Origin of the sequence: Solilutibacter tolerans (genome assembly GCF_900155935.1) — a bacterium.
Classification (GTDB): Bacteria; Pseudomonadota; Gammaproteobacteria; order Xanthomonadales; family Xanthomonadaceae; genus Solilutibacter; species Solilutibacter tolerans.
This window is the reverse complement of record NZ_FTLW01000004.1, coordinates 287,350-344,382: the sequence shown is the minus strand read 5'-3', so window position 1 is coordinate 344,382 and position 57,033 is coordinate 287,350. Positions and strand designations below refer to the sequence as shown.

The following is a 57,033-nucleotide window of genomic DNA, read 5'->3' as shown; positions in this document are numbered from 1 at the left end:
TCTTTTCGGTGCCGGCGACGGCCTCTTCCAGATCCAGATCGAGGCGGTAGCCGATGTCGGCGCCGCGACGCGGACGCTGTGGGCCACCGCCCATGCCGCCACCAAAAATATTGCCGAAGATGTCGCCGAAGATGTCACCGACATCGTGGAAGCCCGGCCCGCCTCCGCCACCGCCCATGCCGTGCTCGAACGCGGCGTGGCCATGCTGGTCATAGGCGCGGCGCTTCGAAGCGTCCGAGAGGACTTCGTAGGCTTCCTTGCACTCCTTGAAGGCCACTTCGGCCTCGGCCACGTTGCCCGGGTTGCGGTCCGGGTGATGCTTGGCGGCCGCGCGGCGATACGCCACTTTCAATTCGGCTTCGGTGACCGTGCGGGAAACCCCGAGGACTTCGTAATAGTCGCGCTTGCTCATCGGTGTCGCATCTTCCTGTGTTGCTCACGCGAACGGGCAGACCGTGTGGGCCTGCCCGTCGCTTGGGTGAGGCCTTGGGGTCAGGCCTTGTTGTTGTCGTCGTCCTTGACCTCGGTGAATTCGGCATCGACCACATCGTCGTTGCCGCCGGCAGGGCCAGCCTGCGGACCAGGGCCGGCATCGCCGCCGGCTTGGCCTGCCGAGGCAGCTGCGGCAAACAGCGCCTGTGCAGCATCCTCCAGCCCCTTCGACTTGGCCTCGATCTGACCCTTGTCGTCGGACTTCATCGCGGTTTCAAGGTCGGCGATGGCGGACTCGGCATTGCCGATCACGTCACCCGGCACCTTGTCGCCGTTGTCCTTGATCGCTGAGCGCGTGGCGTGAATCAGAGCGTCAGCCTGGTTACGCGCACCGACCAGCTCCTGGAACTTCTTGTCTTCCTCACGATGCGCCTCGGCGTCCTGCACCATCCGCGCGATCTCGTCGTCCGACAGGCCCGAACCGGCCTTGATCTCGACCTTCTGCTCCTTGCCGGTCTTCTTGTCCTTGGCGGTCACGTGAACGATGCCATTGGCGTCGATGTCGAAGCTGACCTCGACCTGCGGCACGCCGCGCGGCGCCGGCTCGATGCCGGAGAGGTCGAAGCGAGCCAGCGACTTGTTGTACTGGGCTTGCTCGCGCTCACCCTGCAGCACGTGTACGGTCACGGCGGACTGGTTGTCATCGGCAGTACTGAAGGTCTGCGATGCCTTGGTCGGGATGGTGGTGTTCTTCTCGATGATCTTGGTGAACACACCGCCCAGGGTTTCGATACCCAGGCTCAGCGGGGTCACATCCAGCAGCAGCACGTCCTTGACGTCGCCGGCCAGCACGCCGCCCTGGATCGCAGCGCCCAGCGCCACGGCCTCGTCCGGGTTCACGTCCTTGCGCGGCTCCTTGCCGAAGAACTCGGCCACGGCCGCCTGCACCTTCGGCATGCGGGTCTGGCCACCGACCAGGATCACCTCGCCGATGTCGCTGGCCTTGAGGCCGGCATCGTTCAGCGCAACGCGGCACGGCTCGATGGTCTTCTTGATCAAGTCATCGACCAAGGCTTCCAGCTTGGCACGGGTCAGCTTGATGTTGAGGTGCTTGGGACCGGTCGCATCGGCCGTCACGTAAGGCAGGTTGACATCGGTCTGCTGGCTGGTGGACAGCTCGATCTTGGCGCGCTCGGCCGCATCCTTCAGGCGCTGCAGGGCCAGCGGATCCTTGCGCAGGTCGATGCCGTCGGTCTTCTGGAACTCTTCGACCAAGTAATCGATGACGCGCTTGTCGAAGTCCTCGCCGCCCAGGAACGTGTCGCCGTTGGTGGCCAGCACCTCGAACTGCTTCTCGCCATCGACATTGGCAATTTCAATAATCGACACGTCGAAGGTGCCGCCGCCGAGGTCATACACGGCGATCTTGCGGTCCTTGCCGTCGCCCTTGTCGAGGCCATAGGCCAGGGCTGCGGCGGTCGGCTCGTTGATGATGCGCTTGACGTCCAGACCTGCGATACGGCCGGCATCCTTGGTGGCTTGACGCTGGCTGTCGTTGAAGTAGGCCGGCACGGTGATGACGGCTTCGGTGACGGTCTCTCCGAGGAAGGCCTCGGCCGTCTTCTTCATCTTCTCGAGGATCTTCGCGCTGACTTCCTGCGGTGACAGCTTCTTGCCATCGCTGGTTTCCACCCAGGCATCGCCGTTGTCGTGCGCGATGATCGCGTACGGCACCAGGTCGAGGTCCTTCTTGACCTCCGCATCGGTGAACTTGCGGCCGATCAGGCGCTTGACCGCGAAGAAGGTGTTCTTGGGATTGGTGACGGCCTGGCGCTTGGCGGAGGCGCCCACCAGTACTTCGCCGTCCTTGGTATAGGCAACGATGGAGGGCGTGGTCCGGTCACCTTCCGCGTTCTCGATGACGCGGGCCTTGCCGCCTTCCATGACGGCGACGCAGGAGTTGGTGGTGCCGAGGTCGATGCCGATGATCTTGGCCATATGATTTTTACCTCTGAAATAGGAGATTTGGGGCGGTCAAGCCGCGTTGAAAGCTATTTGGGGATGACGCGGCGCGATTCAAGGGATCAATCGCACCGATCAGGGCGCGACGACCACCATCGCGGGGCGCAGCAGGCGATCGTTCAGCAGATAGCCCTTCTGGAAGGTCTGCACCACCGATCCAGACGGGAAGCCATCCTCCGCGACCTGACTGACGGCGTTGTGGTGCTCGGGGTTGAAGGCCTCGCCTGGCGCAGGCGCGACTTCAACCAGGCCGTTCTTTTCGGCCACGGCGTGCAATTGCTTGAGGGTGAGCTCCAGCCCCGCGCGCAGCGGGTCATCCGTGGCGGCGGCAGCCAGTCCGGCTTCCATCGAATCGAACACCGGCAAGAGATCCGCCAGCAACTTCTCGTTGGCGAACTTGCGGGCCAGGTCGATGTCGCGGGCCAGCCGCTTGCGCTGGTTGTCGAGGTCGGCGCGCTCGATCAGCGATTGCGCCTTGAGCTGTTCAATCTCGCCGCGCAATGCCTCGACTTCGTCGATATCGGCATCAAGTGGCGTTTGGGAGTTGGGGTCGAAGTCGGATTCGGTGGTCATCGTTCGTGATCTTTTAAGGCGACACAGCGGACGTAAGGCCGCCAGCATGGGCTTTCAAGTCTCAACGCCCCGTGATTGCATCACTCAAGGCCGATGCCGTCGCCTGTACGACCGGAATGACCCGCTCATAGGCCATCCGGGTCGGGCCGATGACGCCCAGGACACCCAGCACCTCACCGTCACGACCATAAGGTGCCGTCACCAGGGTCACGTCCTCCAGCGGGGCCAGACCGGTCTCTTCGCCAATGAAGATCTTGACCCCTTGCGCATGCAAGGTGCGCTCAAGCACCTGCAGTATGTCGCGCTTGTGGGCGAAGGCCTCAAAGAGCTCACGCAAGCGTTCCACATCACTGATCGCCTGCACGCCCATCAAGCGGGTCTGACCGGCGACCAACAAGGCATCGTTCGCCTCATCCGGCGTCAAGGCATGTTCGGCCAACTCCACCGCCTCGGTCAGCAGCGACTGCATTTCGTCACGGGCGGCGCGAAGTTCCGCCACCAATTGGCGACGAATCTGCGCCAGCGGCAGGCCGGCGAAATTCGCATTGAGGTAGTTGGCGACTTGCTCAAGCGACGAGGGATCGAACGCCCGTCGCAGCTCCAATACGCGGTTCTGTACGCTGCCATCGCGCAATACCAAGATCGCCAAGACGCGTTGGGCATCCAGCGGAACAAAGTCGATGTAGCGGAACACCAGACTCTCCGGCTTGGGCGCGGCCACCACGCCGACGAAATGACTCATCGCCGAGAGCAACTCCGACGCGCTCCCGAGCAATTGCCGGGTGTCAGTGCCCGCCAACTCGCTGCGGAGTTTCTGCATCTCGTTTTGTGGCAAGGGCCGACATTGCAGCAGGCTATCCACGAAGACTCGGTAACCTTGGGTCGTGGGGACGCGCCCGGCCGAGGTGTGCGGCGACGCCAGCAGGCCCAGATCCTCCAGATCCGCCAGGATATTGCGCACCGTGGCCGGGCTGACTTTCAGCCCCGAGTGCTCCACCAGCGTCTGCGAGCCGACCGGCGCACCATCGTGGATATGGCGCGAGATCAGCGTGCGCAGCAATTGGCGCGAGCGGGCATCGAGGGCAGGCACATCAGTCATGTCCTGGATATGGTGCCTCAAGCCAACGCACGCAAGCACCCGACGGCATCTCAATCCTTGCGATGGGACGCATTAAGCTATGCGCAATGTTGACCCGTCTTGCCATCACCGATTTCGCCGTTGTCCGCGCCGCCGAGCTTGAATTCGGGCACGGCATGACCGTCGTATCCGGTGAAACCGGCGCAGGCAAATCGCTCTTGGTCGATGCGCTTGGCTTCTTGTGCGGCCAACGCGCCGATGCCGGCGTGGTCCGTCATGGCGCGGACCGTGCGGAACTGGCCGCTGAATTTGCCCTCGCCGATGCGCCCGCCGCCCGCGCCTGGCTTGCCGATCAGGAGATGGACGAAGGTGAAGAGTGCCAACTGCGTCGGGTATTGCGTGCCGATGGTGGCTCCAAAGCGTGGATCAACGGTCGTCTTGCGACTGCCTCCCAGCTGACCGAACTCTCAGGCTTGTTGGTGGAAATCCACGGTCAGCACGCACAGCAGGCCCTGCTCTCGCGCACGGCACAACGCAGCCTGCTGGATGATTTCGGTCGCCATGGCGCACTGTTGGGCGATGTTGCGGCGGCAGCGCGTCGCTGGCAAATCGCCCGCGATGCGCTGGACGAATTGAATCGGCGCGGTGATGTCAGCGACCGCATCGAACTCCTCCGCCACCAACTGCAAGAACTCGATGCCGAAACGTTGGATGCTGACAGCATCGCCAGCCTTGATGCCGACCATCGCCGCCATGCCCACGCCGCCGAGCTCACCGCAGCTCAGGCCGAAGCCCGCGAGTGGCTGGCCGAATCCGACGAAGGCAATGCACTGACGCTGGTGCAGCGCGCCCGCGAATCCATCGCCCGCGTCGTAGACCACGAGCCGCGGCTGAAGGATGTTGCTTCGATGCTGGAATCCGCGGCCATTTCGCTGGACGAAGCGGCCGACACCTTGTCGCGGCTGAGTGATGATCTCGACATCGACCCGGATCATTTGCAGTCGCTTGAACAACGTCTGCAGCGTCTACATGCCCTCGCCCGCAAGCACCGTGTCGGCGTAGAGGGGCTTGCCGAGCTGAAACAGCGCGTGGGTGAAGAGCTGGCCTTGCTTGAGAACGCGAGCACCCGCGTCGCTGATCTGGAGGCGGAGATATCCGCCGCCAACATCGCGTGGCAAACAGCCGCCGCCAAGCTGACCAAGGCACGCCAAAAGGCCGGCAAACAACTCGCTGATGCCACCGTCGCCCTGATTCGCGAGCTGGGCATGGGCAAGGCGGATTTCCGCATCGCGCTGGAATCTGAGCCCGACATCGCCCCGAATCCGCATGGCGCGGAGCGTGTCGAATTCCTGATTGCAGCCAACCCCGGGCAACCACCCCGCCCGCTTCGCAAAGTGGCTTCGGGCGGTGAACTGTCACGGATCTCGCTGGCGATAGAAGTTGCTGCGCTCGGCATCGACACCGTGCCGACCATGGTGTTCGATGAAGTGGATACGGGCATCAGCGGCGCAGTGGCCGACGTCGTGGGTCGAAAGCTGCGCGCACTCGGCAGCCGTTGTCAGGTGATGTGTGTGACCCACTTGCCGCAGGTCGCGGCCCAAGGCCATGCGCACTGGCGTGTGCGCAAGGCCAGCGACGAAGGCGTGACCATGAGCGCGGTCGAGCATCTGGATGAAGATGGCCGCATCGAAGAACTGGCGCGGCTCCTTGGCGGCGCGAACATCGGCGATGCTGCACGCGCCGCCGCCCGCAGTCTGCTGGGCGATACGGACTAACTCTTAGCGCTTCTTGCGCACGTACAGGACCAGCGCGTGGTCCTCGATCACGTAGCCATGACTGGCGGCGATGTCGCGCTGCAGCTTTTCGATCTCGGTGCTTTCAAACTCGATGATCTTGCCGGTGTCCAGATCGACCATGTGGTCGTGGTGCTCGCCACGGTCCAGTTCATACACCGCCTGCCCACCTTCGAAATGGTGCTTGAGCACCAGGCCTGCCGCCTCGAACTGGGTTAGCACGCGATAAATCGTCGCAAGCCCGATGTCCTCGTTCTCCGACAATAGCTGTTTGTAGATGTCTTCGGCCGTCAGGTGGCGCGCCTTGTTCTGCTCCAGCAGATTGAGGATGCGCACGCGCGGATGGGTGACCTTGAGGCCGGCATTACGGAGATCGTCGTTATCCATCGGGTGATCTGAACGTGGGCTACCCTGGGGCGGCCCGCGGCTCCTGTCTCAGTGGGCAAGCATGTATTATCGCTCATCTGTCTCGGCCCAACCCCACGGAAGTCTGTCCGCGCATGCGCAAGTCCTTGATGATCCTCGCCCTGGCCGCTACCACTGCGGGCTGCGGCATCGTTTACCGCCAGCCGATCTACCAGGGCAACCTGATCGAGCCCTCCATCGCCGAACAGCTGCAGGCGGGCATGAGCAAGCAGCAGGTCGCCTCCATGCTGGGTACGCCTTCCATCGAAGACCCCTTCCATCATGACCGTTGGGATTACACCAGCACGCTGCGTCGTGGCCGCACCAACGAGACGGAAGTGAAGAATTTCGTCGTGTATTTCGAAAACGATGCGGTCACCCGCTGGGAAGGCGAATACTTCCCCAGCCAGGATACCGAGCTTGCGCGCCGCTCATTGCGCGACTTTGGCCCGAACCTGCGCAAGGAAAAGAAGAACGGCCGCTGATCCAGCCGCTTTCTTGCGACAAAAAGCCCGCTGTCAGCGGGCTTTTTGCTTGATGGCCTGTGCGGTTTCGGCACGACGACGTCGTGCCTCCTTGGGGTCGATGGTGAGCGCGCGTAGCAACTCGAGGCGATCCCCGTCATGCAGGACAGCATCATCCCCTACCCTGCGACCAAACACTGCCATCCCGGCCAGCGGATAGCCTTCGGTCAAACCTGATTCGGCACAAGCCTCGCTGGCCAAAGTGCCTTCTGGCAATTTCAGTGTCACCGTCTCGCTGCGATCCGGCCAGGCCGCGATGACTTCAACCTTGATCACGCAGCTTCCGCCGCCGCGATGCGCACGAAATCATCCACCATGCGATCAGCCAGGCTCTGCAGGCCCAGCTTGATCACCGGCCCCAGCAAGGTGGATGTCGGCTCGAACTCCAGCAGCAGCGACACCTTGCTCGCCGTCTCCGACAGCGGTTTGAACTCCCAGCGGCCGTGCAATCGCTTGAACGGGCCATCGGCCAGCTGCATGTCCATGGTGCGTCCTGGCTCCAAGGTGTTGTTGGTCACGAACCAGGTCTTGAAGCCGGCTAGCTGCAGGTCCAGACGGGCCTTCATGGTGTTTTCGCCCTGCTCCAGCACATCGGCACCCGTGCACCAAACAAAACGTCGCGGGTAGGCCTCGACATCAGCGACCAGGGCGTACATCGCCTCGGCCGGCTGCATCACCAATGCACTGCGTTCAATTCGGTTCGCCACCGCGTTTCCTCACTGCAAATTCCAACTTCATCAGCGACAATGCCCACATGAGCAAAGCCTCGAAAAACAAGACCGGAAAGGATACGGCAAAGAATCCCACCATCGCGCTGAACAAGCGCGCCAAGCACGAGTACCACCTCGAAACGCGTTACGAGGCCGGTCTGTCGCTGCAAGGCTGGGAGCTGAAAGCCATCCGCGCCGGTCGCGCCAACATCGGCGAAAGCTACGCGATGATCAAGAATGGCGAAATCTTCCTGTTCGGCGCGCGCATCACGCCGCTGATCCAAGCATCGACGCATGTGGTGGCCGATGATCGCCGCAATCGCAAGCTGCTACTGCATCGCCGCGAGATCGACACACTGATTGGCCATGTCGAGCGCGATGGCTACACCGTCATCCCCACCGCGATGTACTGGAAAGGCAACAAGATCAAGTTGGAAGTCGCACTGGCCAAGGGCAAGCAGGCCCACGACAAACGTGCCTCAGATCGTGACCGCGACTGGAACCGTGAAAAGCAGCAGGTCATGCGCCGGCATAACAAGTACGGTTGAGCGCAACTCTGACGTCTTTTCAGGCGCTGCGACCCCATCGACCCTATCGCCGCTCGACATCAAACGCGACAAGTCTTTGGCCACCACCGGCCGTGCTCTGACTAAAACTAACACACCGTGCAGCTGAAAGAGAGCGTGAGCGCGTTATCGGGACTGGTGGGCGGCAAGCTGCCCAAGGTAAGCCCCGCCTGCAGGTTGGCGACGGTTATGGGCGCTGCAGGACAGGCCGTAGGCACTGCGGAGTTGGTGCAAGCCACTGCCGCCGTCGAAGGGCAATTGAGGGTCGTGTTGTTGGGCGTGTCGGTAATCGTTGCCCCGATGGCCGTGTTAGGCCCGGTATTCACGACGCGGATCTGGTACGTCGTCGGCATGCCTGACACCACCGCATCATCTGACTGATCCAGCACTCCGAGAGCCGGGGTATTGGTCTTGCTGATAGCCAAGTCCACTACGGTGATGCACTCGGAAAGGCCAATCTGTGCCAAGCCGAAGTCGTCGCCATCGGTACCCGCGGACTGATCAGTGATTTTCAGGCGAATGCTCGTCTGGCCGCTAGCGGCGGTGAAGGAATATGCCATGCGCGTCCAGCCCGACAGGGGCCGTGTAACCGCACTTTCGGTTTCGGTGATGTCGTCCGGACCATACACAACGGTTCCGTCTTCCTGATTTGGTGTTCCACCGGTCTTTAGCCGAATCCTGGGATCATCTGCTGCAAGAATGCGTTTCAGCACATTGGTGACATAGCCATAGAACACGTAGGTCCGGCCTGGTATCAGCCCGTTCACCACTTGTTCCCACTGGAGATATTCATTGCCATAAAGCGTGTTGCCATTCGCGTACAGCCAGTTATTGGCAGCGGGCACGTTGTTGGCTGGGTCGCCAGGGAAAGACAGCGTCACGCCTGCACCCGGAAAGCCTTCTTTGCTACCCGATTGAATCGAAAAAATATTCCGATCATCGTTTGGGGCTTGCCTAGGGTAGGTATTGTCGGCCCAACCCGCTGTTTGCGAGCAAAAGCCCGTCGTGTAGCAATAGGCGGCACCTGTGTTGTTGCGCCCACTGTGCCCAATGATATTGGCGTTTCCGATACCAGTTGCAAAGTTACCGTTCACCACCAGGCTGGTTGGGCTTGGCACGGTGTTTGGGGGGGCAGGATTGGGCAAGCGCCTCGAGGGGAGTTACCAGTCCCACCGCCATCATTCCCAACAAGGAAAGCTTGCCTAGCCTGGCGGCCAGTCCACAGGCATGGGGCAGCTCCCGCAGGTTGACGCCGCAGCCGCCGATCTTCTCCGAAGATGTACGCACGATTACTTTAATTCCATTTTTGGAACAATGAATTTCTGAATTAAAGTCAAACGCTGACTCATTCATTAATTCGATTTATACGCCTGCGAATGGAGCCTGACAAGTTGTACCTAAGGACAGTGCGGCACAAGAAAAAAGCCGGAATCAACAAGGATCCCGGCTTTCAAGTTTGGTGGAGGTGGGCGGAATCGAACCGCCGTCCGAAGGCACTCCATGCCCGGCACTACATGCTTAGCCCGTTGTTTGATCTCGGATGGCGGCAACACAACGTGCGAAGCACACCGACACCCATACCCGCTAAGTTTGAGCCCCGGTTGGCGGGTCGCCGCCGAGGCCTATCCTGTGATGATGACCCTACATCCACGAGCACAGGCACGAGTGGGTTCGGGGCTAGGCCTTAAGCGGCCAGAGCGTAGTTGTCGTCGTTGGCAACTATGAGTTTTGCAGCTGGATTAGCGAGGAAAGCTACCCCCTCGGCATGCGCCAAACGATTTCGCAACCCCCGTCGAAGCCAGTGCACCCCCGGGTGTGTCGATATGTCCGACCCCATCAGTATAGGGGCGATATCATCCAACACCAGCCCCGCGCCCTGGTCGATGCCTGCGATTCAGCCGACGAGCACATCATCCGAGAGCGCCGCATCATCCGCTGCCACGAAACCGCCAGTCTGCCGACGCCATAGCCGCGCATAGAGACCGTCCGCGGCGATGAGCTCCGCATGCGAGCCCGTCTCGACGATGCGCCCCTTGTCCATCACCACCAAGCGGTCCATCCGCGCAATGGTCGACAGGCGGTGAGCGATCGCGATCACGGTCTTGCCCTGCATGAGTCGGTCCAGGCTGTCCTGGATCGCGGCTTCCACTTCCGAATCCAATGCGGACGTTGCCTCGTCCAGCACAAGAATCGGCGCATCCTTCAACAGTACCCGTGCGATTGCGATGCGCTGGCGCTGGCCACCTGACAACTTGACGCCGCGCTCGCCCACCTGCGCTTCATAACCGTGCCTGCCCTCGCCGTCTTCCAGCTGGGCGATGAACGCATCGGCGCGCGCATCGCGCACCGCCGCTTCGATGTCCGTTTCCGTGGCATCGGGGCGTCCGTACAACAGGTTGTCGCGAATCGAACGATGCAAGAGTGCTGTGTCCTGCGTCACCACACCGATCTGACTGCGCAGACTATCCTGGGTGACATCGGCAATGTTCTGGTTGTCGATCAGGATGCGTCCGCCTTCCAGGTCGTACATGCGCAATAACACGTTGACGAGCGTCGTCTTGCCCGCACCGGAAGGTCCGACCAGGCCAACTTTTTCTCCGGGCCTGATCTCCAGGCTCAAGCCTGAAATCACCCCGCCTTCCTTGCCGTAGTGAAATTCGATGTCGTCGAAGCGCACGTCACCGCGCGTCACCACCAGCGGTTTGGCATCGGGCATGTCGCGCACGGATTGCGGCTGGGCTACGGTTTCCATACCGTCCTGCACCGTACCAATCGCCTCGAAGATGCCGTTTATCACCCACATGATCCAGCCCGACATATTGCTGATGCGGATTGCAAGGCCCGTTGCAAAAGCAAACGCACCAACGGTGATCGCCGACTGATGCCATAACCACATGCCCAAGCCGCCCATGCCTGCGATCAGCAGGCCGTTGAGCGCGGTGACGGTAAAATCCATCGTGGTAGTGAGGCGAGTCATTCGCCGCACCTTGTCGACGTTCTCACCAAGTGATTCGCGTACGTAATTGTCTTCGCGTCCCGCGTGCGGGAATAGTTTGAGCGTGGCGATATTGGTGTAGCCATCCACCACCCGACCCATGAATTTCGACTTGGCCTGCGAGGCCTCCAACGACCGCCGTTTGGTACGTGGTACGAAGTAGGTCATCAGGCCGATATAGCCAGCCAACCAGATGATTAGCGGAATGGTGAGCCGCCAGTCGGCCTTGGCAAACAGCACCAACGCCGTGAGCGTATAGATGCTGACGTACCAGATCGCATCGACGATCTGCACGGTGGATTCGCGCAGCGAAGCCCCGGTCTGCATGATGCGATTGGCAATACGACCCGCGTAATCGTTTTGGAAGAAACTGAGCGACTGCTTGACTACATAACGATGCTGCTGCCAGCGGATTCGCGCAGTCAATGAGGGCAACAAAGCCTGGTTCACCAACATGTCGTGCAGCAACAGGAACCCGGGACGCAGCACAACCACCACGATCGCCATCCACAACATCAGGCGACCGTTGTCACGGAAGAAGTCAGTGGGCGATGTGGATTCGGTCGCCAAATCGACCAAGCGACCGACATAGTCGAACAGACTGACCTCGATCAGCGCGACAAAAAAACCGACGAAACAGACAGTCAGCAGCACACCACGCACTTGGCGCAGGTAATGCCAATAGAAGCTGATGATCTTAGCGGGCGGCGTCTTGCCATCGCCGGGTGCAAATGGATCAATCAGGCGTTCAAACCAACCAAACATGGTCAACTCAAGGTCGTGGCAGATCAGTGTCGCACGGGGTCAACGTCAGCGACATCACCTATAGGAAAGGGCCGCACGAGGCGGCCCTTCCGGTACAGCGTAGCAAGCTCGCTTACGAGCCGCTGCGCAACGGGATCAGGCGGATCTCCACGCGGCGATTCAGCGCGCGGCCCTGTTCGTTGTCGTTGCTGGCGATCGGATACTGGTAGTTGTAACCATGCATCTCCAAACGCACCGGCTGCACGCCCTGGCCGGTCAGGTAGGCACCCACCGAACGCGCGCGCTCATCGGAGACCTTCTGGTTGGCGGCCAGCGAGCCTACGTTGTCGGTGTGACCATTAATCTCGACGATGGTCTGGTCGTATTGCTTGATCGTCGTGGCGATGCTGTTTAGCGCGCCGTAGAACTGCGGCTTGACGTTGGTCTTGTTGAAGTCGAAGGTCACGCCGTCCGGCAGGTTGAGCTTGATGACATCGCCATCGCGCTCGACGTCCACGCCGGTACCAGCGGTCTGGCGACGCAGCTCTGCTTCCTGGCGATCTTGATAAGCACCGACGCCAGCGCCTGCCAGTCCACCGATGCCTGCGCCGACCATCGCGCGTTGGCGGCGTTCAGTCGCATCACCACCGGACAGCAGGCCGGCGACAGCGCCGATGCCTGCGCCGATCAGGGCGCCGCGACCGGTACGGTTGGGATCATTCGGGTCATTGGTCTGGCCGGTATACGTGGCGCAACCACCCAGCATGGTGGCGGCCAGTGCGGCGGCGATGCCGGTCTTGGTCATGGCATTCATCGTGTTCGTTCCTCGCGGGTCGGGATTGACTCACAAAGGCTAGAACGCGGCAGGTATCGCAAACGTGAATACGGGAACCTGGTTCAGGTCCAACTCGCCTAGATGATGGCCGCGTGAAACCTTCGCGGCCTATGTACGGCCACCCGCGTAATGGCGTGGGATGCGCTCGTTGAGTCCAACCAGGAGTTCATAGGGAATGGTGCCGATACGGGCGGCGACTTGCTCGGCAGTGAGCAGTTCATTCCCTTGCCTGCCGATCAACACCACCTCGTCTTCGTTCCACGCACTCCCCGCCCCGATATCCACCATGAATTGATCCATGCAGACGCGCCCGACTATCGGGTACTGCTCTCCCCTGATCAAGACTCTGCCTGTCGATGACAACGCACGCGGCCAGCCATCGCCATAGCCAATCGGCACAGTGACGATGCGGGTTTGATGATCCGCACGCCAGGTCGCGCCATAACTCACCGTGGCACCTTCGGGAATGACCTTGAAGTACACCACTTGCGACTTCAGCGACAACACCGGTTTCAATTCGATGGTGGGCCGCGAGGCCGGGTCCGGCAGGACGCCATAAAGGATGATGCCCGGGCGTACCATGTCCAGCCAGGTCTCGGGGAAATGCAGTACGCCGCCCGAGTTGGCCAAATGACGTATCGGCATGGGCGCACCGATGCGCTCAAATTGCGCGCAGGCATCATGAAAACGTTCCAGTTGCTGCAAGGTCATCGGCGAGGCCGGATCGTCCGCGCAGGCCAGGTGTGAATACACGCCTTTGATAAAGCACCATGTCGATGCTGCCGCTGCCTGGATGAAGGCCGCCGACGAATAGCTATGCACGCCGATACGCTCCATCCCGGTATCGATCTTGAGGTGCACCACCGCGCGTTTGCCGCGCGCCTCGGCAGCTGCTTCAACCTGACGCAACTTGTCCAGCGATGACACGGTGATCTCGAGGTCGTGGTCGAGGTACTGCGATACCTGCGGCCCGAAGATGCCGCCGAGCACCAGGATAGGCCTGCGGATGCCGGCCTTGCGCAGCGCGATACCTTCTTCGACGAAGGCAACGCCGATTTGCTCGACGCCTTGGCGCTCGAGTGCCTGCGCCATCTGCACCAGGCCATGGCCGTAACCATTCGCCTTGACGATGCCCATGACCGGCACGCCCACGCGTGAGCGGATCGCCGCGTGGTTGTGGGCAAAGGCATCAAGATCAATCTCGATGCGCGTCGGGCGCTCGTGGAACGGGTTGCTCATGCCGCCATTGTAGGCGGCAGTTGGCGGGATGCGAGACTTACTCGAAGCTGCCGATGTTGTCGTGGCTTAGGTTGTCGAAGCGCGTGTACTCGCCAAAGAACTTCAGCTTGAAACTGCCGGTCGGGCCGTTACGTTGTTTGCCGATGATGACTTCGGCCAAGCCTTTGTCCGGCGAGTTTTCCTTGTTGTAGTACTCATCGCGGTAAATGAAGATGATGACGTCCGCGTCCTGTTCGATGGCGCCCGATTCGCGCAGGTCGGCCATTACTGGGCGCTTGTCCTGACGCTGTTCCAACGAGCGATTGAGCTGGGACAAAGCGATCACCGGCACGTTCAATTCTTTCGCCAGCGCCTTGAGCGAGCGTGAGATCTCCGAGATCTCCGTCGCACGGTTCTCGCTGTTTCCAGGCACGGCCATCAGCTGCAGGTAGTCGATGACAATGAGGCCGAGATCATGCTCGCGCTTAAGCCGACGCGACTTGGAGCGCAACACGTCCGGTGAAAGTGCTGGCGTGTCGTCAATGAAGATCTTGGTGTCCTTGAGGATGCGCACCGCACTGGAGACGCGGCTCCAGTCCTCGTCTTCCAGCTGGCCGGTACGCAGGCGACCGGCGTTGACGCGCCCGACTGACGACATCAGGCGCAGCGCCAATTGGCTGGCCGACATTTCCATCGAGAACACCGCGACTGCCTTCTTGGTCTTGAGCGCCGCGTACTCAGCCATGTTCACCGCAAGCGTGGTCTTGCCCATCGAAGGACGCGCGGCCAGGATCAGCAAATCGGTCGGCTGCAGGCCGGCAGTCATTTCGTCGAATTCGGTGTAGCCGGTGGGCAGGCCCGTCACGCTTCCGCCGTTGTCGAAGCGCTGTTGCAGCACTTCCATCGCTTCCTTCATCGCCGAATTGACGGCGACAAAGTCCGCACGTCCGCGTGAGCCGGCTTCGGCAATGGCGAATACATCCTGTTCGGCCTTGGCGAGGATTTCGCTTGATTCACGTCCTTCCGGCTGGAAGGCGTCGTTGACGATGCCGGTGCCGACATCGATCAATTGCCGCATCACCGCCTTGTCACGCACGATCTCGGCATAGGCGCGGATGTTGGCTGCCGAGGGTGTTGTGCTGGCCAGCTCAACCAGGTACGCGCCGCCAGCGACTTCTTCCGCCCTGCCCTGCGACTCGAACCATTCGCCCAGCGTCACCGCATCGAAGGGGCGGTTGCGTTCGGCCAACTCACGGATGGCGCGGTAGATCAGCTGATGGTCACGGCGATAGAAGTCGTGCTCGCCCAGCAAGTCGGAGACGCGATCGAACGCTTCCGGCGCCAGCATGAGCCCGCCCAACACCGCCTGTTCGGCTTCCACCGATTGCGGTGGCAAGCGCAACTGCTGCACGCGACTATCAGGGAAACGGTCACTGGCACGAGAGGAACTGGAGAAATCGGCGGGACGGCTGGACATGGGCGATCGGTTTCCGCGAGACATCGCAGTGGCGTTGCGACAACGTGCGTCCATGCTAGGCCGCGCGCCTGTGGAGCCGCGACGGCATATCCTGTGGATAAGTCTGCTTTCTGCGTGTCGCATGGGATGAGACTACGTGCGACATCACCGTAAAAGACGACCCAAAAGAAAACGGACGCCTGGGCGCCCGTCTTCCTAAAGCCGACTTGATGGCTTGGATCAGCCCTCTTCGGCTTCCACGATCACCTTGACCAGCGTTTCCACGTCAGCGGCAAAGTGGGTCAGCACTTCGTACTCGCCAACGTTGCGCAGCGGACCTTCGCCCAGCACGACTTCGCTCTTGTTGAGCGGGAAGCCAGCGGCGGTGAAGGCATCAGCGATGTCACGCGGGGTGACCGAGCCAAACAGCTTGCCTTCGTTCGATGCATTGGCACGGATGGTCACGCTGGCACCTTCCAGCTTGGCGCGACGGGCTTCTGCCTCGTCATGCGCAGCCTTAGCCTTGGCTTCGTATTCGGCGCGCTTGGCTTCGAACGTGGCCAGGTTGGCAGCGGTGGCCGGCACGGCCTTGCCTTGCGGCACGAGGTAGTTACGGCCGTAGCCCGGTTTCACGTCGACGGTATCGCCGAGGATGCCGAGGTTCTGGACTTTCTGTAGCAGGATAAGCTTCATGATGTGTCTCCGTTAGCGGGCGTGCCCGCAGCTTTGAGTTGTCCGGATGGACGATTGGATCTTGATGTTGCGACTTCTACATTTCCGCACAGCCTGCGAAGGTGTGGCTAGGAGCAGGAGGGCGCGCGCGACGCAGTTGACACGAAGTCAATGAGGAGCGCGCGGCCTGCCAGCGACAACGCCACGCCACGCAGGCGAAGCGGAATTAGACGTCGTGGTTATCGGTGTAGGGCAGCAGTGCGAGAAAACGCGCACGCTTCACCGCAGTCGCCAGCTGGCGCTGGTAGCGCGACTTGGTGCCGGTGATGCGGCTCGGCACGATCTTGCCGGTCTCGGTCAGGTACTGGCGCAGGGTGTTGAGATCCTTGTAATCGATCTCGGTCACGCCTTCGGCGGTGAATTTGCAGAACTTGCGGCGGCGGAAGAACTTGGACATGGGTGTGCTCCTCAGGCGGCTTCAGCGTTGTCGTTATCGTTGTCGTCGTCGGAGGTGTCGTCGCTGTTATCGCTCGACTCCTCATCACGACGGCGACGCTCGCCGCGCTCGGGCTTGTCGCCCTTCTCGTCCTTGTTCTTCATGATCAGGGACTGCTCGGTGACGGCATCGTCACGCTTGATGATCAGGTGGCGCAGGATCGCGTCATTGAACTTGAAGCTGTCAACCAGTTCGTTCATCGCGGCCTGATCGCACTCGATGTTGAACATCGCGTAGTGGGCCTTGACCAGGTTGTTGATCGGATAGGCCAGCATGCGGCGGCCCCAGTCTTCGATGCGGTGGACGGTGCCACCCGCGTTCTCGATCAAACCCTTGTAGCGCTCGAGCATGCCCGGCACTTGTTCGCTCTGATCCGGGTGGACCAGGAACACGACTTCGTAATGACGCATTGTATTTTCCTTGTGGATATCGGCCGGACGGAATTGCCCGGCCCGACAGCCCCCAGCAGCCCTGACGGGCTCCGTGGAGCAAGACCTCGCACGCAGCTAGCCGCGCGGAGCCGGAAATTATGACCTAATCAAGCAGCGCGATCAATGGCTTACGCCAATTGCCCGCTCAGGCGGCCTTGTCGGCATCGGTGGTGAAGCTCTCACCACAGCCGCACTCACCCTGGGCCTTGGGGTTTTTGAAGACGAATTGCTCGTTGAGGCCGGCTTTCAGGAAGTCGATCTCGGTGCCATCGACCAAAGGCAGGCTGTCGGCATCGACCACGATATGGACGCCATGATCTGCAAACACGGTGTCTCCCGCCTCGACCTCATCAGCCAGACCGATCACATAGCCCCAACCCGAGCAGCCGGTGCGTTTCACGCCAAAGCGCAGCCCGGCCTTGGCCGGTTCGGCGGCAAGATAGCTCTGGACGCGCTCAAGCGCGGCGGGGGCAAGGGTGATAGCCATATAAAGATTGTACCTTCGATTAAACTTGCCCTCTCGATGTGGATGCGCATGGCGCAGGATTCAAGACGATGACGACGACTTCCGTGGCCCAGGCATTGGCCGGCCATCTCCCCGAAGGTGGCCAGGTGACGGTCAAGGGCTGGGTGCGCACCGTGCGCGGCTCCAGCAATCTTGCCTTCGTCAATGTCAGCGATGGATCAGGTTTCGCGCCGATTCAGGTGGTCGCGACCGATGCCCTGCCCAATTTCGACGAAATCAAGCGCCTGACGCCCAGCTGCGCGGTGATCGCCAGCGGCAAGCTGACCCCATCGCAAGGCAAAGGCCAGGGTTTCGAGATCCAGGCCGATGCGATCGAGATCGTCGGTTGGGTGGACGAGCCGCTCACCTACCCCATTCAACCCAAGCCGATGTCGCCGGAGTTCCTGCGCGAAGTGGCCCACCTGCGTCCGCGCACCAATCTGTTTGGCGCGGTCACCCGTATCCGCCATTGCCTGTCGATGGCGGTGCATCGCTTTTTCCACGAGCGCGGCTTCTACTGGATATCGACGCCGATCATCACCACGTCCGATGCCGAAGGTGCCGGCCAGATGTTCCGCGTATCGACGCTGGACATGGCCAACCTGCCGCGCGGCAAGGATGGCGAGGTCGACTTCAGCCGCGATTTCTTCGGCAAGGAAACCTTCCTGACCGTCTCCGGCCAGCTCAATGTCGAGGCGTACTGCCTCGCGCTCAGCAAGGTCTACACCTTCGGCCCAACCTTCCGCGCCGAAAACAGCAACACCACGCGCCACCTGGCCGAGTTCTGGATGATCGAGCCGGAGATCGCCTTCGCAGACCTCAACGACGACGCCAACCTCGCCGAGGATTTCCTCAAATACCTGTTCCGCGCGGTGCTGGACGAACGCGCCGACGATATGGCCTTCATCGCCGAGCGCGTGCAAAAAGACGCCATCACCCGTCTGGAAGGCTTCATCAATGCGCCATTCGAGCGCATCGATTATTCGGAGGCGATCAAGCTCTTGCAGGCCAGCAAGAAGAAGTTCGAATTTCCCGTCGAATGGGGCTTGGACTTGCAGACCGAACACGAGCGCTGGTTAACCGAAGAACACGTGGGCCGCCCGGTCGTGGTGATGAACTATCCGGAAGAGATCAAGGCCTTCTATATGCGCCTCAACGACGATGGCAAGACCGTCGCCGCGATGGACGTGCTGGCGCCCGGCATCGGCGAAATCATCGGCGGCAGCCAGCGCGAAGAGCGCCTGGACGTACTGGATGCACGCATGCAGCAGTTCGGCCTCGACCCCGAGCATTACAGCTGGTATCGCGATTTCCGCCGCTATGGTTCAGTGCCACACGCAGGCTTCGGCCTCGGTTTCGAGCGCCTGGTCGTGTATGTCTGCGGCCTGTCCAACATCCGCGACGCCATCGCCTACCCGCGCGCGCCGGGCACGGCGGAGTTCTGATCGATGGTCTTGTTCTTTGCTTTGTTATGCCTCGCCCTTGCCATCGCTGGCGCGACTGCTTTCGTCATTTTTTGGCCGCTCTCGCTGGTGCATTTGCGTGATCGCCATCCGCAAATTCGTGCCAGCTTGGGTGATGCCGCTTTCGCCAATCCACGTGCACTGTGGTGGCTGTTGTCGATGCGTTATCGCGATGTACGTGATGCCGGTTTCACTGGTCTTGCCACGCCCGCGATGATTTCGCTCAGCTGCATCGTGTTTGGCTTGGTGATGGCCAGCCTGTTGTGGCTATGGTCGGTCGCGTTTCCGGAGATTGGCGCATGACGGCTTTGCATGATGATTTGGTGCCGCACACCGAATGGTGGTTGGCGACACTCGGCGACACGCTGATCTGGGCGCGCCTGCGCGTGCGCGAGGCCGGCACTGCCGAAGTGTTCGATGCCGATGGCAATCATCTGGCCTACGACAGCCCGGATACGGCTCGCGCCGCGCTGATGGATGCAGAGTTCGTCTCGTACGACGGGTTGGATGAAGACGATGCCTTGCATCGCGGGTTCAGCCTGCATGAAGTCGAGCCGCCAGAAGGTAGCGACGACGAATACGAATTGCGTGGCCAGATGGTGCGCAACCTCGGCACACGGGCCTGAGATGTTCCTGCAACGCGTCTTCGCCAGCGATGATTTGCGCCGGCTGGACGCGTTGATCGATGCCGATCCGTTCGTCACCCTGATTACATCAAATGACGATGGCACACCCATCGCCACCCAAGTCCCTGCGTTGTATCGCCGCGATGGCAATGAAGTATTGATTGAGGGTCACTGGGCACGCGCAAATGCGCAAGCCGCACACGATGGCAAGCTTGCGTTGTTGATCATCAACGGCCCGCACGCCTATGTTTCGGCCAGCTGGTATCCGGACAAGATCGAGCAGGCCCGCGTACCGACCTGGAACTACTGCACTGCGCATCTGCATGGCGTGCTGGAAGGGTTCGACGATGAACCCTCCTTGATCGATCTTTTGGCACGCACTAGCGCACGATTCGAATCAAGTGTGGGCGGCGATTGGCGATTTGATCCGGACAACCCAGCCGAGCGCGTACAGGTGCGTGGCATCAGCGGTTTTCGATTGCGGCCGACGCGAATCGAGATCAAGGACAAGCTGAGTCAAAACCACCCGCATGCCAATCGCCAAGCAGTAATCGCACGATTGCAGCAGCAAGACAGTAACGGCGCTCACGAGATTGCCCGCTTGATGCAACAGACCTTGGAGAACAACGACGATGCAACTTGACCTTACCGGCAAGCATGCCTTGGTATGCGGGGCCTCGGAAGGCATTGGCCGTGCAACCGCGAATGAACTGGCCCTGCTTGGCGCGAACGTCACTGTGCTGGCGCGGCGCGAAGAGGCTTTGCGCAATGTCATTGCTGACCTGCCCCGCAAGGATGGGCAACACCACAGCTTTCTGATCGCTGACATGGCGGACACGCATGGTTTGCGTGATGCAGTGACGGCGCTGGTGCAAGCGAGCCCCCTGCACATTCTTGTCAATAACACCGGTGGCCCGCCGGGCGGCGCGGCTATTGATGCAGACCTCGATGCCTTCCTCGACGCCTATCGCAAGCATTTGCTCGCCAACCAGACGTTGGCGCAAGCCATCGTGCCGGGTATGCGCGCAGCCGGCTACGGCCGCATCGTCAACATCATCTCCACCTCGGTCTACGAGCCCATCCCCAATCTTGGCGTTTCGAACACCACGCGTGGTGCGGTCGCCAGCTGGGCCAAGACCTTGTCGCGCGAACTGGCTGCGGACGGCATCACCGTGAACAATGTGCTCCCCGGCTTCACCGAAACCGGACGCATCGCCCAGATCGTCGAAGGTCAGCGCGCTCGCACAGGCAAGACGGAAGCCGAAGTGCGCTCGGAAATGATGTCGCTGGTGCCGGCACGCCGCTTCGCCGACCCCTCCGAGCCGGCCAGCCTGATCGCCTTCCTCTGCAGTCCGGCCGCGGGCTACATCAACGGCCAATCGATCGCAGTCGATGGTGGCCGCATGAATTCGATTTGATTAACGAGCCTCGCGCTAAGCTCGACACATGCAACGATTTCCGCACTGGATCAATGGCCAACCACGCGATGCCGCATCGGGAATGTGGCTGCCTGTTTACGAGCCCGCTACCGGCAAGGTGTATGGCGACGTTGCAGATGGCGGTGCCGATGACGTCGCCGCCGCCATTGCGGCCGCGCAAGCCGCGTTCCCTGCTTGGTCGGCCTTGCCCGCCAGTGAACGCGCTCGCTGGCTTGAAAAATTGGCTGCCGCCCTGGAAGCGAAACTGGAAGACTTCGCACTTGCCGAAGCGCGGGATGGTGGGAAGCCGATCACGCTCGCGTTGAAGGTCGAAATCCCACGCGCAGTGAGCAACCTCCGCTTCTTTTCCCATGCCGCGACGCAGTTCGCCAGCGAGTTCCATCATGGCGAAGCCGGCATGCACTACACCCTGCGCAAGCCGTTGGGCGTTGTGGGCACGGTGTCGCCGTGGAACTTACCGCTTTATTTGTTCACCTGGAAAATCGCCCCAGCCTTGGCCGCTGGCAACACCGTAGTGGCGAAACCTTCCGAAGTCACGCCAGCCAGTGCGACGATGTTGGCCCAACTCGCATCGGAGATTGGTTTTCCGCCGGGCGTGTTTAATCTGGTCAATGGCCTGGGGCCCAAGGTTGGCGAAGCCATCGTCACCGCGCCCGAGGTGAAAGCGATCTCCTTCACCGGTAGCACGGCAGTCGGCAAACGCATCCACCAACTTGCCTCGCCGGCGCTCAAGAAGGTCTCGCTGGAGCTCGGCGGAAAGAACCCGACGCTCGTCTTTGCCGATAGCGATTGGCGAGACAACCTCGACACTTTGGTGCGCAGTGCGTTCCAGAACAGTGGTCAAATCTGTCTTTGCGGTTCGCGCATCTTGATCGAACGTTCGATTTACGACGACGTGCGCGATGCCTTGGTCGATGCAGCATCCCGACTCCCCATCGGTGATCCTTTGGATGCAGAAACCCGGATGGGACCATTGGTCTCAAAGCCGCACTTCGACAAGGTGATGGCCGCGATCCAACGTGCACGTGATGAAGGTGGCCGTGTGATAACGGGGGGTGAAGCCTTGCAACACGATGGTTGGTACATCACACCGACGATCATCGAAGGACTCGGCCCCGACTGCGCGAGCAACCGCGAGGAGATCTTCGGCCCCGTCGTCACCTTGCAAGCCTTCGATAATGAAAGCGAAGCGCTAGCACTGGCCAATGCCAGCGACTACGGACTATCCGCATCGGTATGGACGCGCGACTTCACACGCGCGCATCGCGTCGCCGCTTCGTTGAACGTCGGCATGGTGTGGATCAACAGCTGGCTGGTGCGCGACCTGCGCACGCCATTCGGTGGCGTAGGCCAATCCGGCTATGGCCGCGAAGGCGGCATGGATGCACTTCGTTTCTACACCGAGGCGCGCAACATAGGCTTTCCTGCGTGACAATGACGACATGAATCACATCGACGAACTCCTTCGCAAAAATCAGGCCTGGGCCGAGCGCGTCCAAGCCGAAGATCCTGGCTTTTTCGAGCGCCTTTCGGCACAACAGACACCCAAATATTTGTGGATCGGTTGCTCCGATTCGCGTGTGCCGGCAAACCAAGTGGTCGATCTTGCACCAGGCGAGGTTTTCGTCCATCGCAACATCGCCAATGTCGTGGTGCACACCGACCTCAACGCCTTGTCGGTGATTCAGTTCGCAGTGGATGTGCTGAAGGTCGAGCACATTCTTGTCGTTGGCCACTACGGTTGCGGCGGCGTGCATGCGGCCTTGCACAACACGCGCGTCGGGCTGGCTGACAACTGGATCCGCCACGTGGGTGATGTGGCCGACATGCATGTCGAGATCCTTGATGCACTGGACAAAGACCTGACGCATGACCGCTTGTGCGAGCTCAACGCACTGGAGCAAGCGGTGAACGTCTGCCGCTCTACCATCCTGCAGGATGCATGGGCACGCGGGCAGGAAGTCGCGGTGCATGCATGGGTCTACACCTTGCGCGACGGCCGCGCCCATGATCTAGGCTTGAATGTTGCATCGTCCAAGGATCTTGAAACTCAGTATCCCGTTGCCCTCGCCCGCATTCGCGATGACAGAGAGGACCGTTGATGACCGATGCCATCCAGAGCTCGAACGCACCGAAGCCGGTTGGCCATTACCCGCATGCGCGCCGGGTGGGCAACCAGCTTTTTCTTTCCGGCGTTGGACCGCGCGACCCTGCCAGCAATGGCGTGCCCGGCAACGTGCATGACAAGGCCGGTACGCTCATCACCTATGACATCGAAGCGCAGACACGTTCGGTTTTCGCCAATGTGCGCGCCGTGCTTGAATCTAGCGGCGCACGATGGGAGGACTTGGTCGATGTCACTGTGTACCTGACCGACATGGCCCGCGACTTCAAAACCTACAACGCGATCTGGGCCGAATTTTTCCCCGATGCCGGGGCGGCGCCCTGCCGCACCACGCTGGGCATCACTGCATTACCGACGCCGATCGCCATCGAACTCAAGTGCATCGCCGTCATCAAGGAGTAAGCATGCCCCTGCCCGCCGCCTTCAACCTGCAAGCTTGGATCGACGAGCATCGACACCTGCTCAAGCCGCCGGTCGGCAACAAGTGCATCGTGCAGGAAGACTTCGTGGTGATGATCGTCGGCGGACCAAACGCACGCACCGATTACCACTTTGAGGAAGGCCCGGAATGGTTCTACCAACTCGAAGGCGAGATGGTATTGAAGGTTCAGGAAGACGGAGAGCCGCGTGACATCCCGATCAAGGCTGGCGAGATCTTCTACCTGCCGCCGCGCATCCCTCACTCACCACAACGCATGGAGCATTCGATTGGCTTGGTTATCGAACGCAAGCGCCTGCCGCACGAGCAAGATGCCTTGATGTGGTTCTGTGTGCAATGCAACCATCAGCTGTATGAAGAATTCTTCCACTTGATGGATATCGAAAAAGATTTCTTCCGCGTCTTCGAAAATTTCTACCGAAGCGATGAGTTACGCACATGTAAGCAGTGCGGCACGCTGAACCCTCGCCCGACCCGTTACGAGATGCAGGCCGACTCGCCCGCGGACATCACCTGAGCCATGTTGAAGATCGACGTACACGCCCACTATCTGCCACGCAACTGGCCCGACCTTGCCAAGAAGTACGGGGATGCACGATTCCCGGTGATCCATCACGGCGAAGATGGTCGCTCGCGCATCTATCGCGACGGTAAATTCTTCCGCGAAATCTGGCCCAAGACCTGGGATCCGCAGATCCGCATCGACGAATACGCTGAGTTCGGCGTGCAAGTGCAAGTGCTATCGACTGTGCCTGTCATGTTCAGTTATTGGGCCAAGGCCAATCACGCGCTCGAGCTCCACCAGTCGCTTAATGATGATATGGCGCAGACCATCCGCGCCTACCCGCGTCACTACGCGGGCATCGGCACCGTGCCATTGCAATCACCTCAGCTGGCTATTCGCGAGCTGGAGCGCTGCATGGATGAGTTGGGCCTGCAAGGCGTGCAGATCGGTTCGCATTTGCACCTGGCCGATGGCGGCCACTGGAACCTTGATGCACCAGAACTGTTCCCGTTCTTCGAGGCTGCCGCTGATCTTGGTGCGGCGATCCTCGTGCATCCATGGGACATGATGGGTAGTGACAGCATGCCGAAATACTGGCTGCCTTGGCTGGTAGGCATGCCGGCTGAGCAATCACGCGCCGCATGTTGCCTGGTGTTTGGCGGTGTGCTGGAAAGACTGCCCAAACTGCGTGTATGTATGGCCCATGGTGGTGGCAGCTTTCCCTACACCATTGGCCGCATCGAACATGGGTTCAACATGCGCCCGGATCTTGTCGCCACCGACAACTTCCGTAACCCGCGCGAATACCTGCAACGCCTTTACTTCGACTCATGGGTGGCGGATGACGCCGCGCTGCGCTATTTGCTTGAGGCCTGCGGTACCGAGCGTGTGATGCTGGGCACCGACTACCCCTTCCCGCTCGGCGAACAAACACCGGGCGAAGGCATCGACCGGCTCAAGTTGAGCGAGCAAGAGCAATCCCGCCTGTATCACGGCACCGCACTGGAATGGCTGGGGCTGCCCGCCTCGAGGTTTGCATGAGCAACAACGACATCTTCCACATCGACTACGCACGAGCACGGGATGCCGCCTGCCCACTGCGCAGCTTTCGTGATGAATTCTTGATTCCGTTACACGACGGCCAACAGCAAGCGTATTTCTGTGGCAATTCGTTGGGCCTGCAACCCTACGGTGCCCGCGCCCATGTCGAAGAAGTGCTGGACAAATGGGCTACACAAGCGGTTGAAGGTCACTTCACCGGGCAGGCGCAATGGATGCCGTACCACGAACTGCTGCGGGAACCCTTGGCCGCGATCGTCGGTGCAAAGCCGCATGAAGTAGTGGCCATGAATTCACTCACCGCCAACTTGCATCTGATGATGGTCAGCTTCTACCAGCCCACCATCGAGCGCACCGCGATCCTCATCGAGGCAGGCAGCTTTCCATCCGATCGCTATGCCGTCGAATCGCAACTTAAGTACCGCGGCCTGCCACCCAACATCACCTTGATCGAAGTCGAGCCCGACCTTGCCGGTGGCGTGTTCTCAATGGACGCTATCGCAAAGGCGATCCGTGACAACGCTTCGCGCCTCGCGCTCGTGCTGTGGCCCGGCGTGCAATATCGCACCGGGCAGGCGTTCGATCTTAAGGAAATCACGCGATTGACGCATGAAGCAGGCGCAATTGTCGGTTTCGATCTGGCCCATGCCGTCGGCAATCTTGACTTGGCCCTGCACGACAGCGGCGCGGACTTCGCCGTCTGGTGCCACTACAAGTACATGAACGCCGGACCAGGTGCAGTCGCGGGTTGCTTCGTGCATGAGCGCCACGCAGAAACCACGCGCCCACGCTTCGCAGGTTGGTGGGGCAATGATCAATCGGTCCGTTTCAAGATGGGACCTGAGTTCAATCCGACCGCTGGCGCAGAGGGTTGGCAACTATCCAATCCGCCGATCCTTGGCTTGGCACCGCTGCGTGCATCGGTCGAACAATTCCAGCGTGCAGGCTTGCAGACGCTTCGTGAAAAATCTCGCGCGCTGACCGGATATCTGGAGCGGTTGATCGATGCGCATCTGGCCGATGCCATCGATATTCTTACCCCCCGCGACACCGGGCAACGCGGCGCGCAACTCTCGTTACGCGTCAAGGCAGGGCGTGATGCCGGTCGTAGCCTCTTTGATTACCTGCAGTCGCACGGCGTATTGGGCGACTGGCGCGAGCCGGATGTCATCCGTATCTCGCCTGCTCCGCTTTATAACAATCACGAAGATGTCCTGCGCTTTGCACAGGCCGCCAAGGAGTGGAACGATGGCCGCTGAGCGACATCTGACACTGGTGGGTGCTGGTCTTGCCGGCGCCTTGCTCGCCACACTGCTCGCGCAACGTGGTTTCAAGGTTGAAGTCTTCGAGCGCCGCGGCGACCCGCGCATCGATGGTTATGCCGGTGGCCGCTCAATTAACCTCGCCTTGGCCGAACGCGGCTTGCATGCACTCCGACAAGCGGGCGCGGATGACGATGTACTCAAGCAAGCTGTGATGATGCGCGGTCGCATGGTCCATCCCCTGGGCGGCGAACCGCAGCTTCAGCGTTACGGTCGTGATGACTCGGAAGTTATTTGGTCGATCAGTCGTGGCGAACTCAACATCACCTTGCTTAATGCCGCCGAAGCCGCGGGCGCAATCTTGCACTTTGACCAGGGTCTCAACAGCGCCGATTTCGACGCCGGTATCGCCATTTTCCGTGATGAACGCGGGAATGATCACCGGCATGCATTCAACGCCTTGATCGGTTGCGATGGCGCGGGCTCAACATTGCGCACGGAGATGGAGAAAGTCGCTTCGCTGGGCGCGCGCACCGAATGGCTGGGGCATGGCTACAAGGAACTGGAAATTCCACCCGATTTCGACGGTGGGTTCCAGATCGAGCCAAACGCACTGCACATTTGGCCGCGCGGCCGTTACATGTGCATCGCCCTGCCCAATGATGAGCGCACCTTCACCGTCACCTTGTTCATGCCGAATGAAGGCAACCCACCCAGCTTTGCCGATGTTCGTGATGGTGACGAGGCAACCGCTCTGTTCGCACGCGACTTCGCTGATGCTTTGCCACTTATTCCCGACCTTGCCCGCGACTACGAGCGCAACCCCGTCGGCACGCTGGCCACGCTCTATCTCCAGCGCTGGGGTATCGACGGGCAAGCCGTACTCGTGGGTGATGCGGCACATGCGATGGTGCCCTTCCACGGCCAAGGCATGAACTGCGCATTCGAAGACTGCGTGGCTTTGGCTGACGAGCTGGATAAGACCAGCGACCTATCAGCTGCATTCGCTGCCTACGAACAAATGCGAGCACCCAATGCGCTAGCTATCCAGACCATGGCGCTTGAGAACTACCTGGAGATGCGTGATCGCGTTGATGATGACGATTACCTACTGCAGCGCAAACTGGAACTCCTGCTGGCCGATCGCCATCCGGACCGTTTCGTTCCGCGTTACAGCATGGTGAGCTTCATGCGCCTACCTTATGCCACGGCATTCGAGCGTGGTCGCGTACAACGTGAGTTGCTGATCGAGGCGACGCGCGACAAGGCTGAGACGGATGACATCGACTGGGCCTGGCTGGATGCAGAAATCGCCAAACGACTGCCGCCACTACCCGTTGAAACCTAATGGCCGCCAGCTTTCTCTTTTACGATCTGGAAACCTTCGGAAGCGATCCACGCCGCACCCGCATTGCCCAATTTGCGGCGATCCGCACCGATGCCGATCTCAACATCATCGATGAACCAATCAGCTTCTTCGTGCAGCCAGCCGCGGACCTGTTGCCCTCGCCTGCGGCAACATTGGTCACCCACATCACTCCGCAGCAAGCGATGCGCGATGGCCTCATTGAAGCCGATGCGATGTCACGCATCTTCGATGAGCTAGCGCAACCCGGGACCTGCACGGTCGGCTACAACTCACTGCGATTCGATGACGAATTTGTTCGCTTCGGACTGTGGCGCAACTTCTTTGATCCATATGAACGCGAATGGCGCGGTGGCAATTCCCGCTGGGATCTACTTGATGTGATGCGCCTTGCCCATGCATTGCGACCACAAGGCATCACTTGGCGGCAACGCGATGATGGCAAGGGCACCAGCTTCAAGCTGGAACACTTAGCCGAAGACAACAGCCTGCGAGAAGGCATGGCGCACGAAGCCTTGTCTGATGTCCGCGCATTGATCGGTCTGGCCAAGAAGTTTCGTGATGCGCAACCACGCCTTTGGGACTACGCGCTGACCTTGCGCGACAAGAAAGTGGCGATGCGGATGCTGGACAGCTTCGCCATGCAGCCGGTGTTGCATGTTTCCCAGCGCTTCCCCGCTTCGCGCCTGTGCGCCGCCCCTGTGCTACCTCTGACTCGACACCCACGCATCGACAGTCGCGTGATTGTCTTTGACTTGATGCAGGATGTGGAGCCGTTGCTCGCATTGAATCTAGATGAGATCACCACGCGCCTGTACACCCCGCAGTCGGAGCTGCCTGAAGGCATGCAACGCATCGCGCTGAAGGAAGTCCATGCCAATCGTTGCCCTGCGCTGGTCGAGTGGAGCCACCTGCGCGAGCCGGACTTCGAGCGTCTCAACATCGATCCACTTTTGGTCGAGGCACGTGCGCAGCAGCTACGCAAAGCTGGCCCCGCGCTTGCCGAGAAAATTCGCCAGGTATATGCCGCAGCCCCGGATTTCCCGCCTAGTGATACCGACGGAGCTCTTTACGACGGCTTTATTCCGGAAAGCGACAAGCGGCTAGCGGCCCAGGTGCGCTCGACTCCGCCACAGAAAATGGCCACTGCAGCGTTCACTTTTCGTGACCCACGCATGCAGGAGCTGCTATTTCGTTATCGCGCCCGAAATTGGCCGGACACCCTGGGCTTTGATGAGCAGGCGCATTGGCATGAATACCTGCGCCATCGATTACGTGATGAGGAAGGCTTGGGTGAACTCACCCTCCCACGCTATCGCGCGCAAATCGAGGCGCTCCGACAGACTCATGCCGATGATGAAACCATCCTCGGCTTGTTGGACCACCTGGCCCTGTGGGGCGACGAGCGTGAAGCCTACATCGCATGAGCACATATTTCACAGCCAGTAGCCTCAAGTTTTTGCGCAGCTTGGCACGCCATAACGAGCGAGCATGGTTCCTTGAGCACAAGGCTGATTACGAAAAGCACGTCCGCGCGCCCTTCCAGCAACTTTTGATTGACCTGCAGCCGGCAGTTGCAGCCTTGAGCGTGCACTATCGCAGTGACCCGAAGACCGTGGGTGGATCGATGTTTCGCATCCAACGTGATACGAGATTCTCTGGCGACAAGGCGCCTTACAAGCCTTGGCAAGGCGCGCGCATCTTCCATGAGCGCCGGAAACAGATCGCTGCCCCGTCGTTTTACCTGCATTTGCAGCCTGGTGCGAGTTTCATAGGCGCGGGGCTTTGGCATCCCGAAACGCATACTCAACGCAATATCCGTCAATTCATATTCGATAACCCGGATACCTGGGCTCGGGTCGCTCACGACAACAAGTTGCGGCAACGCTTCGATTTGGCCGCGGAAGACATGCTGGTGCGACCGCCGCCTGGGTTTCCGTCCGACTTTGCATACATCGATGATTTGCGTCATCGAAATTTTGCCTTGCTCGCTGGATTCGATGACGAACAAATCACATCACCAGGCCTGCTGAAACTTGTCGAGAAAGACTTTGCCCGATTGGCGCCATTCGTTGATTACCTGTGTGCGGCGCAAAACCTGGAATTTTGAAATGAACAAGACAGCTCGTGGCCTGCTGGTGATGATGGTGATCGCTGTACTCGCAGCTGCGGGGTGGATTGCTGCCGGCCCGTACATGGCGATTCACGGCATTCGCCAAGCCATCGAAGAAAAGAACATCCAACAGTTGGAACGCCATGTGGACTACCCCATGTTGCGATCCAACGTGAAAGCACAAATCGAAGATCGTATGGCGCGTGAGATCGGGCGCCGTTTAGGCGATCAAGCCGTGGGCGGCATGGCTTCGGGTGTCGCGGGCATGCTTTCAGATAGCGCAGTCGATGCCATGGTCTCGCCAGCCGGCATCGCGGTGTTGCTGCAAGGTCACGCACTAGTCCAGCGCGCCAGTGGAAATGTGGATGTAGAAGGAGGACTGACTGCAGGCCCCAAGCCTTACGACCCGCTCAAGGACGCACAAACACGTTTTGTATCTCCTTCACGATTCATTGCCACGGTGAAAAGCGCTGATGGAAAGCCGGTGGACTTCGTGTTTGAACGCCAAGGCCTGCGCTGGCGACTGGGCAATATCGTCTTGCCGAAGTCGATTTAACCCGCATAGCTGGCATCGTTCGCCACGCCATGCGGCACATGGCCGGCGGCCACATGGCGACGTGCGGAATCGATGTTGTGGAGAGAGTCATCAAAGAAGATATCCGCGCCAAAAGCCTCCAGAAACTCACCTTTGTCGCGACCGCCCAGAAACAGAGCTTCGTCCAACCGGACGCCCCACTCGCGCAAGGTGCGGATCACGCGCTCATGCGCCGGCGCTGATCGCGCGGTTACCAGCGCCGTGCGAATGGGCGCCTTCTCGCCCACTGGAAACGCCGCCTGCAAGTCGTGCAATGCCTGCAAGAACCCGCGAAATGGGCCGCCCGAGAGTGGCTCGTGTGCGCGCTCTCGTTCGTGAATGCCAAAAGCCACGATGCCTTTCTCGCGTGAAACGCGCTCACTCTCGTCGCCGAAGATAACGGCATCACCATCGAACGCGATGCGCAATTGATCATGCCGGGACTCAGCAGCGCCAGCCGGAAGAATAGTGGCAGCGCCTATGCCTGCCTCCAAAGCCCGTCGCACGGACTCGGGGTTGGCAGAGAGAAACAGCTGCGCGCCAAATGGTTTGATGTAAGGCCACACCGGCGCCCCGGATGTGAATGTCGCGCGGCGCATGTCCAGTCCGTGATGCTGGATTGAATTGAATATGCGCAGACCTGTATCGGCCGAATTACGCGACAGCAGGATCACTTCAACACGGGGCGCATCCACCGGCGCGTCATTGTTGAGCGCCAACAATTTGCGAACCAGTGGGAACGCTATACCCGGTGCAAGAGGCTCGTCCTCATGCTCCCGCTGGTAGGTGCTGAAAGCTTCCACGCCTTCTCGCTCAAACAGATCATGGCTGTCTTCCATGTCGAACAAGGCGCGGGCGGTGATGGCAATCACCAAGGGAGGATGCGTTTCCATGTCTATAGAATGCCGCAATCGTGTCGCACATGCCGAGACACGGCGCATTTTATCGCTGGAACAGGGTCAACTCCGGCACGTGGATGCCGAATCCTTGCCCGTAATCCACGCCGAGACTGGATAGCACGTGCACTTGCTCCTCATTGGCCACCCACTCCGCAATTACCTCTAACCCATGTTCGTGGCCAATTTCGGTGATCGCACGCACGATGGAGAGAGAGACGGCATCCCTTTCGATATCGAGCACGAAGGCACCGTCGATCTTGATTGTGTCTATACCCAAAGTCTTGAGGTAACCAAACGACGACATGCCTGCACCAAAGTCGTCCAGTGCGATGCGACAGCCGATGGTGCGAAGCTCAGCCACCAGGCGCGAAACCTGCACGAGATCTCGCACGGCCGTGGTCTCGGTGATTTCAAACATCACCCGCCTGGGGTCTACCGCATGGCGATCAAAGGCATCCAACACGAAAGCCGTGAAGCCCTCTTCATCAAGGGTGGATGCCGACAAGTTGATCGAACACAGTGCCAATCCGGAACCTGCTGGATGCAATTGGTCGAAGTTTGCCAACGCGGTATCAATTACCCACCGGTCAATGCGCGGCATCAACCCATAACGCTCGGCCGCAGGAAGGAACGCGCCAGGCATGACCAAACGCCCCTCCTCGTCCATCAACCGCAACAAAAGTTCGACGCATGGCGCCGGCTTGTTGGCATGGCCGGTCAATTGCATGAATTCCTGGTAGGCCAACACCATGCGTGATTCGTCCAATGCGGAGCGAATCCGGTTGACCCAATCCATCTCACCACGATGGCGCAACGTGGCCACGTCGTCGTCCGAATAGAAGTACACGCGATTGCGGCCCGCATCCTTCGCTGTGTAGCACGCGGTATCGACCTGAGCGAGTAGTTCTTTGAGCGACTCTCCACGTCCTTCGATCATGGTCCCACCGATACTGGCACTGCTGATGTAGCTGCGTCGATCCCAAACGAATACGTAGCCATCAATAGCCAATCTAAGCCGTTCGGCGACCATCATCGCAGCTTCACGATCAACGACATCCTGCAGCAGCACGCCGAACTCATCGCCACCCAAACGTGCGAGCACGTCTTCTTCGCGCAGCTGCTCCCGCATCGCCATCGCCAACTGCACCAACAGCTGATCACCTGCGATATGTCCGGAAGTGTCGTTGATCAACTTGAACTGGTCGAGATCAATGAACAGCAGGGCCATGCGTTCGGATCTATTTGTGGCCAACGCCCTGCGCAGACGAGCCTCGAATTCCTGCCGGTTTGGCAATCCGGTCAATGCATCATGGCTTGCCTGATAACTTAGTCGCTCGGTCAAACGGCGCTGCTCGGACACGTCACTGGCCACCATCAACCACTTGTTGCGTCCTTCCAACTCGATTTCGCTGGCCACGATACTGGCCCAGAAGTCGTGACCATCGGCTGCTTTCAACTGCTCCTGGAATGCAACCGATTGGCCCGGCACCGCATCCCTCAGCTGCCCTAGCACGCTGTGAGGCGCTACTGCACTTAGTTCGACTCCCTCGGCGGGGATGCCCATGCGACGTCGCGCGGCCTGATTGGCGTACGTGATCATCCCCGTTGCGCCGTCGTAGAGCATGACCAAGGTGGGCAAGAGCTCATTCAGGCTGCGGAAGCGTTGCTCGCTCGTACGGAAGCGCTCGCTCATGACATGCGCCAGTGCGATAGCGCGACCGCGCGTTCCCACCATCGACCACACCAAGGCACCAAACAAGACGCTGGACAGCGTGCCGAACAACAGCACCTGCGCCCAGGATGACCACACGGGTGTCGGACGTAGATCGACAAGCTCCATGCGCCATGTTCTTTGGCCAAACGAAATCTCTCGATGGATCAAATTTTTGCTGGGTAAACTCGCCTTGGACTGGTTGCTGTAGAGCTGGATGCGTGATCCATTCGTGACATCGAAAATTGCGATCGCCATGTCATCGCCCGCGTCACCACGCAGTGCGTCCTCCACCAGGCGTCGAATCATGAAGGATGCCCCCAAGCTGCCCAATGCGCGTGCGCGGCGTTGGGCTACGGTGGTGGGGACCGGACCCGGTGTGAACGCAGGTAAACGCATGACGATACCGCTGACCTCAGATGCCGATTCCGGCGCCTGTTTAAGACGTAGCGGGGCGGACATTACTGCTTCATTGAGGTCCTGCGACAGCTCGATCGCTCGCAGACTATTGGGTTGGTTATTGATGTCGAACCCAATCAAGTGCGCATTGGATACATGAAGCGGCTCGACGACACTGACGATGTAGTGCATGCCATCCGGGCGTTCCACTTTCTTCGCCAATGACAGCGCCTGCAAGCTAGGCAGGTGCCGAAGCGCCCGAAGCCCTTCAAAAGCCGCCTGAAACTCGCTGTCACTGACATCCCGCGATGCGAGATATACCGATTGCATGGAGCGCAAGAGCAATTCACACGATGCCAATTCACCGCGCAGAGCGATTTCAACGTCCCTGGCCGCAACATTGAGGGCACGCTCACGTTCAGTGTGTTGGCGCCCCCATTCCACATGGCTTATCCAGGCAGTCAGCACCAAGCCGATCAGCAGGGCGAGCAACCCCAGCAACCATGCCTGAAGGCGGCTAACCGGGAACGAGCGCAACGCAGCCATTGCTGCTTCGCCAGATTTGCTCACATCCCGATGCTCCCCTCAGCTAGTCATACAGGATAACGAATATCCATCCCTGCCCTAAGCAATGAACTGCTCACTAAGTATCCGTTCTTCCAAATTGTGCTCGGGATCAAACAACAACGTCACCGTATGTGTGCCGGATTCACGAATGGTGACTTCCACCACGTCACGCACTTCGTGCGAATCGGCAGTCGCGCTTACCGGACGCTTGTATGGATCAAGGACGCGGAACTTGACCTCGGTGGCGGCCTTCAACACCGCGCCTCGCCAGCGCCTAGGGCGAAAGGGCGCGATTGGCGTCAACGCCATGACATTCGACCCCAATGGCAGGATCGGCCCGCCTGCGGAAAAATTGTAGGCCGTGCTACCGGCGGGTGTCGCCGCCATGACTCCATCGCAGATCAGCTCATCCAGACGATTTTGCCCGCTGAGGTCGATGGCGATATGAGCGGCCTGTCTGGTCTGCCGCAGGAGCGACACCTCGTTGTAGGCCAGTGAGTTCACTTTTGCGCCCGATTCGGTGAGCGCTTCCATCTCGAGCGGCTTGAGCACGGCCGGCTCGGCGGCGCGCAAGCGTTCTATCAAGCCATCGACACGGTATTGATTCATCAGGAAACCGACAGTCCCTAGCTTCATCCCGTACACCGGACGTGCCAAGTCACCATGCCGATGTAGGGTTTGCAGCATGAATCCATCGCCACCCAAAGCAACCAGCACATCCGCTTCAGCAGGCACGTGCTGGCCATGCGCATGCGTCAAGCTGCTCAAGGCAGCTTGTGCATCATCGGCAGGGCTCGCTAGGAAGGCGATGCGGGGCTTGGACATCTGCCGAGGATAACGCGAACCCTGCCATCGCTGTGCGAGCTAGGCCACAAAAAATCGGGGCCAACTGGCCCCGATTCGGATCAAACGATCTTTGCAGCCAGAATTCAGCCGCGGCTCGCCAATTGCGCCAAACGCTGGACCGCCACCGATACAGTCGGGTAATCCAAAGTCTTCTGCGTCGCCAACTCGTTGAGCATCGCAAGTGTGAAACGCAATGTTGCGTCATCACGCTCAAGCCATGCTGATACTTTGGCTTCCGCATCCTTGCCAGGCATTGAGAGTGCCTGCTCGGTGAGCTTGCGCATCTGGGTGGCCAGTTCATCACGCAACACGCCGCGTGCCACCGCGTGCCAGCGCCCGTCCACCTTCAGTGCCTCGATCTGCTCGCGCAGCCACGGCTCGCGAAGCGCATCGGCGATGCGGAAGTAAACCTTGGCCACTTCAATCGAGCGCAGCTTGCGCTCACGTGCCAGCTCGATGATGTTGGGACTGGGCTCCAGATACGGCAACGCAGCCAGCTGGTCAGCCAATGCAGCCGGCACACCCTTTGCCCGCCACTCCTTACGACTGGCCTCATAGGCCGGGCGCTGCGAATCCGGCAAGATGCCTTCGCCCGCACGAATATCGCGGAAGCCATCGTGATAACGATCAACCGCCTGCTGAATACCAGGTATGGCGCCCGGACGCGACAACAGCCAGCGGGTAAAGCTGCGCTGCACTTCCCAGATCACCTGCAAGGCATCGATCTGCGTGGCTTCTTCGACCTTGCCGTCCAACGCGTCGATCTGCCCCCACAACTCGCGTGCATCCAGCGTCTCGCGGGTGATGGTGTAGGCCTTGGCGATGTCGCCGATGCTGCGGCCACTATCTTCCTGCATGCGCATGAGGAAAGTCGCACCCATGCGGTTGATGGTGGAATTGGTGACCGCGGTCGCGATGATTTCGCGCTTCAAGCGATGATGTTCCATCCCCTTCGCATATTTTTCCTGCAGTGGCTGAGGGAAGTAGCGGACCAATTCCTTCGACAAATACGGGTCTTCAGGCACGTCACTCTTCAGCAGCTCCGGATAAGCCACCAGCTTCGAGTACGACAGCAGCACGGACAGTTCCGGACGCGTCAGGCTAAGCCCTTTTGCCTTGCGCTCTGCGACTTCCGCATCGCTCGGCAGGTCTTCGATCTGACGATCCAGCAAGCCCAACGATTCGAGCGAACGGATGAAGTGCATCTTGGAGCCCAGTCGGGTCTGGGTCATGCGTTCCATCAGCGACAAGGTCTGGTTCTGCCGATAGTTGTCGTTCAACACCAGGTCGGCGACTTCATTCGTCATCGATGCCAACAGCTTGTTACGCGCAGGCAGTGTGAGTTTGCCCTTTTGCACCTCGCCATTGAGCAGGATCTTGATGTTCACCTCATGGTCGGAGGTGTCCACGCCGGCGGAGTTGTCGATGAAGTCGGTGTTGAGCAACACGCCATGCTGCGCAGCCTCGACACGACCCAATTGAGTCAGGCCCAGGTTGCCGCCCTCGCCTATCACCTTGCAGCGCAGCTCATTGCCGTTGACGCGCAGGCCATTGTTGGCGCGGTCGCCGACATCGGCGTTGTTCTGGTGACTTGATTTGACATAGGTACCGATGCCGCCGTTCCACAGCAAATCGACCGGCGATTTCAGGATGGCGGACATCAAATCAGTCGGGCTTAGCGCATCGACATCCGCTTCGATGCCGAGCGCGACCTTCATTTCCTTGCTCAACTTGATCGATTTCTCGGCACGCGAGAACACGCCACCACCCTTACTGATCAGCTTGGCGTCGTAATCAAGCCAGGACGAGCGCGCCAGCTTGAACATGCGCTGGCGCTCCTTGAACGAGATCGCCGCGTCCGGATCCGGATCGATGAAGATGTGGCGATGGTCGAAGGCCGCAATCAGGCGAATGTGCTTCGAAAGCAACATACCGTTACCGAACACGTCACCCGACATGTCGCCGATGCCGACGCAGGTGAAGTCCTGTTTCTGGCAATCACGGCCCAGTGCGCGGAAGTGGCGCTTGACCGACTCCCATGCGCCTCGTGCGGTGATGCCCATGCCCTTGTGGTCGTAGCCCACAGAGCCACCCGAGGCAAACGCATCATCCAACCAGAAGTCGTGCGCTTGCGCGATGCCATTGGCGATGTCGGAGAACGTCGCCGTGCCCTTGTCTGCAGCCACGACCAGATACGGGTCATCGCCGTCATGACGTACGACACCCTCAGGCGGCAGGATCTTGCCGCTGGTCGATAGGTTGTCGGTGATATCGAGCAAGCCATTGATGAAGCGCTTGTAGCAGGCCACACCTTCGTTGAACCATGCATCTCGACCGGCGGAAGGATCGGGAAGTTGCTTGGCATAGAAGCCGCCCTTCGAGCCGACCGGCACGATCACGGTGTTCTTCACCATCTGCGCCTTCACAAGGCCCAGCACTTCGGTGCGGAAGTCTTCGCGACGATCCGACCAACGCAAGCCGCCACGGGCCACGGGGCCGAAACGCAAATGGATACCTTCCACACGCGGGCCGCATACCCAAATTTCACGATAGGGCTTGGGCTTGGGCAGATCGGGCACTTCGTGGCAATCCAGCTTGAAGCTTAGGTAGTCGGCCGGGCCACCATCCTTGCGCTTGCCATCCGGATAATCGATGTAATAGTTGGTGCGCAATGTCGCATCGATGACGCCCATGAAGCTGCGCAGGATGCGGTCTTCATCCAGGCTCTTGACGCGGTCAAGTAATGACAACAATGCCGTGCGCACGGCATCGCCTTGGGCCTCGCGCGATGCACTGCGCGCTGCCACCACCGGCTTGAGCGCGGTTTCGGCCGCGGCATCCCCCATGGCCAGCGCACTCAGTTGTGCGGCAAATGCCTGCGCACCTGATGCCACTTGCGCCTTGCTTTCCTTGCCGGTGGCGGGGTCGAAGCGCGCTTCGAAATATTCCACCAGCAAACGCGCCAACAACGGGTAACGGGCGAATGTCGCTTCGACATAGCTCTGCGAGAACGGCACACCGATCTGCATCAGGTACTTGCAGTATGAGCGCAGCATCTGCACTTGTTTCCAACGCAAACCGGCGCCGAGTACAAGGCGATTGAAGCCGTCATTTTCCAGGTCGCCGTGCCACACGCGACCGAAGGCCTCGACGAAGTACTCGATGCCCTGCGCGGAAGGAATCACGCCTTCCGGTGGGCGCACTTCCAAGTCTTGGATCGAATACGCCTGACCGTCGGCTTCAATGCTATAGGGGTATTCGGTGACGACTTGCAGCCCCATGTTTTCCAGCATGGGCAGCACTTCGGAGAGTGACAAGCTGTCACCGCGGCGGAACAGCTTGACCTCGATGCAATCCGAGCAATGGCTCGCCGATGGGTCCGTACGCAGGCTGATACCTACGCTGCTGTCATCGACAAGTGCCGCCAGTTGAGTGACGTCATCCGCCGCAGCTTCCGGGCTGGCTTGTTCGATGTATGAAGAGCTCAAAGCACGACCGAAACGCTTGGCCAACAACAAACCTTCGGTCTCGCCATGACGCGTCACCAAGAGGTCGTTGAGGTTGTCGTGCCAGTTGCGCACGATCTCGGCCAGTGCGCCGCCAAGTTTGGCCAGGTCGAAGTCGACGTCTACGGACTCACTGCGCGGACGCACGATCATGTGCAGCTGCGCCAACGGCGAATCACCCATCAGCACGTGGCTTTCGATGTGATCAGCCGACAGGGCGTCTTTGAGCATCTGCTCGATCCGCAAGCGCATGTCGGTGTTGAAACGCTCGCGCGGCACGAACACCAGAACCGAATAGAAACGGCCGTAACGATCACGTCGAATGAACAGCTTGTTGTCGACGCGCTCCTGCAAACCCAAAACGCCGCTACCCAGCTCGAGCAGTTCGGCATCACTGGACTGGAACAGCTCGTCGCGCGGCAGCGTTTCCAGGATATGACGCAATGCTTTCGCGCTGTGACCGCTTTCGGGTAGACCGGATTCCGTCATCACACGCTCGAAGCGTGCACGCACGACCGGGATCTCCCAGGGACGACGGTTATACGCACTTGAGGTAAACAAGCCGATGAAACGCTTCTCGCTAAGCGGACGCCCCTTATCGTCGTACGTGACCACACCGATGTAGTCCATGTAGCCGCGGCGATGCACGTTGGAGCGCGCATTGGTCTTGGACAGAATCAACGGGTCGAACACGCCCGCTTGTTGCACTTGATGTGCATCCATCGACTTGAGTGGACGCGGCTTGCTGGCGTCTTCATCACGCAAGAGACCCAGACCCGACCCATCCACCGCCACCAGCATGTCCTCGCGGCCGCGCTTCTCGACGCGATATTCGCGATAACCAAGGAAAGTGAAGTGGTTAGCGGCTGCCCAGCGTAGGAACTCGCGTGCTTCCTCCAATGTCGCCATCGGCACCGGGCCTGGACGCTCCAACAAAGCATCAGCCGCAGCTTCCATTTTCTGGCGCATCTTCGGCCAATCGTTGACGCTGGCACGCACGTCATCCAGCACGCTGGAGAGCATTTTTTCGAGCGCCTTGGCATCGCTGCCATCAAGTCGATCGATCTCGATGTGCATCACCGATTCGTCTTCGCCCTCGCCCAGCGCTTTCAGCTTTCCGGACTTGTCGCGACTTACCGACAACACCGGGTGAATCAACGCTTGTACGCCAATGCCCTTTTCGACCAGTGCATTCGTCACCGAGTCGACCAGGAAGGGCATGTCGTCATTCACGATCTGCAGCACGCTGCGCGCAATGCTCCAGCCGTTCTTCTTGGCATCCGGATTGAATACGCGGATGGAAGCGCGCCCCGGCTTGCGGGTCGCCATGAATGCCTGAAAGTCCTTGGCCAGGGCTGCCCAGTGCTTGGGCGAATGCATGGCGATTTCGCCGGGCGAAAGACGCTCATACAACGCAGCTGCGAACTCGCGTGCTGTCGCCTCCTTGCCGACGGCATCGAGCACGGGTTTGAGAGCAGGCGCAGGGGCACGCACGGCAGAAGCCGCGCGCGAATTGGTTTTTTTCGAAGTCATGGGGTCGACCTTTACGGGCGTTCGCTTCGTGGGGGAAGTGGGCTTAGCGCAGCCCGGTTTCGTTGCGGGCAATTACCAGACGCTGGATCTCGCTGGTGCCCTCGTAGATTTCGGTGATCTTGGCGTCGCGGAAATAGCGTTCGACCGGCATTTCCTTTGAATAGCCCATGCCGGCATGGATCTGCACGGCCTGGTGGGCGATCCACATGCAGGCTTCGGAAGCCGTCAGCTTGGCCACGGATGCTTCGGTAGTGAACTTCTTGCCCTGGCCCTTGAGCCAAGCAGCGCGCAGCGTGAGCAACAAGGAGGCGTCCAACTTGCACTTCATGTCGGCGATCTTGGCCTGGGTCATCTGGAACGCGCCAATCGGCTGGCCGAAAGCCTTGCGCTCCTTCACGTAGGCGAGCGTCGCCTCGTAGGCAGCACGTGCGATGCCGATGGATTGCGATGCGATGCCGATGCGGCCCGCATCCAGCACGCCCATGGCGATCTTGAAGCCCTCGCCTTCATTGCCCAACACATCGTCCGCATCGACGATGTAGTCGTTGAACTCGATCTCACAAGTGGCCGAAGCACGAATGCCCAGCTTGGGCTCGGTCTTGCCGCGACCGAAACCCGGCTTGTCAGTGTCGATCAGGAACGCGGTGATCCCGCGTGCGCCCTTGTCGGGATCGGTCATGGCGAACAACACGATGTATTTAGCGACCGGGCCGGAGGTGATCCAGCTCTTCTTGCCATTGATCTTGTAGCTGCCGTCATCCTGCTTGACCGCGCGACAACGCATGGCCGTCGCATCAGAACCGGATTGCGGCTCGGTCAAAGCGAACGCACCGATGGCAGAGCCTTCCGCGATGGCGCGCACATATTTCTGCTTTTGCGCTTCGGTGCCGTGGGTCAGGATGCCGTTGCAGAACAGCGAGTTGTTCACCGACATGATGGTGCTATGGGCCGCGTCGGCCGCAGCGATTTCGACCATCGCCAGAACATAAGCAATCGGGTCCATGTCGGCACCGCCGTATTCGCCCGGCACCTCGATGCCCATCAGCCCGTTCTCACCCAGCAGCCTGATGTTTTCCAGCGGGAATTCGCCGCTCTTGTCGAAGCCTTCGGCCGAGGGGCCGATCTTTTCCTGCGCGATGCGGCGCGCCACATCCTGAATCATCAACTGCTCTTCGGTGAAGCTGAAATCCACGGCGCGTCCTCGCTGTCATACGAAAGATTGAATTGTAGCCCGCCTTGCCTCGGTAGGCCTACGCAGCTTGACCCTGCGGCACGGGCGAACGACAATTATCTTTAAATCCGGATAAAGAGATAAATATGAATCTCGAGGCTTGGTCGACCCAATTGAAGGTCTTTGCCGACGCGACACGCGTGCGCCTACTCGCGTTGCTTGAGCGGGAAGAACTCACCGTGGCTGAACTTGCCGCGATCACCGGGCTGGCGCAACCCCGCGTGTCTACGCATCTGGCCAAACTGAAGGAGGCCGGGCTGGTGCGCGACCGCCGCTCAGGGGTATCCGCGTATTACCGTTTCGATGATGAGGGCCTTGAACCCGCCCAGCGCACGCTGTGGCTGGCCATGCGCGAAGGCAGCAACGACACGCTGCTCGACCAGGATGCCGCCCGTTTACCCAACGTACTGTCCGCACGCGAGCGCGAACAGAACTGGGCTGACAGCGTAGCGGGCGATATGGAACGCCATTACTCACCCGGTCGCACCTGGGAGGCGCTTGCACGCAGCGCACTGCCGCTGCTCGACCCGGGTGACGTGCTCGATATTGCCTCCGGTGATGGTGTGATCGCTGAACTGCTTGCCCCGCATTCTGATCGCTACATTTGTCTCGACGCGAGCCGACGTGTGGTCAACGCGGCCACCGAACGACTACGCATGCACCCGAACGTGGAGGTGCGCGAAGGCGATATGCATGCCCTGCCCTTCGGTGACGAAAGCTTCGACTTGGTGGTGATGATGCACGCGCTGACCTATGCCAATCGCCCTGCCGCAGCGGTGGCTGAAGCCGCGCGTGTACTTCGTCCCGGCGGCCGCTTGCTGCTTTCCAGCCTGGGCAAGCATGCACATGCATCCGCGGTCGAGCCGTTCGGGCACGTCAATCTGGGTTTCACTCAAAAGGAACTTCAAAGATTCATCGAAAAGGCAGGCCTGTCTTTGCAAGATGCAGGCACCGTCACCCGTGAACGTCGCCCGCCACATTTCGAAGTCGTCGCATTGATAGGCGTAAAGGAATGAATAAGCTGGCGTGGCATGACGCAGCTCGCGCCCAAGCCCTGCTCGGCGCATTGGACGATCGCATCCTGGTGCTCGATGGTGCGATGGGCACGATGATCCAGCGTTATGAACTGGAAGAGGCCGACTACCGCGGTGAGCGTTTTGCCGAAGGTTACGACGCATTGTTTGCCGTCGATGGCCACGCACACGGCCCGGGCTGCGGCTGCGAAGGCCATGACCAGCGCGGCAACAACGACCTGCTCACCCTGACCCGCCCCGACATCATTTCAGGCATCCATGCCGAATACCTCGATGCCGGCGCGGATCTCGTCGAAACCAATACATTCAACTCGACGTCGATTTCGCTGGCCGATTACCGGCTGCAACATCTGGTGCGCGAACTGAATCGCGAAGGGGCGCGTCTCGCTCGCGCTGCATGCGACGCTGCCGAAGCCAAATCTCCCGGCAAACCGCGTTTCGCCGTCGGCGTGCTGGGGCCGACTAGCCGCACTGCCTCGCTCTCGCCTGACGTCAACCAGCCCGGCTATCGCGCCATCACCTTCGACCAATTGAAGGATGCCTATCGCGAAGCTACTGAAGGACTCATCGAAGGCGGCGTCGACATTCTGATGATCGAAACCGTATTCGACACCTTGAATGCCAAGGCCGCCTTGTTCGCGATCGAGGAAGCGTTCGATGCCCTCGACGCACGTCTGCCAGTGATGATCTCCGGCACCATCACGGACGCCTCCGGCCGCACGCTCTCTGGCCAAACGGCCGAGGCCTTCTGGTACTCGTTGCGCCATGTGCAACCAGTGGCGATTGGCCTGAACTGTGCGCTTGGCGCCAAGGATCTGCGTCCGCACGTCGAGGCCTTGTCGATGGTCGCTGACACCTACATCAGCACCCATCCCAATGCCGGCCTGCCCAACGCCTTCGGTGGTTATGACGAAACGCCCGAAGACATGGCCGAAGTCGTGGGTGAATTTGCACGCGCCGGATTGGTGAACGTGCTGGGTGGATGTTGTGGCACCACACCTGCGCATATCAAAGCCATCGCCGAGGTAGTCGAAGGTGTTGCACCGCGCCAGTTGCCGACGATCGAGGCCGCAGCATGACCGAGTTGCAACGCTACACCCGCCTGTCCGGCCTCGAGCCCTTGGTGGTGACACCACAGTTGAACTTCATCAACGTGGGTGAGCGCACCAATGTCACCGGCAGTGCGCAGTTCAAGAAGATGATCCTGGAAGGCCGCTACGACGATGCGCTCGTGGTCGCGCGTCAACAAGTCGAGAACGGCGCACAAGTCATCGACGTCAACATGGACGAAGGCCTGCTCGATTCCGAAAAGGCCATGGTCACCTTCCTCAACCTGATGGCCGCCGAGCCCGACATCGCGCGCATCCCGGTGATGGTGGACTCCTCCAAGTGGAGCGTGATCGAAGCTGGGCTGAAGTGCCTGCAAGGCAAAGGCATCGTCAACTCGATCTCAATGAAGGAAGGCGAAGAAGAATTTCTGCGCCAGGCGCGTCTGGTTCGCCGCTACGGCGCGGCGGTCGTGGTGATGGCCTTCGATGAGAATGGCCAGGCCGATACGATCGAGCGAAAGGTCGAGATCTGTACGCGCGCCTACAAATTGCTGACCGAGGAAATCGGCTTCCCGCCCGAAGACATCATCTTCGACCCCAACGTGTTCGCGATCGCCACTGGCATCGAGGAACACGACGATTACGCGGTCGCCTTCATCGAAGCCTGTCGTGAGTTGAAGAAGCGACATCCATACAGCCATATCTCGGGCGGCGTGTCGAACGTCAGTTTCTCCTTCCGCGGTAACGAGCCGGTTCGCCAAGCCATCCACGTGGTCTTCCTGTACCACGCGATCAAGGCCGGCATGGACATGGGCATCGTCAACGCCGGTGCCCTGCCTCTGTATGACGATCTGGACACCGAACTGCGCGAGCGCGTGGAAGACGTAGTGCTCAATCGACGCGGCGACGGCACCGAGCGTTTGCTGGAGATCGCCGACAAATTCAAGGGCAAGAAGGGCGAGAAGAAGGTCGAAGACCTGCGCTGGCGCGAGCAGCCCGTGGCATCACGGCTATCGCATGCGCTGGTTCACGGCATCGACCAATGGATCGTCGAAGACACCGAAGACGCACGCCTGGAAGCCAAGCGTCCGCTCGATGTCATCGAAGGTCCATTGATGGACGGCATGAATGTAGTTGGTGACTTGTTTGGTGCAGGCAAGATGTTCCTGCCCCAGGTGGTGAAGTCCGCCCGCGTTATGAAGAAGGCGGTCGCGCACCTACTGCCTTATATCGAGGAGGAAAAGCTCCGCACAGGCGATGTCGGCAAGAACAACGGCAAGGTCATCATGGCGACGGTCAAGGGTGATGTGCATGACATAGGCAAGAACATCGTCGGCGTGGTGCTGGCCTGCAACAACTTCGAGGTCGTTGATCTTGGGGTGATGGTACCCGCCCAAACCATCCTGGATCGCGCCCGCGAAGAGAATGCCGACCTTATCGGTCTCTCCGGCCTCATCACGCCGTCGCTCGAAGAAATGAGCCACGTCGCCAAGGAAATGAAGCGCCAAGGTTTTTCGATGCCGCTGATGATCGGTGGCGCAACGACTTCGCGTGCGCACACCGCGCTCAAGATAGACCCGCACTATGATGCGCCGACGATCTGGGTGAAGGACGCCAGTCGCGCTGTAAACGTGGCGCAGTCGCTGGTCTCAGCCGACTTGCGCACCAATTTCGTTGCGGCCAACGACCGTGACTTCGCCGAAATTCGCGAGCGCCACAAGAATCGTGGCGATGCCAAACGTCTCGTCTCGCTTACCAAGGCACGCGGGCAAAAATTTGACGGCGGCTGGGACAACTACACGCCGCCGGCGCCCATGCGACCAGGTATCCACGTGTTCGACGAATATCCGTTGGATGAGTTGGTGCCGTTGATCGATTGGGTGCCATTTTTCAACGCGTGGGAGTTGGCTGGCCGTTATCCGGACATCCTCACCGATGAAGTCGTGGGTGAACACGCCACCTCGCTTTTCAACGATGCACAGACCATGCTCAAGCGCATCGTGGATGAGAAGTGGCTGACCGCGCGCGGCGTCATTGGTTTGTTCCCGGCACAGTCACGCGGAGATGATGTGGATGTCGAGACCGCAGATGGCAACACCACTTTGCACTTCCTGCGTCAGCAAGTGGACAAGCCGGCCGAACGACCTGATTTCTGCCTGGCCGATTTCATCGCGCCTGTCGAGAGCGGCAAATCCGACTGGATCGGTGCATTCGCATGCACGGCGGGCGGCGATATCGATGAGCGCGTGGCCCGTTTCGAAGCGGACCACGATGACTACAACGCGATCTTGCTGAAGTCGCTCGCCGATCGTCTGGCCGAAACCCTGGCCGAGCGCCTGCACCAGCGCGTGCGCACCGAGTTCTGGGGTTACGAAGTTGACGAATCACTTAGCGTCGAAGACATCATCGACGAAAAATATCGCGGCATCCGCCCTGCCCCAGGCTATCCGGCCTGTCCTGAGCACAGCGAGAAGGCAACCTTGTTCCGACTGTTGTCAGCCACCGACAGCACGAAAATGACGCTGACCGACAACTTCGCGATGCTTCCTGCGGCATCCGTCTCAGGTTGGTATTTCAGCCACCCGAAAAGCCAATACTTCGTCGTCGGGCGGGTGTCGAAGGAGCAAACCGAGGACTATGCCAGGCGCAAAGGCATCAGCCTGGCGCAGGCCGAACGCTTGCTGGCAGCCAATTTGGATTACGACCCGGAATAACCGGCCATCAGGGCCCGGCGATCACCAAACCAGATCGTCGGGCACTTGGTATTGCGGGTCACCGTAAGGGTCGGCTTCGGCAGGCACGTTTGGATCCACTTTGAGGGCGACGGCTTCAGCAAAAATCGCCTCCGCCTCGGCCAAGATCGCGGCGGTGACCAAGAGATAGCGACCATTCTGTTGTAGCACACCCAGCTCGCCAGCATTGAGCGCCTTGAGCTGGTCGGCCGTGACATAGATGCGCTTAATCTTGCCGCCGTATTCGAAATGGCGGGCGATGTCAGCCGCTTCCAGGTTCAAGGTCTTGCCCTCAAGGAACACGGCCAGCTTTGCGCGCGCCTCGCGACGAAGACGTGCGGTTTCCTGTTTCTGTTTTTCGGCCTCGATGCGTTCTTCCTTTTCGCGCTGCGCACGAATCGCATAGGCCTTGCCCAGATCCATTTCGCTCGCACTTGGCTTGGTGTGATGTGGCTTCTTTTGCCCGGTAGCGGCACCTTGTTTGGCAGCAGGCGCCTTACCAGATTTGTGCGGGCTCGGCTTATTGCGGAGCTGGCGCTCGGGTTTGGGCGCAGGCTTGAAGCCTAGGCCGAGAAGTTGGTCGCGCAAGGAATCAGTCATGGAAGCGTTACAGGCAAATCAGTAATGAGGTGGTGGTGGCTCGTCTGCGGCATCGATGGTGACACCGGCGCCGCGGTTGGACCTCAACTCTTCGACCACCTTGGTCAACAGCAGCGTGTGCCGGGCGATTTCAGCACGAGCATCAGCCAAGGCGTCACTCAATTCGTTGAGCGCATGCTCCTGGAAGGCAACGCGCGATTCGAGTTCGTCGATGCGAGAAGGGTCGTTCATGCGTCTATTTTGACAGATCGGCCGCGCCCGATGCCCCAATAAGCCAACCCCTGTGTTTCAACATCGATCGGCTCGTAAAGATTGCGTCCGTCAAACACCACTGCATCGGACAATTTTCGCTTGAGCATGGCGAAGTCGGGGCTGCGGAATTGCTTCCACTCCGTAACCACGGCCAAGGCATCGGCACCTTCGAGGGCAGCATCAGCGCTGTCGCACAACACCAAATCGCTCCGCTCGCCAAAAATGCGGCGCGACTCATCGCGCGCTTCTGGGTCAAACGCGCGGACGCGGGCACCCGCTTCCCACAATTGAGCCAGTAAACGGCGACTGGAGGCCTCGCGCATGTCGTCGGTATTGGGTTTGAATGCCAACCCCCAGACTGCGATGGTCTTGCCGCGCAGGGCTTCGGCGTTGCCGTAATGGCGCAACATCAATTCAAACAGATGGCCTTTCTGCGCATCATTGACCGCTTCGACCGCATCCAACACGCGTGCCTGGTATCCATATTGCGAAGCTGTCCGTGTTAGCGCCTGCACATCCTTCGGAAAGCACGATCCGCCGTAGCCTGCACCTGGATAGATGAAATGCCAACCGATACGCGGGTCCGAGCCGATACCTTTGCGCACCATCTCGACATCCGCCCCGACTTTTTCCGCGATGTTGGCGATCTCGTTCATGAAGGAAATCTTCGTCGCCAACATTGCATTGGCGGCGTACTTGGTGAGCTCGGCAGAGCGCACGTCCATCGTCATCATGCGATCGTGATTGCGGTTGAACGGCGCATACAGTCGACGCATCATCGCAACCGCATCCTCGTCCTGCGCACCGACAACGATCCGGTCCGGACGCATGCAGTCATTGATGGCATCGCCCTCTTTCAGGAACTCCGGGTTGGACACAACCTGAAAAGGAATGTCGATGCCGCGATTCGCCAGTGCTTCGCTAATGGCGGCGCGGACCTTGTCGGCAGTGCCCACCGGCACTGTTGATTTATTGACGACGACGGAGGGGCGCTGCATGTGCTCCCCGATGCTGCGCGCTACGGCCAGGACGTATTGCAGGTCAGCGCTGCCATCCTCATCCGGCGGCGTGCCCACGGCGATGAAGATCACCTCACCAAAGTCGAGAGCATCGGCGGCATCGGTGGTGAAACGCAAGCGCCCCGCGGCATGGTTGGCCTTCACCATCGGCGTCAGTCCGGGCTCGTAAATCGGCACCACGCCCTCTTCCAAGCCTCGCACCTTGGCAGCATCCACATCCACGCATACGACTTGGTGCCCGACTTCCGCCAGGCACGTGCCAGTGACAAGCCCCACATAGCCAGTGCCGAAGATCGAAACGCGCATTGCTGCCTCCTGAAACGACGACTGCCGCATCGGCGGCAGTCGCAGTGTGCTTCAAACAGATGACAGCTTCATCACTGTCATCGCAACGAAGTGGTTCAGCCCTTCGGGGCCTTGACGATTTCCAGAAGCTCCACATCAAACACCAGCGTGGCATTCGGCGGGAACGGCGCACCCGGCAGCACTTGCTCGCCATAACCGAGGTTGGACGGAATCCAGAACTTGTACTTGCTGCCGACCGGCATCAGGCGGATACCTTCGGCCCAGCCCGGGATCACGCGATCGAGCGGTAGCACGGCCGGCTCGCCACCATGAGCCTCGGTGCTGTCGAATTCCTTGCCATCCAGCAAGGTGCCTTTGTAGGTAACCTTGACTGCATCGCCAGCGCCGGGCTTGGCACCCTTGCCTTCGCTGATGACCTGATACTGCAGACCCGACTGCGTGGTCACAACGCCCGGCTTCTTGCCGTTCTCCGCTAGGAACTTCTTGCCTTCATCGGCGTTCTTCTTGGCATCGGCCATCATTTCGGCGAGCTTCTTGGCCTGCATCTTCTGGCTGAAGGTTTCGCGGATTTCATTCGCCTGCTCTTCGGTCAGCAGCACCTTCTTGCCCTCGAGCACATCCTTCATGGCCTTGGTGACCGTGGCGAAATCCACTTCGTCCTTGGCCGGTTCGAGCATTTTGGCGACGTCCATGCCGACCATGTAGCTGATCTGCTCTTTCTCGTCCTTCAGGCCCGCGATCTTCTTATCGGCGCCCGCCTCTTCCGTCTTGGCAGCATCGGTCTTGGCAGCTCCATCGGCCGGCTTGTTGCAACCGACAAGGGCGATGGCCGCGGCCAGCGCGGAAACAGCAATAGTGGTACGCGATTTCATACGGGAACTCCAGAAGGAAATACTTGGAAAGCAGCCAGGTTCAATGACTGGCTGTGCGAATGGGCTGAGACAACGCGAGGTTATTTCAGGACTTCCATCAATTCGACATCGAACACCAACACTTGGTTCGGTCCGATGTTGGGCGGTGAGCCACGCTTGCCATAGGCAAGATCGCCTGGCACCCAGAAACGATACTTCGCGCCGACCGGCATAAGAGTCACGCCCTCGCGCCAGCCCGGGATCACCGACGACAACGGGAAGTCGGCGGGTTCGCCGCGCTGGTAAGAGCTGTCGAACACCTTGCCATTCGGCAGACGGCCTTCGTAGTTGACCTTGACCTTGCTGCCAGGCATCGGGCGTTCGCCGGAACCGGCACGAATCACCTGGTATTGCAGGCCGGAGCGCGTGGTGATCACGCCCTTCTTCGACTTGTTCGCTGCCAGGAAAGCGGCACCGTCGGCAGCATTACGCTCGCCCACTTGTGCAGCGCGTTGCTGCTGGCGCTGTGCAAAGGCAGTGCGCAGCGTGCTCGCCTCGTCGGCATCAATCAATGGCTTGCCTTTATCCAGCACCACGCGCACGCCGCGCATGAATGAAGGCACTTCGATTTCTTCGGCAATTGGTTGCAGGTTGCGACCGACATCCGCGCCCACCAGCAAACCTGCGTGGTCACGCGAAATCGCCGGCAACTTGTCGTTGTTGCCCGCTTTGCGTGCCTGTATGCGCTGCATAAGCGCGACACCCGCTGCCTTCGCTTGCGCGTCTTGCAGCATCGGTTCGCCACCCGCCAAACCATTGCGCACCGACTTTTCGAAAGCAGCCATGTCGATGTCGTCAGCCACCGACTGCAGGGAATTGCCGACATCCATGCCGATCATGTAACTGATCTTCTCGCGCTCGTTCGCCAAAGGCCTGACCGACTGCGCGTGCGCCATGCCTGCCAACATCGTCAATGTCATCAGGCCGATTACGGGCCAACGGGCCCAGCGTTTCAGGTTCGAAGTCATCCCACCATTGTCGCGGGCCTTCGGCCTGCCGGCAATAAACCCTTGGCTGGCTTCAGCTGGCGTTCTGCAGCCGGGACAGCGCAGCCATGCGCCCCATATAGGTCTTTAGTTGGGTTGGCGGGTATTGACGGCCTCTGTTTTGGTGTTATAGTTACATACAACACCACTCACCCAGAACACGGAGAACGCCATGCGACGCCATCGCCCCGCCCAGGTGATCCTGCCGATGCTCGCACTACCCCTGCTCCTCGTCGGGTTGGCGATGCTGGTGCTGCCCGAGCCCTCCGCCTACGCCCAAACCGCCAGCCATGAGCGCCGCGCAGATGCCGCCCACGGCAAGCAGCACAAGCCGGCCCGCAAACGCCATAACAGCCATTTCACCCTGATTCCCCGGAGCCTGATGCCATGACAGCCATCCAATGGAGCGACGGCAGCCCGATCTATCGCCAACTCAAGGAACGTGTTGTAGCCATGATCATCGACGGCCAGCTCAAACCCGGCGACGCCCTGCCCTCCGTAAGGACGGTGGCCGCCGAATACCAACTCAACCCGATCACCGTGTCGCGTGCCTTCCAGGAGCTGGCCGATGAAGGCCTGGTGGAAAAACGCCGCGGGCTGGGCATGTTCGTGCTGGACGGCGCGCCGCAGCAGCTCTTGTCGAGCGAACGCCAGCGTTTCCTGACCGAGGAATGGCCGCAGGTGTGCGAGCGCATCGAACGCCTGGGCCTGGACCCGGCCGAGTTGATCGATCCTTCTAAGAAATGGGGAGCACCATGAACGCTGTCGTGACTGCACAGGGCCTGGTCAAGGCCTACAAGAACAAGCGGGCGCTGGATGGCGCATCGTTCCAGATCCCGGCAGGCCGCATCGTTGGCTTGATCGGGCCTAACGGCGCAGGCAAGACCACGGCGCTCAAAGCGATCTTGGGCCTCATCCCCTTCGAAGGTGATTTGAAGGTATTGGGTCGTGATCCTCGCACCCAACGCGATGAGCTGATGAACGATGTCTGCTTCATCGCCGATGTCGCGGTACTGCCGCGCTGGATCCGCGTGCGTGAAGCTGCTGATTTCGTCGAAGGCGTGCATCCGCGCTTCTCGCGTGAACGTTTCGAGCGCTTCATCGCCAATACCCAGCTGCGCCCGGAGATGAAGGTCAAGGAGATGTCGAAGGGCATGATCGTGCAGCTGCATCTCGCACTGGTCATGGCGATCGACGCGCGCCTGCTGGTGCTGGATGAGCCGACGCTCGGTCTCGACATCCTGTATCGAAAGCAGTTCTACCAGCGATTGTTGGAAGACTACTTCGATGAGGAAAAAACCATCCTCATCACCACCCACCAAGTCGAGGAAGTCGAGCACATTCTCACCGACGTGATGTTCATTCGTGACGGCAAAGTCGTACTGGACGCGCCGATGGAAGCCGTGGGCGAGCGTTATGTGGAGGTGCTGGTCGATGGTCACAAGCTGGAGGCCGCACGTGCACTCAAGCCCATCGACGAGCGCGCCCTCGCGTTCGGCAAGACGGTGATGCTGTTTGACGGCGTCCCGCAACAACAACTCCGTGAACTCGGTGAAACCCGCATCCCGGGCCTGGCCGATCTGTTCGTCGCCACCATGAAGGGGACCTACGCATGAACGCCATCGTCAATGAAACCCGCGCGCCCATGCAGGCAACGCAGCCGCATCAAACCCACAAACTTAAGTGGTTGCTCAAGCGCGAATTCTGGGAGAACAAAGGTGGCTTCCTGTGGGCCCCGCTGATCACCGGCGCGATCTTCCTGTTGTTCACCATCCTCGGCGGCGGCACCGGTCAGTTCATGCTCAGCCGCAACGGCGCCAAAGTGATGGATTTCGAAGGCCAGCAAATCCCGCTCTCGCAAGTCGACTGGGACAAATTGATCGCCTCGGCCAGCGCGAAAGACCTTGAACAGTATGCGCAAGTGGTCAACGGCTTCACCTTGATCTCGGGGATGTGGCCGCTGATCGTGTTTGGCTTCGTGGTGTTCTTCTATCTACTGGGCTCGTTGTACGACGAGCGCAAGGACCGTAGCGTGCTGTTCTGGAAGTCGATGCCCGTGTCCGATGGCCTGACTGTCACGAGCAAGTTGCTGACCGCACTGGTCGTTGCGCCGGTCACCGCAGCATTGATTGCGTTCGCGGTGATGTTGGCAACCGGCATCGTGCTCAGCATTTTCATCGCCATCAATGGGGGCAACCCGTTCACCATCTACTGGGCGCACCTCCAGCCGTTGAAACTGCTCATGGCCATATTTGGCTGGTTGCCGGTGTATGCCTTCTGGGCACTGCCGACGGCCGGGTGGTTGATGCTGTGCTCGGCCTGGGCCAAGAGCAAGCCGTTCCTATGGGCGGTGTTGGTACCGATCCTGGCCGGCGTGCTGGTGGTGTGGTTCGGTATCTTCAGCAGTGGCAACGACGGCGACGGCTGGTTCTGGGAGCACATCGTGGCGCGCGCATTGACCAGCGCTTGGCCGGGTAGCCACCTGCTGGGATATGCAGGCACGGATTACTTTGAACGCCTGGACGATAGCCCGAATGCCTTGTACGGCCTGGATGGCGTGCTCGGTGGATTGCATCTGTTCACCATGCCTTCGCTCTGGATCGGTGCGCTGGCCGGTGCGGCGATGATCTACGCCGCCATCCGCCTGCGTCGCTGGCGCGGCGAAGCCTGACTTCAGCACACCAACCAAATCGAGAGGAATTCCGTCATGAAATTCACGCCCATTCTCGCCATCGCCCTGGTTGTCGGTGCCCCGCTATCGGCTGCCCATGCCGGGGACAAACAGGCTTCCGGCATCAACAACGAAATCCGCCAGGAACTGACGCAGGCGCGCAAGGAGGTACGCGCAGACCTTGCCAAGGCCAAACGTGAACTGGACACAGAAAACCTGCGCATCGATAACAGCCTGCAGTTTGGTGATGAAAAATCTCGCAAGGCCAAGCACGCCAAGGCCACGCTGCCCGCCGCCGAAATCACCCCACAGGGCGATTTTCTGATCGAAGGCAAGCAGCAGCGCATCGATGCCGGACAGCGTCGTCAATTGTTGGTCTATCGCGGACAGGTCATTGATGTTGCCAAGATCGGCATCGACATTGGTCAGCGCAGTGCGGAAGCTGCGCTGGATGCGGTCGACAACGGTTCATGGCTTGGCCTGATATTCGGCGGGCTGACCGGCAGTCTGGAACGCCGTGTCGAGCGTACGGTCAAGCAGCAAATCGAACCTCAAGTGCGTAGCCTTTGCCTACAGATTCCTGCGCTTCGCAACTCGCAGCAGCAACTGGCCGCAAGCCTGCCGCAGTTCCGCCCGTATGCCACGCTTGAAGCAGATGACGTTGCTGATTGCGAAAAAGACATCCGCCGCGAATTTGCGTCACGTTGATCCGGAGAACATGTATGAAACGCACGCACATCCTTAGCTCCGCCCTGCTCGCCACCACGTTGCTGGTGGCTTGTAACAACGCACCCAGTCCGCCAGCACCGCCCTCTGCGCCACCCGCACCTGACGCGCCGCAAACGATGATCGGCAAAGCCGTCGGTCAAGCCATCGTCAAGGCCCGCGAAGAGCTGGCCACCAGCAACCTCACCCTTGGCCGCGATGGTGGCATCAACATCAATGGCAGCCGCATCGGCAAAAGCGATCAACCCAAGGCCGAAATCACCCCGCAAGGCGATTTTTTGATTGAGGGCAAGGCCGTCAGCATCAATGACGATCAACGTGCGTTGCTGCTCGATTACCGCCGCCAGGTCCATGCGATGGCCGAAACCGGCATGGCGATGGGCGTGAAAGGCGCCGATCTTGCCGGCACCGCGATCAAAGAAGCCATTGGCGGCATCTTCAATGGCGATGGTCAGCAGGTTGAGCAGCGCATCGAGGCCGAAGCCAGGAAGCTGGAAGCCGAAGCCAAACAACTCTGCGTCCAGTTGACGCCATTGCTGGCGACGCAAACCAAGCTAGCTGCGTCATTGCCCGAATTCCAGCCCTACGCGACATTGACGCAAACCGACGTGGACGACTGCGGCAAGCACGGCGGCGCTTCAGTCATCGGCGGCAACGGCAAAGAGGTGCAGGCGGAAATCCGCGACAACATCCGTCGTTCGGTCCAGACCGCCGTGCAAGGCGCGACAGCCGCCAGTGGCGCCAGCAATACCACGACGGTGAATGGTGTTCGCTTCCTGCTGCCGTTGGGTAGCGTGGCGGTCAACTCCGTCGGTTCCACCACCACGCTGGATGTCGGCAATGACCTGGAGGTCAAGCTGGAGGATGGCCGCATGTGGGTCAACGGCACTCGCTATGCGCGCCCGGCTAAGGGCACTGAAGTCGACCTGCGCACCGAGGGCCAGGTGTTGGTCGACGGCAAGCCGAGTTACCCCTGACGCATCAGATCAACCGCCGGCGGACGATCCAGCATGGATCCCGCCGGCGGTCAGCGCCTTGGGATCGAGCAAACGCTTGAGTTGTGCTTCAGCCAAACCACTGTCTTCGATGGCGACGTCCAGCACCGGCCTACCTTCCTTGTACGCGCGCTTGGCAATGGCCGCGGCTTTCTCGTAACCAATCACCGGATTCAGCGCCGTCACCAGAATCGGATTGCGCGCGAGCGCCGCATCGACGACATCCTTGCGAACGCTCAGCCCGGCGATGACGCGATCCGCCAACAGGCGCATGCCGTTTGATAGCCACTCCATCGCATCCAGCAGATTGCCCGCGATCAGCGGCAGCATGACGTTGAGCTGGAAATTGCCACTCGCGCCCGCCACCGTATTCGCGGTGTGCAGCCCCATCACTTGCGCCGAAACCATCGCCAGCGACTCGCAGATCACCGGATTCACCTTGCCCGGCATGATCGAGCTGCCTGGCTGCAGTGCCGGCAATTCCACTTCGCCAAGGCCAGCCAAGGGACCTGCGTTCATCCAGCGCAGATCGTTGGCGATCTTGGTCAGCGCCACCGCCAGCGCGTTCAACTGACCGGACAGCTCGACCAGATCATCCTGCGCGGCAATGCCCTCGAACTTGTCGGCGGCGGATTCGAACTTGATGCCGGTCGCCTGTCCCAACGCAGTCGCCATCTTCTTGCCAAAGCGCGTGTGCGCGTTGATGCCGGTGCCGATCGCGGTACCGCCGATCGGCAGGCGACGCACACGCCTTTCCGTATCTTTGAGACGCGCCTCGCACGAGGCCAATTGCGCCGACCACGCACCGAATTCCTGCGCGAAAGTGAGCGGCATCGCATCCATCAAATGCGTGCGCCCGGTCTTGACCACATTCTTGAGGCCGCGTGCGCGCTTGTCGATGGTCTTGCGCAGGTGCGTGATGGCGGGGAGCAATTCGTGCTTCAGGGCAACGACCGAGGCGACCCGCATCGTGGTCGGAATCACGTCGTTCGAACTCTGACCCAGATTGACGTGGTCGTTGGGATGCACGGCCAAGCGCTTCGTCGATGCGAGCCGCGCGATCACCTCGTTGGCATTCATATTGGTCGAGGTTCCCGATCCGGTCTGGAAGCGATCCAGCGGGAATTGATCGTCGAATTCACCATCGGCCACCAATCGGGCCGAGCGCGCAATCGCCGCTGCGCGCTTGTCATCCAGTAAGCCCAGGCCCGCGTTGACCTCGGCGGCAGCGGCCTTGATCGCGCCCAGTGCGTGAATGAAACCCGGGTGCATCGGAATGCCGGACACCGAGAAGTTCTGCACCGCGCGCTGGGTCTGTGCGCCCCATAACGCGTCTGCAGGCACCTGCAACTCGCCCATGCTGTCGTGTTCGATACGGGTCTCGGGTGACTCGGCCATGCCGACGCTCCTTGGGATCAGGCCGCCAGCCTAACGCCCCGCCCGTTTAGAATTGGCGAATTCCCCGCACAACCTACGGCCCGCCGAATGTCCCACGCCCTCACCGCCCTGTCCCCGCTCGATGGCCGCTACGCCGGTAAGGTCGATGCTCTGCGCCCGATCTTCTCGGAATTCGGCCTGATCAAGGCGCGGGTGAAAGTGGAAGTGGAATGGCTGCTGGCCCTGGCCGCGGAGCCCGGCATCATCGAGCTGAAGCCGTTTTCCGAGGCCGCCATCGCGCGCCTGCGTGCATTGGCCGATGATTTCTCGATCGCTGATGCGCAGCGCGTCAAGGACATCGAGGCCACCACCAACCACGACGTCAAGGCCGTCGAATACCTGATCAAGGAAAAGTTGAAGGACGATGCCGAGCTGGGCCCGGCGCTGGAATTCGTCCACTTCGCCTGCACCAGCGAGGACATCAACAACCTGTCCTATGCGCTGATGCTGCGTGAAGCCCGCGCCGAGGTCGTGTTGCCGAAGATCGATGAGGTGATCGCCAAGTTGCGCGACATGGCGCACCTGCATGGCGCACTGCCAATGCTCTCCCGCACCCACGGGCAGACCGCCTCGCCCACCACCGTCGGCAAGGAAATCGCGAACGTCGTCGCCCGCCTCGACCGCCAACGCAGCGTGCTGGCTGCGCTGCCGATGCCCGGCAAGATCAATGGTGCGGTCGGCAACTACAACGCGCACGTCGCCAGCTATCCGGATATTGATTGGCCGGCGTTCTCGCGCGCCTTTGTCGAATCGCTGGGCCTGGATTGGCAGCCTTACACCACGCAGATCGAACCCCACGACGGCATCGCCGAGATGAGCGACGTGATGAAGCGCATCGACACGATCTGCATCGACTTGTCGCGCGACATCTGGGGCTACATCTCGCAGGGCTATTTCAAGCAAAAGCTGAAGGCCGGCGAAGTCGGTTCCTCGACCATGCCGCACAAGGTCAACCCGATCGACTTCGAGAATGCCGAAGGCAACTTCGGCATCGCCAACGCATTGTTCGAGCATTTCGCTGCAAAGCTGCCGATCAGTCGCTGGCAACGCGACTTGACCGATTCCACCGTGCTGCGTGCGCTGGGCACCGCGTTCGGCCATGCACAGATCGGTTTCGATGCGTTGCTGCGCGGTTTGGGCAAGCTGGAAGTGAATCCCGTGCGCCTCGCCGCCGACCTCGATGCCAGCTGGGAAGTG

56 protein-coding genes and 1 other RNA gene (2 of these 57 cut by a window edge) are annotated in these 57,033 nt (G+C 60.2%); 28 read left to right on the top strand and 29 right to left on the bottom strand.

All coding sequences use genetic code 11. From position 1 onward, the window contains the following. The 4 genes from dnaJ to hrcA form a co-directional block, all read right to left on the bottom strand. Positions 1-412, bottom strand: partial view of a molecular chaperone DnaJ gene (gene dnaJ / locus BW989_RS09970; RefSeq protein WP_076587826.1) — the start only. The gene continues 725 nt to the left of window position 1, outside the view; 412 of the gene's 1,137 nt are visible here — the first part of the coding sequence; the start codon lies at positions 410-412; the stop codon falls past the left edge of the window. Between the two features lie 80 nt (positions 413-492). Further along, positions 493-2,430, bottom strand: a complete 1,938-nt coding sequence (gene dnaK, locus BW989_RS09965) for a molecular chaperone DnaK (RefSeq protein ID WP_076587825.1) — start codon at positions 2,428-2,430, stop codon at positions 493-495. Between the two features lie 99 nt (positions 2,431-2,529). Next, a complete protein-coding gene (gene grpE / locus BW989_RS09960) occupies positions 2,530-3,027 on the bottom strand; it encodes a nucleotide exchange factor GrpE (protein ID WP_076587823.1) in 498 nt (165 codons plus the stop codon). Positions 3,028-3,088: 61 nt separating this feature from the next. Beyond that, positions 3,089-4,126, bottom strand: a complete 1,038-nt coding sequence (gene hrcA, locus BW989_RS09955; protein WP_076587821.1) for a heat-inducible transcriptional repressor HrcA — start codon at positions 4,124-4,126, stop codon at positions 3,089-3,091. An 86-nt stretch (positions 4,127-4,212) separates the two neighbouring features. On the opposite strand from hrcA, the gene recN reads away from it, so the two are divergent. Further along, positions 4,213-5,880, top strand: a complete 1,668-nt coding sequence (recN, locus tag BW989_RS09950; RefSeq protein ID WP_076587819.1) for a DNA repair protein RecN — start codon at positions 4,213-4,215, stop codon at positions 5,878-5,880. Positions 5,881-5,883: 3 nt separating this feature from the next. Here recN and fur read toward each other — a convergent pair whose 3' ends face one another. Further along, entirely contained in the window at positions 5,884-6,285 is a 402-nt protein-coding gene (fur, locus tag BW989_RS09945) for a ferric iron uptake transcriptional regulator (RefSeq protein WP_076587816.1), read from the bottom strand. Positions 6,286-6,398: 113 nt separating this feature from the next. On the opposite strand from fur, the gene BW989_RS09940 reads away from it, so the two are divergent. Further along, entirely contained in the window at positions 6,399-6,788 is a 390-nt protein-coding gene (locus BW989_RS09940) for an outer membrane protein assembly factor BamE (protein ID WP_076587815.1), read from the top strand. 33 nt (positions 6,789-6,821) lie between these two features. Here BW989_RS09940 and BW989_RS09935 read toward each other — a convergent pair whose 3' ends face one another. Next, complete coding sequence (locus BW989_RS09935) at positions 6,822-7,100, bottom strand: RnfH family protein (protein ID WP_076587987.1); 279 nt, start codon at positions 7,098-7,100, stop codon at positions 6,822-6,824. Beyond that, positions 7,100-7,534, bottom strand: a complete 435-nt coding sequence (locus BW989_RS09930) for a type II toxin-antitoxin system RatA family toxin (protein WP_278245868.1) — start codon at positions 7,532-7,534, stop codon at positions 7,100-7,102. Before BW989_RS09930 ends, BW989_RS09935 begins: the two co-directional genes overlap by 1 nt. A gap of 47 nt (positions 7,535-7,581) precedes the next feature. Between BW989_RS09930 and smpB the strand changes: the two genes are divergently transcribed. After that, complete coding sequence (gene smpB / locus BW989_RS09925; protein ID WP_076587985.1) at positions 7,582-8,085, top strand: SsrA-binding protein SmpB; 504 nt, start codon at positions 7,582-7,584, stop codon at positions 8,083-8,085. Between the two features lie 107 nt (positions 8,086-8,192). Here smpB and BW989_RS09920 read toward each other — a convergent pair whose 3' ends face one another. The 11 genes from BW989_RS09920 to BW989_RS09875 form a co-directional block, all read right to left on the bottom strand. Then, positions 8,193-9,200 carry a carbohydrate kinase family protein gene (locus BW989_RS09920; RefSeq protein ID WP_165688586.1) on the bottom strand — a complete coding sequence of 336 codons (1,008 nt, stop codon included), beginning with the start codon at positions 9,198-9,200 and terminating at the stop codon, positions 8,193-8,195. Continuing rightward, a complete protein-coding gene (locus BW989_RS12460; protein ID WP_129582890.1) occupies positions 9,187-9,456 on the bottom strand; it encodes a hypothetical protein in 270 nt (89 codons plus the stop codon). Before BW989_RS12460 ends, BW989_RS09920 begins: the two co-directional genes overlap by 14 nt. A gap of 104 nt (positions 9,457-9,560) precedes the next feature. Further along, positions 9,561-9,914, bottom strand: a transfer-messenger RNA (tmRNA) gene (ssrA, locus tag BW989_RS09915). 83 nt (positions 9,915-9,997) lie between these two features. Then, the gene (locus BW989_RS09910) at positions 9,998-11,863 is read right to left on the bottom strand and encodes an ABC transporter ATP-binding protein (RefSeq protein ID WP_076587810.1); all 1,866 of its coding nucleotides are present in this window, start codon (positions 11,861-11,863) and stop codon (positions 9,998-10,000) included. Between the two features lie 112 nt (positions 11,864-11,975). Further along, positions 11,976-12,656: a YiaD family glycine zipper/OmpA-like lipoprotein gene (locus BW989_RS09905; protein WP_076587808.1), complete on the bottom strand. Its 681-nt coding sequence runs from the start codon at positions 12,654-12,656 to the stop codon at positions 11,976-11,978. A gap of 129 nt (positions 12,657-12,785) precedes the next feature. Beyond that, entirely contained in the window at positions 12,786-13,916 is a 1,131-nt protein-coding gene (alr, locus tag BW989_RS09900; protein ID WP_076587807.1) for an alanine racemase, read from the bottom strand. A gap of 37 nt (positions 13,917-13,953) precedes the next feature. Then, a complete protein-coding gene (locus tag BW989_RS09895) occupies positions 13,954-15,372 on the bottom strand; it encodes a replicative DNA helicase (protein ID WP_076587805.1) in 1,419 nt (472 codons plus the stop codon). A 219-nt stretch (positions 15,373-15,591) separates the two neighbouring features. After that, positions 15,592-16,044, bottom strand: coding sequence for a 50S ribosomal protein L9 (gene rplI, locus BW989_RS09890; protein WP_076587803.1), 453 nt, complete (start codon positions 16,042-16,044; stop codon positions 15,592-15,594). Between the two features lie 205 nt (positions 16,045-16,249). Beyond that, the gene (rpsR, locus tag BW989_RS09885) at positions 16,250-16,480 is read right to left on the bottom strand and encodes a 30S ribosomal protein S18 (protein WP_076587801.1); all 231 of its coding nucleotides are present in this window, start codon (positions 16,478-16,480) and stop codon (positions 16,250-16,252) included. 11 nt (positions 16,481-16,491) lie between these two features. Continuing rightward, a complete protein-coding gene (gene rpsF, locus BW989_RS09880) occupies positions 16,492-16,929 on the bottom strand; it encodes a 30S ribosomal protein S6 (protein ID WP_076587799.1) in 438 nt (145 codons plus the stop codon). Positions 16,930-17,095: 166 nt separating this feature from the next. Beyond that, a complete protein-coding gene (locus BW989_RS09875; protein ID WP_076587798.1) occupies positions 17,096-17,437 on the bottom strand; it encodes a HesB/IscA family protein in 342 nt (113 codons plus the stop codon). Between the two features lie 68 nt (positions 17,438-17,505). Between BW989_RS09875 and asnS the strand changes: the two genes are divergently transcribed. The 15 genes from asnS to BW989_RS09805 are packed head-to-tail and all read left to right on the top strand — an operon-like array spanning position 17,506 to position 30,408. Next, the gene (asnS, locus tag BW989_RS09870) at positions 17,506-18,900 is read left to right on the top strand and encodes an asparagine--tRNA ligase (protein ID WP_076587983.1); all 1,395 of its coding nucleotides are present in this window, start codon (positions 17,506-17,508) and stop codon (positions 18,898-18,900) included. 3 nt (positions 18,901-18,903) lie between these two features. After that, the gene (locus tag BW989_RS09865; RefSeq protein ID WP_076587796.1) at positions 18,904-19,221 is read left to right on the top strand and encodes a hypothetical protein; all 318 of its coding nucleotides are present in this window, start codon (positions 18,904-18,906) and stop codon (positions 19,219-19,221) included. Further along, positions 19,218-19,544: a hypothetical protein gene (locus BW989_RS09860; protein ID WP_076587794.1), complete on the top strand. Its 327-nt coding sequence runs from the start codon at positions 19,218-19,220 to the stop codon at positions 19,542-19,544. Before BW989_RS09865 ends, BW989_RS09860 begins: the two co-directional genes overlap by 4 nt. Before the next feature lies 1 nt (position 19,545). Next, positions 19,546-20,187 carry an FMN-binding negative transcriptional regulator gene (locus BW989_RS09855; RefSeq protein WP_076587793.1) on the top strand — a complete coding sequence of 214 codons (642 nt, stop codon included), beginning with the start codon at positions 19,546-19,548 and terminating at the stop codon, positions 20,185-20,187. Then, positions 20,177-20,962, top strand: coding sequence for an SDR family oxidoreductase (locus tag BW989_RS09850; RefSeq protein WP_076587791.1), 786 nt, complete (start codon positions 20,177-20,179; stop codon positions 20,960-20,962). The genes BW989_RS09855 and BW989_RS09850 overlap by 11 nt, the downstream gene beginning before the upstream one ends. Before the next feature lie 28 nt (positions 20,963-20,990). Then, positions 20,991-22,415, top strand: coding sequence for an aldehyde dehydrogenase (locus tag BW989_RS09845; RefSeq protein ID WP_076587789.1), 1,425 nt, complete (start codon positions 20,991-20,993; stop codon positions 22,413-22,415). Between the two features lie 10 nt (positions 22,416-22,425). Next, positions 22,426-23,085, top strand: coding sequence for a carbonate dehydratase (gene can, locus BW989_RS09840; RefSeq protein WP_076587787.1), 660 nt, complete (start codon positions 22,426-22,428; stop codon positions 23,083-23,085). Continuing rightward, complete coding sequence (locus BW989_RS09835; protein WP_242651415.1) at positions 23,085-23,510, top strand: RidA family protein; 426 nt, start codon at positions 23,085-23,087, stop codon at positions 23,508-23,510. The genes can and BW989_RS09835 overlap by 1 nt, the downstream gene beginning before the upstream one ends. Positions 23,511-23,512: 2 nt before the next feature. Next, positions 23,513-24,064 (top strand): 3-hydroxyanthranilate 3,4-dioxygenase, encoded by a 552-nt coding sequence (locus tag BW989_RS12455; RefSeq protein WP_129582889.1) that lies wholly within the window; start codon positions 23,513-23,515, stop codon positions 24,062-24,064. 3 nt (positions 24,065-24,067) lie between these two features. Continuing rightward, positions 24,068-25,093, top strand: a complete 1,026-nt coding sequence (locus tag BW989_RS12450) for an amidohydrolase family protein (protein WP_129582888.1) — start codon at positions 24,068-24,070, stop codon at positions 25,091-25,093. Continuing rightward, on the top strand, positions 25,090-26,370 hold the full coding sequence (gene kynU, locus BW989_RS09825; protein WP_076587784.1) for a kynureninase: 1,281 nt from the start codon (positions 25,090-25,092) through the stop codon (positions 26,368-26,370). The genes BW989_RS12450 and kynU overlap by 4 nt, the downstream gene beginning before the upstream one ends. Beyond that, positions 26,360-27,721, top strand: a complete 1,362-nt coding sequence (locus BW989_RS09820; RefSeq protein WP_076587782.1) for an FAD-dependent oxidoreductase — start codon at positions 26,360-26,362, stop codon at positions 27,719-27,721. The genes kynU and BW989_RS09820 overlap by 11 nt, the downstream gene beginning before the upstream one ends. After that, entirely contained in the window at positions 27,721-29,166 is a 1,446-nt protein-coding gene (gene sbcB / locus BW989_RS09815) for an exodeoxyribonuclease I (protein ID WP_076587781.1), read from the top strand. The genes BW989_RS09820 and sbcB overlap by 1 nt, the downstream gene beginning before the upstream one ends. Continuing rightward, on the top strand, positions 29,163-29,849 hold the full coding sequence (locus BW989_RS09810; RefSeq protein ID WP_076587779.1) for a DUF2461 domain-containing protein: 687 nt from the start codon (positions 29,163-29,165) through the stop codon (positions 29,847-29,849). Before sbcB ends, BW989_RS09810 begins: the two co-directional genes overlap by 4 nt. Position 29,850: 1 nt before the next feature. After that, a complete protein-coding gene (locus tag BW989_RS09805) occupies positions 29,851-30,408 on the top strand; it encodes a DUF2939 domain-containing protein (RefSeq protein ID WP_076587777.1) in 558 nt (185 codons plus the stop codon). On the opposite strand, the gene BW989_RS09800 is transcribed toward BW989_RS09805, so the two are convergent. The 5 genes from BW989_RS09800 to BW989_RS09780 form a co-directional block, all read right to left on the bottom strand. Next, a complete protein-coding gene (locus tag BW989_RS09800; protein ID WP_076587775.1) occupies positions 30,405-31,319 on the bottom strand; it encodes a 5'-nucleotidase in 915 nt (304 codons plus the stop codon). The two genes, BW989_RS09805 and BW989_RS09800, sit on opposite strands and share 4 nt — an antisense overlap. A gap of 49 nt (positions 31,320-31,368) precedes the next feature. Then, positions 31,369-34,005 (bottom strand): bifunctional diguanylate cyclase/phosphodiesterase, encoded by a 2,637-nt coding sequence (locus BW989_RS09795; RefSeq protein ID WP_165688585.1) that lies wholly within the window; start codon positions 34,003-34,005, stop codon positions 31,369-31,371. A 54-nt stretch (positions 34,006-34,059) separates the two neighbouring features. Continuing rightward, positions 34,060-34,827: an NAD kinase gene (locus BW989_RS09790; RefSeq protein WP_076587771.1), complete on the bottom strand. Its 768-nt coding sequence runs from the start codon at positions 34,825-34,827 to the stop codon at positions 34,060-34,062. A gap of 104 nt (positions 34,828-34,931) precedes the next feature. Further along, positions 34,932-39,887 carry an NAD-glutamate dehydrogenase gene (locus tag BW989_RS09785; RefSeq protein ID WP_076587769.1) on the bottom strand — a complete coding sequence of 1,652 codons (4,956 nt, stop codon included), beginning with the start codon at positions 39,885-39,887 and terminating at the stop codon, positions 34,932-34,934. A gap of 43 nt (positions 39,888-39,930) precedes the next feature. Next, on the bottom strand, positions 39,931-41,079 hold the full coding sequence (locus BW989_RS09780) for an acyl-CoA dehydrogenase family protein (protein ID WP_076587767.1): 1,149 nt from the start codon (positions 41,077-41,079) through the stop codon (positions 39,931-39,933). Between the two features lie 125 nt (positions 41,080-41,204). Between BW989_RS09780 and BW989_RS09775 the strand changes: the two genes are divergently transcribed. From BW989_RS09775 to metH, 3 genes are read left to right on the top strand one after another with little or no spacing between them, the layout of a single operon-like run. Further along, entirely contained in the window at positions 41,205-42,134 is a 930-nt protein-coding gene (locus BW989_RS09775) for an ArsR/SmtB family transcription factor (protein ID WP_076587765.1), read from the top strand. After that, on the top strand, positions 42,131-43,231 hold the full coding sequence (locus tag BW989_RS09770) for a homocysteine S-methyltransferase family protein (protein WP_076587763.1): 1,101 nt from the start codon (positions 42,131-42,133) through the stop codon (positions 43,229-43,231). Before BW989_RS09775 ends, BW989_RS09770 begins: the two co-directional genes overlap by 4 nt. Next, positions 43,228-45,915: a methionine synthase gene (metH, locus tag BW989_RS09765; protein WP_076587761.1), complete on the top strand. Its 2,688-nt coding sequence runs from the start codon at positions 43,228-43,230 to the stop codon at positions 45,913-45,915. Before BW989_RS09770 ends, metH begins: the two co-directional genes overlap by 4 nt. Before the next feature lie 21 nt (positions 45,916-45,936). Here the strand turns inward: metH and BW989_RS09760 are convergent, their stop codons facing one another. The 5 genes from BW989_RS09760 to BW989_RS09740 all read right to left on the bottom strand — a co-directional run bounded on the left by BW989_RS09760 (position 45,937) and on the right by BW989_RS09740 (position 49,989). Beyond that, positions 45,937-46,533 carry a DUF2058 domain-containing protein gene (locus BW989_RS09760; protein ID WP_076587759.1) on the bottom strand — a complete coding sequence of 199 codons (597 nt, stop codon included), beginning with the start codon at positions 46,531-46,533 and terminating at the stop codon, positions 45,937-45,939. An 18-nt stretch (positions 46,534-46,551) separates the two neighbouring features. Next, on the bottom strand, positions 46,552-46,764 hold the full coding sequence (locus BW989_RS09755) for a SlyX family protein (RefSeq protein WP_076587757.1): 213 nt from the start codon (positions 46,762-46,764) through the stop codon (positions 46,552-46,554). Then, positions 46,761-48,110 carry a UDP-glucose dehydrogenase family protein gene (locus BW989_RS09750; protein WP_076587755.1) on the bottom strand — a complete coding sequence of 450 codons (1,350 nt, stop codon included), beginning with the start codon at positions 48,108-48,110 and terminating at the stop codon, positions 46,761-46,763. Before BW989_RS09750 ends, BW989_RS09755 begins: the two co-directional genes overlap by 4 nt. A gap of 95 nt (positions 48,111-48,205) precedes the next feature. Further along, a complete protein-coding gene (locus tag BW989_RS09745) occupies positions 48,206-48,982 on the bottom strand; it encodes an FKBP-type peptidyl-prolyl cis-trans isomerase N-terminal domain-containing protein (RefSeq protein WP_076587753.1) in 777 nt (258 codons plus the stop codon). Between the two features lie 80 nt (positions 48,983-49,062). Then, positions 49,063-49,989 (bottom strand): FKBP-type peptidyl-prolyl cis-trans isomerase N-terminal domain-containing protein, encoded by a 927-nt coding sequence (locus BW989_RS09740; RefSeq protein WP_076587751.1) that lies wholly within the window; start codon positions 49,987-49,989, stop codon positions 49,063-49,065. 190 nt (positions 49,990-50,179) lie between these two features. On the opposite strand from BW989_RS09740, the gene BW989_RS09735 reads away from it, so the two are divergent. Genes BW989_RS09735 through BW989_RS09710 form a run of 6 tightly spaced genes read left to right on the top strand, consistent with a single transcriptional unit; the run spans position 50,180 to position 54,381 of the window. Further along, the gene (locus tag BW989_RS09735) at positions 50,180-50,398 is read left to right on the top strand and encodes a hypothetical protein (RefSeq protein WP_076587749.1); all 219 of its coding nucleotides are present in this window, start codon (positions 50,180-50,182) and stop codon (positions 50,396-50,398) included. Beyond that, complete coding sequence (locus tag BW989_RS09730; protein ID WP_076587747.1) at positions 50,395-50,766, top strand: GntR family transcriptional regulator; 372 nt, start codon at positions 50,395-50,397, stop codon at positions 50,764-50,766. The genes BW989_RS09735 and BW989_RS09730 overlap by 4 nt, the downstream gene beginning before the upstream one ends. Beyond that, positions 50,751-51,623 (top strand): ABC transporter ATP-binding protein, encoded by an 873-nt coding sequence (locus BW989_RS09725; RefSeq protein ID WP_076587745.1) that lies wholly within the window; start codon positions 50,751-50,753, stop codon positions 51,621-51,623. Before BW989_RS09730 ends, BW989_RS09725 begins: the two co-directional genes overlap by 16 nt. After that, complete coding sequence (locus BW989_RS09720; RefSeq protein ID WP_076587743.1) at positions 51,620-52,678, top strand: hypothetical protein; 1,059 nt, start codon at positions 51,620-51,622, stop codon at positions 52,676-52,678. The genes BW989_RS09725 and BW989_RS09720 overlap by 4 nt, the downstream gene beginning before the upstream one ends. 36 nt (positions 52,679-52,714) lie before the next feature. Continuing rightward, the gene (locus BW989_RS09715; protein ID WP_076587741.1) at positions 52,715-53,386 is read left to right on the top strand and encodes a hypothetical protein; all 672 of its coding nucleotides are present in this window, start codon (positions 52,715-52,717) and stop codon (positions 53,384-53,386) included. Positions 53,387-53,400: 14 nt separating this feature from the next. After that, positions 53,401-54,381: a DUF2884 family protein gene (locus tag BW989_RS09710; protein WP_076587739.1), complete on the top strand. Its 981-nt coding sequence runs from the start codon at positions 53,401-53,403 to the stop codon at positions 54,379-54,381. Between the two features lie 9 nt (positions 54,382-54,390). On the opposite strand, the gene BW989_RS09705 is transcribed toward BW989_RS09710, so the two are convergent. Then, positions 54,391-55,797: a class II fumarate hydratase gene (locus tag BW989_RS09705; RefSeq protein ID WP_076587737.1), complete on the bottom strand. Its 1,407-nt coding sequence runs from the start codon at positions 55,795-55,797 to the stop codon at positions 54,391-54,393. 87 nt (positions 55,798-55,884) lie between these two features. Here BW989_RS09705 and purB point away from each other — a divergent pair, with 87 nt between their 5' ends. Continuing rightward, positions 55,885-57,033: the 5' portion of an adenylosuccinate lyase gene (purB, locus tag BW989_RS09700; RefSeq protein WP_076587735.1), read on the top strand. 216 nt of this gene lie beyond the right edge of the window; the window shows 1,149 of its 1,365 coding nt (coding positions 1-1,149); its start codon is at positions 55,885-55,887; its stop codon lies off the right edge, out of view.

What these genes read in the sequence shown, in the direction of transcription:
- BW989_RS12460 (WP_129582890.1), bottom strand. Translation starts at nt 9,456, where the DNA reads ATGAATGAGTCAGCGTTTGACTTTAATTCAGAAATTCATTGTTCCAAA.
- dnaK (WP_076587825.1), bottom strand. Translation starts at nt 2,430, where the DNA reads ATGGCCAAGATCATCGGCATCGACCTCGGCACCACCAACTCCTGCGTC.
- BW989_RS09910 (WP_076587810.1), bottom strand. Translation starts at nt 11,863, where the DNA reads ATGTTTGGTTGGTTTGAACGCCTGATTGATCCATTTGCACCCGGCGAT.
- metH (WP_076587761.1), top strand. Translation starts at nt 43,228, where the DNA reads ATGACCGAGTTGCAACGCTACACCCGCCTGTCCGGCCTCGAGCCCTTG.
- BW989_RS09805 (WP_076587777.1), top strand. Translation starts at nt 29,851, where the DNA reads ATGAACAAGACAGCTCGTGGCCTGCTGGTGATGATGGTGATCGCTGTA.
- smpB (WP_076587985.1), top strand. Translation starts at nt 7,582, where the DNA reads ATGAGCAAAGCCTCGAAAAACAAGACCGGAAAGGATACGGCAAAGAAT.
- BW989_RS09725 (WP_076587745.1), top strand. Translation starts at nt 50,751, where the DNA reads ATGGGGAGCACCATGAACGCTGTCGTGACTGCACAGGGCCTGGTCAAG.
- rplI (WP_076587803.1), bottom strand. Translation starts at nt 16,044, where the DNA reads ATGAAGCTTATCCTGCTACAGAAAGTCCAGAACCTCGGCATCCTCGGC.
- asnS (WP_076587983.1), top strand. Translation starts at nt 17,506, where the DNA reads ATGACGACGACTTCCGTGGCCCAGGCATTGGCCGGCCATCTCCCCGAA.
- BW989_RS09895 (WP_076587805.1), bottom strand. Translation starts at nt 15,372, where the DNA reads ATGTCCAGCCGTCCCGCCGATTTCTCCAGTTCCTCTCGTGCCAGTGAC.
- hrcA (WP_076587821.1), bottom strand. Translation starts at nt 4,126, where the DNA reads ATGACTGATGTGCCTGCCCTCGATGCCCGCTCGCGCCAATTGCTGCGC.
- rpsR (WP_076587801.1), bottom strand. Translation starts at nt 16,480, where the DNA reads ATGTCCAAGTTCTTCCGCCGCCGCAAGTTCTGCAAATTCACCGCCGAA.
- BW989_RS09710 (WP_076587739.1), top strand. Translation starts at nt 53,401, where the DNA reads ATGAAACGCACGCACATCCTTAGCTCCGCCCTGCTCGCCACCACGTTG.
- BW989_RS09790 (WP_076587771.1), bottom strand. Translation starts at nt 34,827, where the DNA reads ATGTCCAAGCCCCGCATCGCCTTCCTAGCGAGCCCTGCCGATGATGCA.
- BW989_RS09775 (WP_076587765.1), top strand. Translation starts at nt 41,205, where the DNA reads ATGAATCTCGAGGCTTGGTCGACCCAATTGAAGGTCTTTGCCGACGCG.
- BW989_RS09740 (WP_076587751.1), bottom strand. Translation starts at nt 49,989, where the DNA reads ATGACTTCGAACCTGAAACGCTGGGCCCGTTGGCCCGTAATCGGCCTG.
- BW989_RS09745 (WP_076587753.1), bottom strand. Translation starts at nt 48,982, where the DNA reads ATGAAATCGCGTACCACTATTGCTGTTTCCGCGCTGGCCGCGGCCATC.
- BW989_RS09845 (WP_076587789.1), top strand. Translation starts at nt 20,991, where the DNA reads ATGCAACGATTTCCGCACTGGATCAATGGCCAACCACGCGATGCCGCA.
- BW989_RS09860 (WP_076587794.1), top strand. Translation starts at nt 19,218, where the DNA reads ATGACGGCTTTGCATGATGATTTGGTGCCGCACACCGAATGGTGGTTG.
- alr (WP_076587807.1), bottom strand. Translation starts at nt 13,916, where the DNA reads ATGAGCAACCCGTTCCACGAGCGCCCGACGCGCATCGAGATTGATCTT.
- BW989_RS09720 (WP_076587743.1), top strand. Translation starts at nt 51,620, where the DNA reads ATGAACGCCATCGTCAATGAAACCCGCGCGCCCATGCAGGCAACGCAG.
- BW989_RS09875 (WP_076587798.1), bottom strand. Translation starts at nt 17,437, where the DNA reads ATGGCTATCACCCTTGCCCCCGCCGCGCTTGAGCGCGTCCAGAGCTAT.
- BW989_RS09865 (WP_076587796.1), top strand. Translation starts at nt 18,904, where the DNA reads ATGGTCTTGTTCTTTGCTTTGTTATGCCTCGCCCTTGCCATCGCTGGC.
- can (WP_076587787.1), top strand. Translation starts at nt 22,426, where the DNA reads ATGAATCACATCGACGAACTCCTTCGCAAAAATCAGGCCTGGGCCGAG.
- BW989_RS09750 (WP_076587755.1), bottom strand. Translation starts at nt 48,110, where the DNA reads ATGCGCGTTTCGATCTTCGGCACTGGCTATGTGGGGCTTGTCACTGGC.
- rpsF (WP_076587799.1), bottom strand. Translation starts at nt 16,929, where the DNA reads ATGCGTCATTACGAAGTCGTGTTCCTGGTCCACCCGGATCAGAGCGAA.
- BW989_RS09905 (WP_076587808.1), bottom strand. Translation starts at nt 12,656, where the DNA reads ATGAATGCCATGACCAAGACCGGCATCGCCGCCGCACTGGCCGCCACC.
- grpE (WP_076587823.1), bottom strand. Translation starts at nt 3,027, where the DNA reads ATGACCACCGAATCCGACTTCGACCCCAACTCCCAAACGCCACTTGAT.
- BW989_RS12455 (WP_129582889.1), top strand. Translation starts at nt 23,513, where the DNA reads ATGCCCCTGCCCGCCGCCTTCAACCTGCAAGCTTGGATCGACGAGCAT.
- sbcB (WP_076587781.1), top strand. Translation starts at nt 27,721, where the DNA reads ATGGCCGCCAGCTTTCTCTTTTACGATCTGGAAACCTTCGGAAGCGAT.
- BW989_RS09715 (WP_076587741.1), top strand. Translation starts at nt 52,715, where the DNA reads ATGAAATTCACGCCCATTCTCGCCATCGCCCTGGTTGTCGGTGCCCCG.
- BW989_RS09705 (WP_076587737.1), bottom strand. Translation starts at nt 55,797, where the DNA reads ATGGCCGAGTCACCCGAGACCCGTATCGAACACGACAGCATGGGCGAG.
- BW989_RS09735 (WP_076587749.1), top strand. Translation starts at nt 50,180, where the DNA reads ATGCGACGCCATCGCCCCGCCCAGGTGATCCTGCCGATGCTCGCACTA.
- BW989_RS09820 (WP_076587782.1), top strand. Translation starts at nt 26,360, where the DNA reads ATGGCCGCTGAGCGACATCTGACACTGGTGGGTGCTGGTCTTGCCGGC.
- BW989_RS09785 (WP_076587769.1), bottom strand. Translation starts at nt 39,887, where the DNA reads ATGACTTCGAAAAAAACCAATTCGCGCGCGGCTTCTGCCGTGCGTGCC.
- BW989_RS09800 (WP_076587775.1), bottom strand. Translation starts at nt 31,319, where the DNA reads ATGGAAACGCATCCTCCCTTGGTGATTGCCATCACCGCCCGCGCCTTG.
- BW989_RS09755 (WP_076587757.1), bottom strand. Translation starts at nt 46,764, where the DNA reads ATGAACGACCCTTCTCGCATCGACGAACTCGAATCGCGCGTTGCCTTC.
- fur (WP_076587816.1), bottom strand. Translation starts at nt 6,285, where the DNA reads ATGGATAACGACGATCTCCGTAATGCCGGCCTCAAGGTCACCCATCCG.
- BW989_RS09835 (WP_242651415.1), top strand. Translation starts at nt 23,085, where the DNA reads ATGACCGATGCCATCCAGAGCTCGAACGCACCGAAGCCGGTTGGCCAT.
- kynU (WP_076587784.1), top strand. Translation starts at nt 25,090, where the DNA reads ATGAGCAACAACGACATCTTCCACATCGACTACGCACGAGCACGGGAT.
- BW989_RS09760 (WP_076587759.1), bottom strand. Translation starts at nt 46,533, where the DNA reads ATGACTGATTCCTTGCGCGACCAACTTCTCGGCCTAGGCTTCAAGCCT.
- BW989_RS09855 (WP_076587793.1), top strand. Translation starts at nt 19,546, where the DNA reads ATGTTCCTGCAACGCGTCTTCGCCAGCGATGATTTGCGCCGGCTGGAC.
- BW989_RS09770 (WP_076587763.1), top strand. Translation starts at nt 42,131, where the DNA reads ATGAATAAGCTGGCGTGGCATGACGCAGCTCGCGCCCAAGCCCTGCTC.
- recN (WP_076587819.1), top strand. Translation starts at nt 4,213, where the DNA reads ATGTTGACCCGTCTTGCCATCACCGATTTCGCCGTTGTCCGCGCCGCC.
- BW989_RS09730 (WP_076587747.1), top strand. Translation starts at nt 50,395, where the DNA reads ATGACAGCCATCCAATGGAGCGACGGCAGCCCGATCTATCGCCAACTC.
- BW989_RS09810 (WP_076587779.1), top strand. Translation starts at nt 29,163, where the DNA reads ATGAGCACATATTTCACAGCCAGTAGCCTCAAGTTTTTGCGCAGCTTG.
- BW989_RS09850 (WP_076587791.1), top strand. Translation starts at nt 20,177, where the DNA reads ATGCAACTTGACCTTACCGGCAAGCATGCCTTGGTATGCGGGGCCTCG.
- BW989_RS09940 (WP_076587815.1), top strand. Translation starts at nt 6,399, where the DNA reads ATGCGCAAGTCCTTGATGATCCTCGCCCTGGCCGCTACCACTGCGGGC.
- BW989_RS12450 (WP_129582888.1), top strand. Translation starts at nt 24,068, where the DNA reads ATGTTGAAGATCGACGTACACGCCCACTATCTGCCACGCAACTGGCCC.